Source organism: Streptomyces sp. KL116D (assembly GCF_030766975.1).
Lineage (GTDB): Bacteria > Actinomycetota > Actinomycetes > Streptomycetales > Streptomycetaceae > Streptomyces > Streptomyces longispororuber_A.
Map to the genome: position 1 here is coordinate 166,600 of NZ_JASERH010000032.1, position 42,618 is coordinate 209,217.

Sequence of the window (42,618 nt, forward strand, 5' to 3'; positions counted from 1 at the left end):
CCTGTCCCCGGCGGACCGCGCGGCCCTCCCCGCCCTCGTCGAGCAGGCCACGCAAGGGGCCCGCGCCTTCGTGGCCCGCCGCCTGGCCGAGCACGCCCCGGCGTTCACCAAGGCCCACGAGGCACGGGGCGGCTGGCCGAGCTGGGACCGCCTGCAGACGTGGCTGGCGGAGCGGCGTGGGGAGTTCGAGGCGGCGCTTCGGCGGTGATCCGTCAACCCGTCAGCCGGTGTGCGTCGGGTCCTGTGCCAGCTCCTGTGTCAACTCTCGTGCCAACCGGGTGAGTTCGGGCAGGCGCAGGACCCGCCCGTCGAAGCCGGGCAGCGGTACGTGCAGGCGGTCCGTCCACCGGGCCGGGATCCGTGCGGCCCCGTACACGGCGCCCGCCAGGGTCCCGGTGACGGCGGCGACCGTGTCGGTGTCGCCGCCGAGGTCGATCGCGGCCCGCAGCGCCGTCTCGAAGGAGTGCGTCGTGCGCAGGGCCCAGACGGCCGAGCCGAGGCAGGGCCAGACCGCGCCGTTGAACTCGGTGGCCAGGTCCGGGTGCCAGTCCTCGGCGAGGACCGTCGCGTAGCGCTCGCGGTGGGCGGGGCGGATCAGGGCGACGACCTCCGGCAGACCGGCGAGCGGGTCGGCGCCGTCGAGCGCGCGGCGCACCAGTTCGTGCAGGACGGCGGTCCCCTCCCACGCCGCCCCGTCGCCGTGGGTCAGCGCGGCGATGCGCCGGGCCGCGTCCATCGTGACCTCGGTGGGCCGGTGGGCGTAGTGCACGGCGGAGGTCGCGGCCCGCATCAGTGAGCCGTTGCCCGCCGCGCGTCCGGTGACCTGGAAGTGGATCGCGGCGGCCTGGTCCCACGGAAGGCCGTTGGTGAGGACGTCCTCGGTCTGCAGCCCGATGTCCTTGGGGTCGGCCGCCGCCCAGCGCTGGAAGCGGGCGAAGACGTCGGCGGGTTCCAGGCCGCCGTGGTCGAGCAGCGACTCGGCGACCAGGACCGCCATCTGCGTGTCGTCGGTCGCCTCGCCGGGATCCCAGCCGCCGCCCCCGCACATCTCGTCGTGCGGCCCGGCCCCGGGCGGGAACCGGGCCGAGAACACGCCCTCGGGCCCGAACTCGAAGGGCGCGCCGAGGGCGTCGCCGACCGCGGAGCCGATGACGGCTCCCAGCGCGCGGTCGTGGCGGGAGGGGGCCATCAGGCCCCCGCACGCCGCCGCGTGGCGAACAGGACGCCGGCGGCCGTCAGGGTCGCGACGCCCGTGCCGACGCTGATCAGGACCTGCTGGACGCCGTCGAAGGCGAAGCTCGTGGAGACGTTGGTGATGAGGGCCGCGGCCAGGATGAGCCAGAGCAGTGGCTTCATGGTGGGTTCCTTTCCCCGTTGATGATCCCCGTGTCGTTCTCGGTGGCGTGGACAACGATGCCGGGGGCGGGGCCGGATGGCGATGGTGGGTCCTCCCCGCACGATGGTGTAGCCCGCTACACCTCCCCCGGCCGAGGCGCTCGCCTAGCCTGGGCGCATGCGGGAGACGGTGCGGCGGGCGGGGCTCGCCACGGGGCAGTTGGGGGTGGCGGCGGGGCTTGCGATCGTGTCGTACCTGTTCGTCGGTCTTGTGCTGTTCACCGCCGTCGTGACGCTGCTCGTGGTCGGGGCGGGGGTGCTGCCGGAGACCGTGCTGCTGCTGCGCCGGGTCGCCGGGTTCAAGCGGCGGCGGGTGGCGGGCTGGACCGGGCGGGCGGTCCCGGAGGCGTACGTCCCGTTGGAGGGGCCGCTGAAGGAGCGGGTGCGGGCGGCCGTCTCCGACCCGGCGACCTGGCGTGATCTGCGCTGGCTCGCCGCGCACTTCGTCTACGGGTGGCTGCTGCTGTACGTGTCGCTGATCGTGTGGGCGGTCGGGGCGGTCGTCGACGGGGTGTGGGCCGGGCTGCTGCGGCGGCCGCCCGTGCTGCTGCCGCTCGTGGCGCGGCTGGCCGACCTCGACGCGGCCTGGTCGGGCGCCCTGCTCGCGCCGCCGCCGGGCGCCGAACTGGTCGACCGCGTCGCCGAGTTGACCGAGAGCCGGGCCGGTGCCGTTGCCGCGCACGGCGCCGAACTGCGGCGCATCGAGCGGGACCTGCACGACGGGGCGCAGGCGCGGCTCGTCGCCCTGTCCATGCGGATCGGGCTCGCCAAGCGGGCCTACGGGCGGGACCCCGACGCGGCGGCGAAGCTGATGGACGACGCCCAGGACCAGGCCGAGGAGGCCCTCGCCGAACTGCGGCACGTGGTGCGCGGCATCCATCCGCCGATCCTCACCGACCGCGGTCTCGTCGGCGCCGTACGGGCCCTCGCGGCGAGCAGCGGCCTGGCCGTGGACGTCCGCGACGACGGCGTCGAGGGCGGCTCCCGCGCCCCGGCCGCCGTGGAGGCCGCCGCCTACTTCGTCGTCGCCGAGGCGCTGACGAACGCCGCCAAGCACAGTGGCGCCGACCGCGCCGACGTCGAACTCGCGCGCCGGGCGACCGGGTTGGGGGTCGTGGTGCGGGACGCCGGGCGCGGCGGCGCCGACGAGCGCGGCGGCAGCGGGCTGATCGGGATGCGGCGCAGGGTCGCCGCGCTCGATGGGAAGGTGGAGGTGTCGAGCCCCGTCGGAGGGCCGACCGTGATCGAGGTGGAGTTGCCGTGCGTGTGGTGATCGCCGAGGACAACGCGCTGCTGCGCGAGGGACTCGTCCTGCTGCTCGGCTCCGCCGGGCACGAGGTGGTGGCCGTCGCCGAGAGCGGTCCCGAGGTGCTGCCCGCGCTGCTCGGGCACCGGCCCGACATCGCCGTGCTCGACGTGCGGATGCCGCCCGGTTTCCGGGACGAGGGGCTGCGGGCGGCCCTGGAGGCGCGCGCGTCCTTGCCGGGGCTGCCCGTCCTGGTGCTGTCGCAGTACGTGGAGGAGTCCTACGCCGCCGAGCTCATCGTCGGCGGCGCGAGCGGCGTCGGCTATCTGCTGAAGGACCGGGTGGGCCGGGTCGACGAGTTCCTGGACGCGCTGGAGCGGGTCGCGGACGGCGGCACCGCCCTCGACCCGGAGGTCGTCACCGAACTGCTCGCCCGGCGCCGCGACGACCCGGTCGACTCGCTCACGCCGCGCGAGCTGGAGGTCCTGAAGCTGATGGCCCAGGGCCGGGACAACACGACGATCGCCGAGACCCTCGTCGTCACCGAGCGGGCCGTCAGCAAGCACATCGGGAACGTGTTCGCGAAGCTCGGACTGCCGCCGAGCGACAGCGGACACCGGCGGGTGCTCGCCGTCCTGGCGTACCTGAACAGGTCGTAGCGGGTCCTTGAACGGGTCGTAGCCGATCGCCCATATGGGCTATATGTCCGTTACGCTCCATCCGTATGGCTGTGAGGACCGACACACCGAAGACCCGGGGAACCGCCCCGCCCACCCCCTGGCTGACCCAGGCCCTGCCGCGGCTGCGCGGGCTCGAACCGACCCGGAGCTACGGCTACGGCGGCGAACTGCTGCACGACGACGGCCGGGCCGACGTGGAGGCCTACGGGGCGCGCGTCGCCGATCTCGCGATCCGGCTCGGCGAGGCGCTGCTGTCGTACGGGGCGTCGGCGGAGGAGGCCGTCGCCGGGATGCTGGTCACCGCGGAGACGTACGGCCTGAGCTACTGCGAGCCGAGCGTCACGCTCGCCTCCGTGTCGCTCTCCGCGCACGCGCCCGGCGAACTCACGCCGCTGCACGCGAGCCGCGTCATCCGCAAGCACGCCACCGACTTCCGCACGCTGGGCGACATCCACAGCCTTGTGGACGGCATCAGCGCGCGGCAGCTGTCCCTGGACGAGGCGCGGGCGGCGGCCGCGCGCATCCTCGACGCGCACGTGCCCGCGCCCGCGGGCGGTGGCCGGTGGGGGGTGCTGCGGGCGCCCGTGCAGACCGGGTTCGTGGCCGCGGGCGCCGCCGTCGTCTTCGGCGGCTCCCTGCTGACCTCGCTCTTCTCGTTCGTCGCCGGGTTCCTCGGGGCGCTGCTGTGCGGCTGGCTCGGGCGGCACGGGGTGCCCGCGTTCTACCGGTACGCCGTGGCCTCGATGCCGGCCGGGGCGCTCGCCCTCGCGGTCAGCGGCACCGCCCCGCCGTTCGCCGTGCAGGCCATCGTGGTGGCGGGGGTGCTCGGACTGCTGCCCACCGTGACCTTCGTGAGCGCCGTGCAGGACGCGCTGACCGGGCACTACCTGACCGGGATCGGCCGGTTCCTCGACGCGCTGCTGGTGTTCGCCGCCGTGATCACCGGGGTGGTCGTGGTGCTCGGGGTCGGCGATCTGTTCGGCCTCGGCGTGCCGATCGTGCCGGTGGTGCCGTCCGCGACGCGTGCCGACCACCTCGGCGCTCCGGCCGTCGGCGCCGTCGTCTTCGCGGTCGCCGTCGCGGCGCGGGCGCGGACGCCGCGGCGGGACTGGGGGCCGGCCGCGCTGCTCGGGCTCACCGGGTTCGTGGTGTCCGTCGAGTTCCGTGCGCTGGGGTTCTCGTCGCTGGTCGGTACGGCGCTGGTGGCGGCGGTCGTCGGGGGCGCCGGGCACTGGGTCGCCCGGCGCCGCCGGGAGTCGGCGCTGCCGCTGGTGGTGCCGGGGATCGCTCCGCTGTTGCCGGGTGGGGCGTTGTACGCGGCTCTGAGCGCGTTGGCCTCCGGCCGGACCACGGTGGGGGTCGGGGGGATGGTCTACGTGGCGGCCGTGACGTTGGCGTTGGCCGTGGGGGTGGGGTTGTCGGGGGAGGTGGGGCAGTTGGTGCGGCGGGTCCGTTGCGGTGTGGCCGTTTCTGGTGCGCGGCACCGGGGCTGAGGTCTCGGGGCTCCGCCCCGGGCCCCGCTCCTCAATCGCCGGAGGGGCTTGATGTGGCCGCAGGTGGCTGATCGGGTGCGGCCGCGTGCTGCCAGCCCGCCCATGCCGACGCCACCATCTCCCTCACGTCACGTTTTGCCGTCCAGCCCAGTTCCGTGGCGATCCGGTCCGCCGAGGCCACCACTCGGGCCGGGTCGCCGGGGCGGCGGGCGGTCACCTCGGGGGGGAGGTCGTGGGCGGTCTCCTCGTTGATCACGTCGATCAGTTCGCGGACCGAGACCCCCACCCCCCGGCCGATGTTGAGCGTCAGGTCCGTCCCGGGTGCCGCACCGGCCAGGCGGCGGGCCGCGGCCACATGGGCCTCGGCCAGGTCGGCGACGTGGATGTAGTCGCGTACGCAGGTGCCGTCCGGCGTCGGGTAGTCGGCGCCGAAGATGCGGGGCGCCTCGCCCGCCGTCAGCTTCTCGAAGACCATCGGGACGATGTTGAAGACACCGGTGTCGGCGAGCTCGGGCGTGGCCGCGCCCGCCACGTTGAAATAGCGCAGGGACGCCGTCGCCAGGCCCGTCGCGCGGCCGGTCGCCCGGACCAGCCACTCGCCCGCGAGCTTCGTCTCGCCGTAGGGGGACATGGGCAGGCAGGGGGTGTCCTCCGTGACGAGGCCCCCGTCCAGCGTCGCCTCGTCCGGCATGCCGTACACCGCCGCCGACGAGGAGAACACGAACGCGCGCACGCCCGCCGCGGTCACCGCCTCCAGCAGGACCCGCAGGCCCTCCACGTTCTCGCGGTAGTAGCGCAGCGGCTGCTCGACCGACTCGCCGACCTGCTTCTTCGCCGCGAGGTGGATGATGCCGGTGACCGGGTGGGCGGCCAGGGTGCGGTCCAGGAGCGCGCGGTCGAGCGTGGAGCCCACCACCAGTTCCACGCCGGAGGGCACCCGGTCGCGCACGCCGGTGGACAGGTCGTCGTAGACGACGGCCCGCTCGCCCGCCGCGCGCAGGGCGTGCACCACGTGCGCGCCGATGTAACCGGCCCCGCCGGTGATCAGCCAGGTCATGTCGGTGAGGTCTCCTCGTCCGTCGGAACGTTCAGTGAAGCAGGCGGGCGGCCCTGCGCCGCACCACGGTCGCCACGCCGCGCACCCCCGGCGCCGTGCGCAGCGCGAGGGCCCCGGAGTGGGTGGCGTACGGCTGCGCGAGGAGCACCCCGTGGCGACGGCTCGGTACGGCGACGCGGCGCAGCAGGCCGGGGCGGCGCACCGCGTGGGCGGTGGCGTCGCGGTGGGAGCCGTCGGCGAAGTGCAGCCGCAGCCGGACGTCCCAGGTGCCGGGGCGGCCGAGGGCGGACAGGTCGAGGGCGACCGTCGCCGTCCACAGGTCGTCCGGCAGGGCGGTGAAGGCGGCGGTGCGGTGCTGGACGGTGGTGCCGTGCTGCCGGTCGACGAGGTCCACGTCCACCGTGCGCGGCCCGGCGTCGGCGACGCGGCCGTACAGCTCGTGCAGCAGGAGCCGGAGCCGGGTGCCGCGGGCGCGGGGCCGCAGTTCACCGTCGACGGCGACCGGCAGCAGGTCCATCGGGCGGTGGAGGAGGTGGTCGAGGGTGACCTGGGGGAGGTCGGCCGACCAGGCGGGCGTGCCGTCGGGCGCGTACGCGTACGGCGGGCAGAGCCGGGCCGGGCGCGCGGCGACCTCCTTGAGGCGCGGCAGGTCGCGCGGTTCGGCGGCGGCGAGGATCACCCGGCCGACGACCCGGCCCGGCGCGGGCGCGGCCTCGAAGTCGGCGGTGTCGAAGGTCTCCAGGTAGGCGCGGGTGCGCTTCCACCAGTCGGTGCGGTACTCGGCGCCGCGCAGGTCGAGTTCGCGGGCGTACATCCGCAGGGAGTGGTCGAGGAAGTGGGCCCGGGCGGCCCGGGCGAGCCGCTTGCACGACGCGGCGAGGAGGATCTCGACGGCCTGGCGGTGGGCGTCGAGGCGGGCCTGCCAGTTGTCGATGCCGGCCCGGTCCAGGGAGATCGAGAGCTTCTCGGCGGCGCGGCGCACGTGCCACACGTAGACGGTGTCGGGGACGAGGGCCATGCGCGGGGCGGCGGCGAGGACCCGCGCGGTGAACACGAAGTCCTCGTAGACGAACCGGCCGTCGGGGAAGCGGATGCCGTGCTCGCGCAGGAAGTCGGTCCGGTACAGCTTGTTGACGCACAGCGTGTCGTGGACCAGGCGCGGGCGGCGGGTGGGGCGGGCGACCACGGACGCCTTCGCGTACAGCTCGGGCTGCCAGGGAACCTCGTGCCCGGACGGGAGTTCGCGCCGCACGCACAGTCCGGCGGCGACCTGCGCGTCGTGCGCGACCGCCGCGCCGAGCAGCGCGTCGACCGCGCCGGGCGGCAGCACGTCGTCGCTGTCGAGGAACATCACGTACCGGGCCGCGGCCCGGTCGATGCCGTCGTTGCGCGGAGTGCCGCAGCCGCCGCTGTTGGCCGCGCGGTGCACCACCGTCAGGCGCGACTCGCGCGCGGCGAGCCCGTCCAGGAGCGCTCCGCTGCCGTCCGTGGAGCAGTCGTCGACCGCGATCACCTCGCGCACGGCGGGACCCTGGGCGAGGGCGGAGCGCACCGCGTCGGCGACGTGGGCGGCATCGTCGTAACCGATCACGACGACCGTGACGCACGGGTCTTCCGATGCTGCGGGGGCAGGGGCCGACCGGCCGGGCTCGATGGGTTCCACGGGTGAATCTTAGGGGTTTCAGGTAATTGTCCGGTAAGCCGGAAGTTTTACTCTTTCGTGCCTCTCCAAAGGGAACGGAACGACACGAACACCCCTCCGAGGAGAAGGGCGTTGCGCACGGCCATCACCGCGCAGCCGGTCCACGTCCCCGCCATCACGTCCTCGTAGAGCACCGGGTACGCGAGCGCGCTGACGCCCGCCGCCGCCACCACCAGGAGTGCGACCGTGCGCTGGGTGGTGTACGTGGAGGTGAGGCAGACGGCGGCCAGGCCGAGCAGCCAGATCAGGTACTGCGGGCTGATCACGCGGCTGGTGACCGTGAACATCAGCACGGCGCAGAGCGCGGCGTCGAACGGCGTCGCCGCCGAGTAGGCGCGGCACCGCACCCGCCACCACAGCAGCAGTCCGAAGGCCGCCGCCGTCAGCGCGAGCGACGCCGTCGCGACGACGTGCACGTACGGGCCGGTGAACTCCATCGCCCCGTACTGGTAGCGGACCTGCCCCGGCCAGCCGAAGCGGCGCGCGAGCATCAGCGCGGTCCCGCCGAGCGACTCGATCTGCACCCCGCGCCCGCCCTGCTCGCGCAGGAACGAGAACGGCGAGCGGAAGGCGAGCGCGAGGACGAGCAGCAGCGCGGCGGCGGAGACGAGCGCCGAGCCCCAGGCCTGCCGGGTCGTCCGGCCCCGCGGAGCGCCGAGCAGGGTCAGCGCCGGCCACACCTTCACCAGCGCGCCGCACGCCGCGAGGAACCCGGCCGCGCGCGGCGCCCGGTCCATCGCGAGCAGGGCGAGGACGGCGAACGCGGTGACCTGGACGTCGTAGCGGGCGAGCGGGATGTGCAGCAGCAGCGGCAGTCCGGCCACCCAGAGCCAGGCGCCGCGCGGATCACGGTCGCCGCGCGCGAGCGCGTACGTGACGAGCGCGTCGGTGGCGAGGGTGAGGGCGACGAACGCCTGGAAGTAGCTGAGCCAGGGGAGCAGCCCCGGCGCGAGCAGCACCGGGCCCGCGCCCGGCGGGTACTGCCACAGCGGGTCGTCCGCCGGGAAGGTGCCGTGGGCGAGGATCCCGTACCAGTGGGCGTACAGGCCGTGCACCTCGCGGGCGACGCCGCCGACCCCGAGCGGGGCGGACCCGTCGCGGGCGAGCAGCAGGAGCGCAGCGGCGCGGGTGAGCAGCCAGGTGACCGGGAGGGCGGCCCGGGCGAGACGGCCGGGGCGGACCCAGGTGGCGTGGATCGGGGCGCGGGTGGTCGGACGCGACCTGGTGTCGAGTGTCACGGTTCGGGAGCGTATGTCCCGAAACGCGGTCGGTCAGAGCGCCGCTCCGTCCAGCGCCTCCGTCAGCCGGTTCAGGCGCTCGCGCAGGTCCTCGATCTCGGCCAGCTCGAAGCCGGTCGCCTGCGCGATCTTCTGCGGGACGGTCACGGCGCGCTCCTTGAGGGCGGCGCCGGCCGCGGTGAGCGTGACGGTCACCGACCGCTCGTCGCGCGCGCTGCGCTCGCGGCGCACCAGGCCGTTCGCCTCCAGGCGCTTGAGCAGCGGGGAGAGCGTGCCGGAGTCGAGGCGCAGCCGCTCGCCGAGCCCCTTCACCGGCAGCCCCTCGTCCGCGGGGGCCTCCCAGAGCGCGAGCATGACCAGGTACTGGGGGTAGGTGAGGCCCAGGTCCTTGAGGAGCGTGCGGTAGACGCCGCCGAAGGCGCGGGTCGCCGCGTTCAGGGAGAAGCAGATCTGCCGGTCGAGCCGCAGGTAGTCGTCATTGCTGGCCATGTCCTCAGGGTAACCCTCGACGTGATTGAGTTGTGCACAATTGAATTGCGTGCTCTACTTATGGCTGTACTCACGGAACGCACCGAACCGTGAACCGTGCATCGTCGAACCCGAGAGGCAGGTCCCTCATGGACGCCATCTACACCGCCGTCGCCACCGCCACCCACGGCCGCGACGGCCGCGCCGTCTCCTCCGACGGTGTCGTCGACCTCCAGCTCGGCATCCCCACGGAGATGGGCGGCAACGGCCAGGGGTCGAACCCGGAGCAGCTCTTCGCCGCCGGTTACGCCGCCTGTTTCGGCAGCGCCCTCGGTCTCGTCGGGCGCGCCGCGAAGGTGGACGTCGCCGACGCCGCCGTCACCGCCGAGGTCTCCATCGGCAAGCAGGGCGAGGGCTTCGGCCTCGCCGTCGTGCTCCGCGTCGAGCTGCCGGACGCGGTCGACGCCGAGACGGGCCGCAAGCTGGTCGAGCAGGCCCACCAGGTGTGCCCGTACTCGAACGCGACCCGGGGCAACATCGACGTCGAGCTCGTCATCGAGTAGTCCTCAACGGGTGCGCGGCGAGCCCCCGTTGACCCGGGCGAGCACCTCGCCGGTCCGGGGGCTCCAGGCCACCACGACCGCCTCGGGCGGCAGCTTCTGCTCCTTGTCGAGCAGCAGCCAGTGCACGTCGTAGCGGTGCGCGATCGCCGCGCGCTCCGAGGGGGTCGAGCCGGGGGAGAGGTACGCGCGGACCGCGGTCAGGCGACGGTTCCGTTCCCGCTCGTCGAGCGAGGGGTCCGGCCAGGCCGGGGCGACCAGGTTCGGGCCGTAGCCCGGCAGCGAGCGGGTCGGCCGGTAGCCGTTCGTCAGGACCACGTCGCCGGGCGGGACGTGCTGCGCCGCCCAGGCGTACGTCGGCCACATCGGGGGCTGGTCCAGGACCCGCGGCACCACCGCGCCGCCCTGCACCGCGACGAACCCGACCACCGCGCCCGCCGCGGCGGCCGCGCCCAGGACGCGGCGCGGCCACGTCCACGGGCGCGGGGCCGCGAGCGCGATCGCGAGGGAGAACTGCGGCGGGACGAGGGCGAGGCCCATGATCCGGCCGTACGTGTAGTGGCCGGTGGCCCAGCCGTAGGCGATGACCAGGACGTCCGCCGCGAAGATGAGGGCGAGGGGGTCGCGGGGGTTGCGGCGGAAGCGGTGGGCGAGGGCCGGGAGGCCGAGGAACGCCAGCCAGAAGCGTTGCGGTAGGTCGGTGTAGAGCTGGTGGTGGATGGCGTCGACGCTGGTGTCTCCGACCAGGGTCAGGACGTCGTAGTAGGGCCAGATCAACGTGACGGTCGCCGTTGCCAGGAGCGCCGTTGCCCAGCGGGTGAGCTGTTTGTGTGCCGGTTCGTCGTGGCTGGTCGCGCCCCGCGGCGGAGCCGCTGATCGATACAGCCCCGCGCCCCTGGCCGTACCGATCCTTGCCGCGCCGATTGCTGTGACGCCGATCAGGGCCGCCACCGACGTGATCGGGTGGATCAGGAGGATCGCGGCCACCAGGATTCCGAGGCCCGCGTAGCTCGCGTACGGACCCCGGCCTCCCAGGCGGTACGCCCACGCCCAGGCCCAGAACGTCAGGCCGATCGCGAACGTCGACGGGTAGCCGAGGTTGCCCGTCATGGAGAGCAGGCCCAGGTAGCCGCTCCACCAGGCCGTGCGGGTGCCCCAGAGCAGGGTCATCGCGAACAGGGCCAGGACCGGCGCCCATTGGCGGGACGTCAGGACGCGGACGAAGCGGTTCAGGCCGGTGAGCAGGACCAGCAGGTTGAGGGGGCCCGCCAGTTTGACGACCTCCCAGCCCGCGAGGCCGGTGAGGCGGGCGAAGACGCCCTGGGCGACCGCGTACGGGGAGTAGTAGGGGCTGCCCGCTCCCGGCAGGTCGGCCATGGGGTGGCGCGGGTGGAGCAGGTTCGCCTTGAGCCGTTCGACGACCGCCGCGTGCTGGCCGAAGTCGCAGCACATCGGCACCCGCCAGTACGCGAGCGTCATCACCAGCCAGAACAGGCCGCCGAACACGAAGAACGGCGTGGGGCGCCAGAACCGGCCGCCGCGCAGCGCGGTCGCGCCGCGGACGGCCCGTCTGCCGAGCGTGGAGACGGTCATCGCATCAGCCGTTCCGCCACCCGCGCCGCCGCCCGCCCGTCGTCCAGGTCGCAGTAGGCGGCGCGGAACGCGTCGTAGGCGTCCGCGTGCCGGGCCGTGATCGCGTCGAGGTCGCGCAGCGCGCCGACGACCTCGGCGGTGTCGGTGAGGAGCGGGCCCGGGGCCTGGCCCTCGAAGTCGAGGTAGAAGCCGCGCACCGTGTCCCGGTAGTGCTCCAGGTCGTACGTGTGGAAGAGCATCGGGCGGCCGGTGTGCGCGAAGTCGAACATCAGGGACGAGTAGTCCGTCACCAGGACGTCCGCGATCAGCAGGAGTTCGGCCGCGCCGGGGTGGTCGGTGACGTCCCGGACGAAGGGCGCGCGGGCGCCGGTGAGCCGGCCCGTGGTGCGGGGGTGCTTGCGGACCAGCAGGACGTGGTCGGCGGCGAGTTCGCGTTCGGCCGCCGCGAGGTCGAGGGCGGGCTCGTGGCGGTAGCGGCCGGGGGAGTGCGCGAGGTGGTCGCGGTAGGTCGGCGCGTAGAGGACGATCCGTTTGCCGGGGGCGATGTCGAGGTCGCGGCGGAGCCGCTCGGTCTCCTTGCGGCGGTCGTCGGGGGCGGCGAAGAGGATGTCGTTGCGCGGTGAGCCGGCCGCCAGGACCTCGCCGTCGTAGGCGAGGGCGCGGGACAGGTGCGGGGTCGACCAGCGGGACGGGGCGACCAGGACGTCCCACTGCCGGGACAGCTTCGGCAGCAGCGCCAGGTCGTCGTGGTCGGCGTACAGGGTGTCGGTGAGGTCGGTGCCGATGCGCTTGAGCGGGGCGCCGTCCCAGGTCTGGACGACGGTCTGGCCCTCGCGGCGCTCGAAGAAGTCCGGCAGCTGGTGGGCGGTGACGATGCGGCGGCAGCGGGCCAGGGCCGCGTACCAGGCCGCCGAGAACTCCTCGACGCCCGTGGCGGAGGCGGGGACCCGCGTGCGGCCGTCGCGGGTCACCCACAGGTGCTCGACGTCGGTGCCGCGCCGCACCAGCTCCGCGTGGACGGCGCGCGGCGAGTCCCCGTCGACGTACAGGACCGCGTCCCTGAGCGGGAGCCGGCGCTGGGCGGGGTAGTGCACGGTCCGCAGGCGGTGGCGACGGTAGGCGCCCCGGTCGGCGGGGGAGAGCGCCGGGCCCGCCTCGATGAGCAGCCGGTCGCCGAAGCGCCGGTCGAGCGTGAACTCCCGGTCGCTGTCGGGGTGGTGGCGTGGCAGCTCCGCGCCGGCCGAGGTCAGCACGCGGACCGGGACGCCGTCGCCGTACCGGTCGTCCGCCTCCCGGACGAACGCGTACCAGCGGCCCTCCCACAGCCGGGTGGGGGCGACGACCGCGCGGAACCGGTCGCCGCCGCGGGCCAGCGGCACCGTCACCTCCTCGGTCGTCGAGCTGTGCCGCAGCACGAACTCCGGCTCGCGCCAGGAGAGTTCGGACACCGTGCCCTCGACCACGCAGGAGCCGTCGCCCGCCCAGGCGACCAGTTCCGCGATCGGCTGCCGGGTCAGTTCGACGACGAGCTGGCCCTGGTCGTTGGCGGTCGCGCACAGCTCGCGGCCGCCGGCCGGGTACCGGGCCGGCGGCAGGTCGAGCGCCGCGGCCACCGAGCGGGTCTTCCCGTCCGGCAGCACGAAGTTGACCTGCCAGCGGTCGCCGTGGGCCGGCTCGACCTCCTTCGGCGCGCGGTGCGGCGGCTGCGGCACCCCGGCCGGGTCGGCGAGCGGGAAGCGCACCAGGAAGCGGCCGCCCGCGCAGGTCACCGGGTAGGCGAACTCGGTGCCCGAGTGCTTGTGGGTCAGGCGCAGGGTGCGCGGCTCGATGCCGTTCAGGAGCCGGCCGGTGAGCACCACCTCGTCGTTCTCCAGGCGGTGCTCGTCGGCGAGCGCCGCGTACGCCACCACCTTCAGGACGAGCCGGCCCTTGGTGAAGGCGACGACGAGCCGGGTGCCGTCGCCGAGGTCGCGCACCAGGTTCTGCTGCGCGGAGCCGTCGGCCGCGCGCAGGGCGGCGCGGCGCAGCCGGCCGTGCCCGGCGACGACGACGCCGAGGTCCCAGGTGCCGGGCCGCAGCCGGCCCTTCACCTTCAGCTTCTCCGGGTCGATCGTCATCGTGAAGCCGGAGTGGTCGTAACTGTGCAGCTCCTGGCGGGAGTCGGCGGTGGCCCGCGGGTCGGGGGCGGTGCGGGTGGGGACGCGGCGGATCTGGGTGCGGCTGTTCGCCGCCTTCAGCAGGCCCGTCCTGACCGAGTGGCCGGGCCGGGCGGCCGCGAGGTTCTTCACGTACGCGTAGCCGCTGATCCGCAGCTTGCCGTCGGCGCCCCACACCGTCTCGCGGACCCGTGCCACCACCGGCAGCTCGCGCTTGCCGACCTTCACGAGCCGCTCCGGGAGGCGGCTCAGGCCCGGGTAGGCGGCGGTGTGCCGGAGCGCTCCGCGGACCTGGAAGGCGGTGCCGTTGCGGCGCTCGAAGGACAGCAGGCGCACCAGGTCGTCGAGGCGGCGCTCCCGGACGAGGTGCCACTTGACGCGCAGGTCGAGGGGGAGGCCGTCGGCGACCGCCGGGTCGGCGCGGCGCAGGAACGCGGCGGTGTCGTCGAGGAACGCGCCGCGGTACTCGGGCCCGCCCATCGGCAGCCCGTCGAGGAAGTAGACGAAGTCGTCGCGCAGGCAGGACGTGTCGTACGTCCTCTTCAGCTCGGGCCGGTCGGGGAAGCGCTCGGCGAGGAACCGGCTGACGTGGTCGCAGGCCGCGATCCGGTCCCGTACGCCCTTGACGTCGGTGCGGCGCCGGGTGATCGAGCCCTCCCGCACCCGCCAGTAGTAGACGTGGTCGTCGAGCACGTCGACGCTCTCCGCGAGGAAGTGCGCCGGGATCATCACGGGCGTGTCCTCGTAGAGCTTGCCCTCGGGGAAGGTGAAGCCGTGCCGGTCCCAGAACGCCCGCCGGAAGACCTTGTTCCAGGCGACGCGGTCGGAGAGGAGCTGCCGGTCGCGGGTGATGTGGGTGCGCTCGCGGCGCCGCGTCAGCCACTTGTACTGCCAGGCCTGGCTCCGGCCGCGCTCGTTGAGCCGCCACACGTTGCCGGTCGCGAAGTCCGAGCCGGTCCTGGTGAGGCTGGCGGTCATCCGCTCGTACGCGTCGTGCGGCACGACGTCGTCGCTGTCGACGAAGGTGAGGAACTCGGCCTCGGGGTCCGCGTGCCGCACACCGGCGTTGCGGGCGGCGCTCAGTCCGGCGTTGTCCTGCCGGACGTAGCGGAACCTGGGGTCACGCTCGGTGAAGGCGCGGGCGATCCGGGGGCTGTCGTCCGTGGACCCGTCGTCCACGAGGACCACCTCGAGGTCGGTGAGGGTCTGGGCGGCGATCGACTCCAGGCATTCGGCCAGGTAGTCCTCGACGTTGTAGACGGGCACGACGACGCTGAGGCGGGGGTGGCGTGGCGTTTGCGGCATTCATCCGTTCTGCCCGCTTGCGTCAACATTCTTGCCGTCGGTAATCCGTGTGGGTGACTGTGCCCTGGTGGTGCCCCTGGCGGCACCCCCGGTGGCGCCGCCGACAGGGCGCCCCGATCAAACCCCTGCGCGGACGAACCGCCGTAGTACCGTCAGGCGCTATGTCCCGATTCTCCGTAGTTGTCCCCGCCTATCGCGTCCAGGGCTACCTCCGTGAGTGCCTGGACTCCGTCCTGACGCAGAGTCACACCGACTGGCAGCTCACCGTCGTCGACGACGCCTCGCCGGACGCCTCCGGGGCGATCGCCGAGGAGTATGCGGAGCGCGATCCGCGGGTGCAAGCCGTCCGGCTCCCGGAGCGCGCCGGCGTCGGCGCCGCCCGCAACACCGGCGCCCGGCACGCCACCGGCGACTACCTGCTCTTCCTCGACGCCGACGACACCCTGCTGCCCGGCGCCCTCGCCGCGATCGACGCCGCGCTCACCGAGGGCGGCGACCCCGACGTGCTCGTCTACGGGCACGACCGCACCGACTGGTGGGACAAGGTGTGGGGCGGCGGCGACGACTTCGGGGCGGGCGATCCGCTCGCCCTCACCCCCGCCGCCTGGAACCGCGCCGTACGCCGCGACTTCTGGACGGAGCGCGCCCTCGCATTCGCCCCCGAGGGCCCGTACGAGGACGTCGTCCCCGCCCACCGCACCGTCCTGGAGGCGACGGCCCTCGCCACCCTGCCCCGCCCCTGCGTCCGCTGGCGCAAGCGCCGCGCGGGCAGCATCGGCGGCACCCCTGGCCCGCAGCACCTCGCCGTCGTGGAGCGGTACGGGGAGCTGCTCGCCGCGACGTCCGCCGCGGCCCGGCTCTTCCCGGTCGCGGTCGGCCGGATCCTCGCCGTCCTCGACGACGGCTCGCGCACCGCCCCCGCCGACCGCCCCGAACTCTTCCGCCTCGCCGCCGAACTGCACCGCGCCCACCGCCCGGTCGGGCACACCCCGGAAGGCCCCCGCGAGCAGGCCCTCGCGGCCGGCTCCTGGTCCGCGTACGAGAAGGCCGAGAAGGCCAGGTCCCGGAAGAAGTCGGTGCGTTCGGCGCTCGTCCGGCGCAAGAAGAAGATCCGCTCGCGCGTCATGAAGGCCGCCTACCGCACCGATCTGCGCACCGCCCGCCTCGACCCGGACCTCGCCGTCTACGGCGCGTACTGGAACCGCGGCGTCAGCTGCAACCCGGCCGCCATCCACGCCAGGGCCCGCGAGATCGCCCCGCACGTCAACGGCGTCTTCGTGGTCTCCAGCCGCCACCAGGACCGGGTCCCCGACGGCGTCCCGTACGTCATCGAGGGCTCGCGCCGCTACTGGCAGACCATGGCCACGGCCACGTACCTGATCAACAACTCGTCGTTCCCCGGCGGCTTCACCAAGCGCCCCGGCCAGGTCTACCTCCAGACCCACCACGGCACCCCGCTCAAGAAGATGGGCCTCGACCAGCGCCGCTACCCGGCCGGCACGCACGGCATCAGCTTCGCCAAGGTCCTCGCCCACACCGACCAGTGGGACTACAGCCTGTCCAGCAACCCGCACTCCACCCAGGTGTGGGAGCGGGTGTACCCGTCGGCCGCGTACACGCCCCTGGAGGCCGGCTATCCGCGCAACGACGTCTACTTCACCACCGGCGACGACGAGATCCGCCGCATCCGCCGGGAGCTGGGCATCGCCGACGGGCAGCGCGCCGTCCTCTACGCGCCCACCCACCGCGACTACCAGAAGGGCTTCCTGCCCCGCCTCGACCTCGCCCGGTTCGCCGACGCCCTCGGCGACGACCACGTCGTGCTGGTCCGCGCGCACTACTTCTACGGGACGCGGGCCGGGCTCGCCGACGCCCATCCGCGCCTCCTCGACGTCACCGGCCACGACCGCGTCGAGGACCTCTGCCTCGCCGCGGACGCGCTGGTCACCGACTACTCGTCCCTGATGTTCGACTACGCGTGCCTGGACCGGCCGATCGTCACGTACGCCCCCGACTGGCAGGCCTACCGGCTCGCCCGCGGCACCTACTTCGACCTCCTGTCGGGACTGCCGGGCGACACCCCGGGCGCCGTCGCCGTCACCGAGGAGGAGCTGCTCGCGCACTTCCGGGACGGCACCTGGGACACGGCCGCGACGACCCGGCTGCGGTCCGCGTTCCGCGAGCGGTTCTGCGGCTACGACGACGGGCACGCGGCGGACCGCGTGGTGCAGGCACTGTTTCTGAACGGGTGACGTTCGCGCGGCGCGGGCCGCCGGAGCCCGGGGCCCGGCCGGCCGGTCGGACAAGCTCGGCACATGCCGCTGAACACGCAGCTCGGGCCCGTGCGCGCACGGGCCCGAGGGCCTGTCTCCCAGGAGGGACCTGGGAGACAGGCCCTCGCCGTCGGCGTCCCCGGCGCCGTCGCCCTGGTCCTGGCCCTGTGGCACCTGGACCGCGGGACGATGTGGCGCGACGAGGCCGCCACCGTGATGGTCGCCTCCCGCTCCCTGCCGCAGCTGTGGCACGTGCTCGGCACGGTCGACGCCGTGCACGGCCTCTACTACCTGCTGATGCACTTCGTGCTGCCGCTGCACCCGGGCGAGTTCACGCTCCGGCTGCCGTCCGTCGCCGGGGCCGCCGCCACGGCCTGCCTGGTCGCCGCGCTCGGCACCCGCCTGGTGCGGCCCCGGGTCGGCCTGTGGGCGGGACTGCTGTACGCCGTCTCGCCGTTCACCCAGTACTACGCGCAGGAGGGCCGCTCGTACGCCCTGGTCGCGGCCGGTGCGGCGGGCGCGACGCTGCTGCTCGTGCGCTGCGTGGACCGGCCCACGGCCCGCGCCTGGGCCGGGTACGCGGCGGCCGTCACGGTCACCGCCTGGCTGCACGAGTTCGCGGCCCTGGTGCTCGCCGCGCACGCCGTGACGCTCGCGGTGACCCGGGTGCCGGGGCGCGTGTGGCGCGGCTGGGGAGCCTCGGCCGGGTGCGCGGCACTGCTCCTGCTGCCGCTGGTCGCGGTGACGCACGGGCAGAGCGGGCAGGTCGCGTGGATCCGGCGGCCCGGCTGGACGGATGCCGCGGCGCTGCTGCGGGCGGCGACCGGACGCCACGAACTCCTGTGCGCGGCAACGCTCGCGCTGATCGCGCTGGCCGTGGCCCGGCCGTCGGCCCGGCGGGCGCCCGGCGCGTGCGGACTGGTCGCGACGGCCCTGCCGCTCGCCCTGGTCCCGCCGCTCGTCCTCTTCACGGCCTCCCAGTGGCATCCGCTGTACGCGGCCCGGTACGCGCTCTTCGCGTTCGCCGGGGTGCCGCTGCTGGTGGCGGCGGGCGCCGGGACGCTGCTGTCCCGGGTGCCGCGCCTGGTGCCGGGCGCCGCGACCCCGGCGCTCGCGGGCGCCGGCCTGGTCGCCGCCGTCTTCCTCGCCCAGCTGCCGCTCCAGGAGCAGCAGCGCTCGGCCGCCGCCCGGAGCGACGACCTCGGCGCCGTCGCCCGGCTGCTGGCGGCGCAACTGCGGCCGGGCGACCCGCTGTTGTACCTGCCCAAGACGGGCCGCCGGTACGTGGAGGCGTACCCGGCGTCGGTCGCGGGCGTCCGGGACGTGTCGCTGCGCACGTCGGGCGCCGCCTCCGGCACCCTCTACGGCATCGACGTCGGCCCCCGCGAACTGGCCGCCCGCATGGCCTGCCTGCCCCGCGTCAGCGTGCTCTACGACGCGGACGCCAGCCGGCCGGGCTGGCACACCCGCTCCACCGGCGAACGGGCCAAACTCGCCGTCCTGCACCGGGACTTCGTGCCGCTCGGCGAGGAGCGGCGCAGGAGCGGGCTGCTGGTGCTGTACGCACGGGTGGGCGGGCCCGCGCCGGGGTGTTGACGCCGGGCGTGACGACCTTGCGCGTACGGCAGTTGGTCAGGCATTGCCTCGGCATGCTGCGCCGACGCAACCGAGCCGAGAGGAACCGGCCTCATGCACGCATCCGCCTACGCCCACATGAAGCTCTGCGTCGACCAGTACCTGCCCGCGGAGGGCCGGCACCGCGTCGTCGACCTGGGGTCGCGCATCTCCGACAAGCAGGTCCGCACCCACCGCGCCCTGCTCACCGGGCACGACATCGACTACGTGGGCGTCGACGTGCTCGACGGGCGCAACGTGGACCGCGTGATGACCAAGCCGTACCGGATCCCGGTGAGGTCCAGGAGCGCCGACGTCGTCATCTCGGGGCAGGCCTTCGAGCACATCCCGTTCTTCTGGGCGACGATGCTGGAGATCGCCCGCGTGCTCAGGCCGGGCGGCACCGCCCTGATCACCGCGCCCTCGCGCGGCCACGTCCACGACGCGCAGGACTGCTGGCGCTACTACCCGGACGGGATGCGCGCGCTCGCCGCGTACACCGGGCTCGAACTCGTCGAGACGCACACGGACTTCCCGCCCTTCAAGGGCATCCGCCACGACTACCCGGCGATCGACGCCGCCCACTCCTACTGGGGCGACACCGTCGGCGTCTTCCGCCGCCCGCGCAAGTACCCGGCGCTGCGGATGCGGCTCGTGCGCGGGGTCACCTGCTGGTGGGCGAACCGGGTCGGGGGCGTGGAGGGGGTTCCGCTGCCCGGGGCGGTGGCGGGTCGGGAGCTGTGCGCGCGGCCGGCGGCGGCCCCGGCCCCGGTGCAGGAGCCGACCGGCTGAGGGCGCCGCATCGTACGGGCGCGCGGCACGCCGCACGGTGGGCCGCTGTGCCGGGCCGGGCCCCACCCGATGTGTACGTTGCCCGATATGCCCACTTTGCTACTCAGGTCCGGTCGGACGGCGGACGGCGTCCCCGTGCCGCGCGGACCCCGGCTGCCCGGCCTCGGCCCCGGATCCCCGGCGGCCCCCTGGAACCTCGCCCTGACCGGAGCCCTCACCGCCCTCGCCGTGCTGCTCGCCTGGCTGCACCGCTGGGCCGGCGACGACTCGCTCATCTACACCCGCGCCGTCCGCCAGATCCTCGCCGGGAACGGGCCCGTCCTCACCGCGGGGGAGCGCGTCGAGACCTCGACCGGCACCCTGTGGCAGTGGCTCGTCGCCGCCGCGTCCTGGCCGGGCGCCGACCCGCTGACCGTGGCCGTGTACCTGGGCCTGCCGTGCACCGCCGTGGCCCTCGCCCTCGGCGTCCGCGCCGCCTGCCGCTTCCACGGCACGGGCCTGCGGATGCTGCCCGTCGGCGTCCTCGTGCCGCTCGGCGTCGAGGTGTTCTGGGACTACGGCACCTCGGGCCTGGAGACCTCCCTCGTCTTCGCCTGGCTCGCCGCGGCCTGGTGGCTGCTGGTCACCGGGTACGCGGTCCCGGCCGGGCGGCGCCACCTCGTGACCTGCGTGGTGCTGTCCCTCGGGCCGCTGGTGCGGCCCGACATGGCCCTGGTCAGCGTCGTGTTCGCGGCGGCGCTGTGGTGGACGGTCCGGCCGGGCGTGCGGACGAGCGCGCTGTGGGCCCTCGCGGCGACCGCGCTGCCGCTGGCCCACGAGGTGTTCCGCGCGGGCTACTACGGCCTGCTCGTGCCGATGCCGGCCATCGCGAAGGAGGCCGGACAGCCGTTGTGGGAGCGGGGGTTCGTGTACCTCGGCGACTTCACCACGCCGTATCTGCTGTGGATCCCGCTCGCCCTGCTCGGCCTGTCCGGCGCGCTCGCCCTGCTGCGCGGACGCTCCGCACGGGCGGGGCGGGGCCGGGCCGTCGTCGCGGGCGCACCCGTCCTCGCGGGCCTGCTGTCCTGGGTGTACGTGGTGCGGGTCGGCGGTGACTTCATGCACGGGCGGATGCTGCTGCCCGGCCTCTTCCTGGCGCTGCTGCCCGTGCTCGTGCTGCCGGCCCGCCGCACCACCCTCGCCCTGGCGCTCGCGCTCGCCGCCTGGGCCGTGCCCTGCGCGCTGCTGTGGCAGGCGCCGCTGCGCGGCGGCGACACCATGTACACCGTCTACAACCAGCGGCTCAACTACCAGGACACCACGGGACAGCGGCACCCGATCACCCAGCGCGACCACGGCGCACGCCCGCTGCAACTCACCACGCAGCTGCGCAGGGCGCAGGCGAGCGGCGCGCGCTCGCTCGTCGTGGAGTACGTGTACCGCAAGCGGTTCGCCACCCTGCCGCTGCGCGCCGACCGGCCGGGCCCCGTCGCGCTCGGCGCCGTCGCCCTCGGGCACGCCGGGGTCGTCACCCCCCTCGACGGCCGCCTCGTCGACATCATGGGCCTCGGCAGCCCCTTCGGCGGCCACATCCACCCGTACTGGTTCGGCAAGGCCGGGCACGAGAAGGCGCTCGACCCGGCCTGGATCATCGCCGACTCCACGCCGCCCGGGACCGTGCCGCCGCCGGGCGTCGACCCGGCGAAGGTGGCGGCGGCCCGGCGCGCCCTCGGCTGCCCGGTGCTGCGGGACATGCTGGCGGCCGCCCGGGCGCCGCTGACCCCGCACCGCTTCTGGACCAACCTCACCGGCGCGTGGGAGCGCGGCGCCGTCCGCTTCCCGAACGACCCGCGCGCGGCCGAACCGGTGCTGTGTGCCGACAGGCCCTAGGGGGCGCAGGTCACGTCCGTGCCCCGGATGGACCAGCACGTGTGACCGAACGGGCGGTGGGGTGTTGGGCCCTTGATGAAGATCTTGCTCCGGCCCCCCGCCCTGTCCCGGCCCACCGTCCCCGGCGCCCGTCGCCCCGGCGCGCCACCGGGTGCGGCGCACCGCGGGTGGGCCGTGCCCGGCGCCGTCCTCGCCGGCACCGCGCTCGTCGGCCGGCGGGCCGCCGGGCTCGGGCAGTGGGTCGTCGACGACGCCGCCGTCACCTTCGCGTACGTCCGCAGCATCGGCGAGGGGCTCGGTCCCGTGCAGCAGCCGGGGGCCGGTCCCGTCGAGGGGTACTCGAATCCGGCGTGGGCCGCGCTGCTGCTCGTCGGCCGGGTGCTGGGGCTCTTCGACCACGGCGCCTGGTTCGGGGTGAGCGATCTCGCGCTGTTCCCGAAGGCGCTCGCGCTCGGCTGCGTCGCCGCGACGCTGGCGTGCGTCGGCGCGGTGGCGCGGGTGGCGCTGCCCGGGCGGGCCTGGCTGGTCGTCCTGCTCACGGGCGGTCTGCTCGCCGCCGACCACGCGTACGTCGTGTGGTGCTTCTCCGGCCTGGAGAACGCCCTGTACGGGTTCGCCGCCGCGGCGCTGGCCCTCGTCCTGGTCCGCGGTGACGGGCTCCGCCAGGCGGGAGGCGCCGCGCTGCTCGCCCTGCTCGCCGCCCTCACCCGGCCGGACGGGGCGGTCCTCGCCGCCGCCTACCCGCTGACCGTGCTGCTGCTGCGCCGGCCGGGAGCCGTCCGCGGCATCCTCGTCAACTGCGGTGTCTTCGCGGCGGGTTACGGGACCTTCCTGCTGGCGCGGCACGCCGTGTTCGGCCTGTGGGTGCCGAACACCGCCGTCGCCAAGTCCCAACGAACCCCGGAAATCGCCGAGTTGGCGAAGGTGTCCGAGCTGATCGGCTACGCGGGCTGGGCCCTGGTCCTGGTCTGCGCCGGCTGCGCGGGAGCCGTCGTGGCGCGCGGCGGACCGGTGCGCCGGACGGTCGGTGTGCTGTGCGTGCCGCTCGTCCTCACCCTGCTCGCGTACGGGGTGCTCGCGCCGGACTGGATGCCGCTGTACCGGTTCGCCACACCGGTGTGGGTGCTCGGCGCCGCCGTCGCCGCGCTCGCCGTCACCGCCGTCTGGGACGGGGCCCGGCCGCGGGCCAGGGCCGCCCTGGCCCTCTCCCTCGCGGGCGCGCTGACCCTCTCCGTCGCCGGGCAGCAGCAGCGCGACGAGGGCTTCCGGCGGGAACCGACGCTCTCCATGTGCTGGGTCGCCGACCGCTACGGCCGGACGTTCGACGCGTACGCCGACCGGCTCGCCCTGCGCCCCGGCGCCACCGTCGCACTGCCCGACCTGGGCGGGACCCTGCTCACCTCGCGGCTCCGCGTCGTCGACCTCGCGGGCCTCACGGACCGCAGGATCGCCGCCGCGTACGCCGCCGGCGACCGGGCCGGGCTGCGGCGGTACGTGGTGCGCGAGGTCCGGCCCGAGCTGCTCCACGTGCACGCCGCGTGGGTCGGCAGGACGGGGCTGACCCGGGCCCGTCTCGCCGCGGCCGGGTACGTCCCGCTGTACGTGGAGGACGACGGCGGCGACTACGTCCTGGCCTCCGCGGTCCCCGGCGGCCCGCGCCGCGTCGCCGCGGTGCGGGAGTGGGCCGGGCCCCGGCTCGACCGGATGCTGCACGAGAAGCACGCGGAGGGCGGCCGCCTCGGCGACTGCGGAGCGCGGCTCACCCCGGAGCGGGTCGCCTCGGCCGCGCGACCGGCCATGACACGCCCGCACCCGCTCGTACCGGGCAGCCCGCCGGACACCACCGCGGAACCGATTCCCCTGGCCCCCGTGCGGAGCGCTCCCGTCGTCGTCGCGGAGGCCCCCCTGCGATGACCACGATCCTCGTCCCCCGCCAGTCACCCGCGCGGCGGCGCCCCCGCTCCGACCGCCTCGACTCCCTCACCGGGCTGCGCTTCCTCGCCGCGTTCGCCGTGTTCACGCACCACTTCACCGGTGTCAGCGCCGCCGGCGGGGTCGCCCACGCCCCGCTCCTGTTCCCGTACTCGACGATGGGGGTCAACGGCGTCGGGTTCTTCTTCGTCCTGTCCGGGTTCCTGCTGGCGTGGGGGCACCGGTCCGGCACGCCGGCCCGGGTCTTCTACCGGCGGCGGGCCGGCCGCATCCTGCCGCTGCACCTCGCCGCGACCGTGCCGTGCCTGTGGGTGTTCCACCTGTGGGGCGGCGTCCCGTTCGACCTCGCGAGCTTCCTCGCGTCGCTCGTCCTGCTGCAGACCTGGTTCCCTGACGTCGTACCGATGTTCCCGGGCAACGGGGTCTCGTGGACCCTGAGCGTGGAGGTCTTCTTCTACCTGCTGTTCCCGCTGGTGATCCGGGGCGCGTACCGGCTGCGCACCCGCACCCTGCTGGCCCTCTCGGCCGCCGGGCTCGTCGCGATGTGGGGCCTCAACTGGTGGGCCGCCGTGCACCTTTCGCCGTCCCGCGCCGAGTGGGTGATGCGTCTGCCGGTGACCCGGCTGCCCGAGTTCGCGCTCGGTCTGACGCTCGCGCTCGCGGTCGGCCGCGGGCTGCGGCTGCCGCTGCGGCCCGGAGTCCTGGCCGCGCTGTTCGCCGCGTACACGGTCGGGTACGTCCACCGGGACGCCTGGTTCGCCGAAGCCGTGGCCGATCAACTCGCCTGGTCCGTCCGGCCCTTGGTCGCGCTGTTCTCGGTGGCGGTGATCGTCGCCTGCGCGGGGCGCGAGCGGGAGGGGCGGCGCGGCTGGCTCTGCTCGGCGGTCATGGTGCGGCTGGGCGCCTGGTCCTACGCCTTCTACCTGCTGCACCAGACGGTCAACCGGCTGATCCTCGACCGCTGGGGCAGGCCCGACCCGACGAACCTCTCGGTCTTCACCCTGCTCGGTGTCGCGGCCGTCGTCGTCGCCCTGTCCTGGGCCGCGTACCGGTACGTCGAGGAGCCCGCCCGCCGCTGGTGGGCCCGGCGTCAACCTACGTGACGTAACGGCCAGTTGACGGATTGTGACAGGAAGGGTGAATTGCGCGTACTGTCCCGCTGCATGGCATGGAAGAAAGCCGTCAACGGCGCACTCCGGACACTCACCGGATACCAGCTGACCCGCCCGGAGGTGCCCGCCCAGCGCGCCCAGGCCCCGAAGCCGACCCCTCCTGCGCCTGCTCCACAGCCCCAGGCGCAGCCCAAGCCGAAGCCGAAGCCGAAGGAGCTCAAGCTCCCCGTCGACTACGACGACGAGGCCAAGGACACGATCCGCGCGGTGAAGCCGTGGACCATGACGTCCCCCGAGCGGCTCAACGCGTTCATCCTCGCCACCCGGCACATCGTCAGGCACGGCATCCCCGGCGACATCGTCGAGTGCGGCGTGTGGCGCGGCGGTTCGATGCAGGCGTGCGCGAAGACGCTGCTCGGCGCCGGTGCCACGGACCGCGACCTGTACCTCTTCGACACGTACGAGGGGATGACCGAGCCCACCGACGAGGACCTGCGGCGCGACGGCAAGCCGGCCGCCGAGCTCCTCGCCGCGCAGGGCAAGGACCGCCCGGTGTGGGCCGTCGCCAGTCTCGACGACGTCAAGTCCGGCTTCGAGAAGGTCCCTTACCCGGCCGAGCGCATCCACTACGTGCAGGGCAAGGTCGAGGACACCGTCCCCGCCCAGGCACCCGACAAGATCGCGATCCTGCGGCTCGACACCGACTGGTACGCGTCCACGAAGCACGAACTCGACCACCTCTACGACCGGTTGGTGCCCGGCGGCGTGCTGCTCATCGACGACTACGGCTACTGGCAGGGCTCCCGCCAGGCCGTCGACGAGTTCCTGGAGCGCACCGGCGAGCGCCTGCTGCTGCTCCGCATGGACGAGGGCCGCATCGCCGTCAAGCCCTGACCCGCCGGCAGGTCCCGGCCCCCGGCGCGGTCGCCGGGGGCCTTCGTGCGATCACCCGTATGGCCCAGTGCAAGTGACCGGGCGCGGCGACGCCTGTTGTTAACGAGTAGGCCTCCCGCAGTTCTCCGGAAGGATTGTGCGCCGCGCATGACACCCCGACTGTCCGTCGTCGTCCCGATCTACAACGTCGAGGAGTTCCTCGACCCGTGCCTGCGCTCTCTGGCCGACCAGACGGCGCACGACCTGGAAGTCGTCATGATCGACGACGGGTCCACCGACGACAGTCCGGAGGTCGCCCGCGCCTTCGCCGACGCGGATGAACGGTTCGTCCTGGTCCGGCAGGAGAACGCCGGCCTCGGAGCCGCCCGCAACGCCGGCGTGCGCCGCGCCACCGGCGCGCACCTCGCCTTCGTCGACAGCGACGACGTCGTACCGCCCGACGCGTACGAGCGGATGCTGGCCGCTCTGGAGCGCACCGGCTCCGACTTCGCCACCGGCAACGTGCACCGGCTGCGCGTCGACGGCGTCCAGGAACAGTCGCCGATGTTCCGCCGGATGATGGCCGAGGACCGCGACGCCACCCACGTCACCGAGCACTGGGCCCTGATCGGCGACCGCATCGCCTGCAACAAGGTGTTCCGCCGCGACTTCTGGGACCGGCACGGCCTCGCCTTCCCCGAGGGCGTGCTCTTCGAGGACACCCCGGTCACCGTGCCCGCGCACTTCCTCGCCTCCCGCGTCGACGTGCTGAGCGAGCCGGTCTACCTGTGGCGCGACCGCGACGGCTCCATCACCAACCGGCGCGCCCAGGTCCGCGCCGTCCGCGACCGCACCGCCGCCGTGCTCTCGGCGAGCGGCTTCCTCGGCGAGCGGGCCGGGCAGGCGCGCGCCGCCAAGGACCCGCGCTCCGAAGCGCTCTGGCGCGAGGGCAAGCGGCGCTACGACACCTCCGTGCTCACCGGCGACCTGTGGCTGTTCATGCAGGCCCTGCCGCACGGCGAGCACGCCTTCCACGAGGCGTTCCTGGACCGGGCCCGCGCCTTCGCCGCGACTGTCGATCCCGGCGTGCTCGCCGAGCTGCCCCTCGCCCTCCGCGTGCGATGGCACCTCGTCCAGCACGCCGGGATCGACGAACTGCTGGCGTTCATGGCGTACGAGAAGGTGAACCGCGGCGCGTTCCGGGTGCGGGGACTGCTGCGCAAGCGGGCCGTGTTCCCCGGCGTCGTCGCCCGCACCCCGCGCCGGGTCGGCGGCATCGGCCGCCCGGACCTGCCGCTCGAGGCCCGGCTCACCCAGGCCAGCTGGGGCGAGGACGGCACGCTGCGGCTCAAGGGCTTCGGCTACGTCCGCAACCTGCCGGCCGGACGGGTCGGGGCCCGCGCCCGCGTGGCGTGGCTGCGGGCCGGCAAGCGCCGTGCGGTCCCGGTGAAGCTGAGCACGGTGCGCGAGCGGGCGGCGACGTACCACTCGCGGCAGACGCTGCACAGCTACGACCGGTCCGGCTTCGAGGCCGTCGTCGACCCGCGCAAGCTGGTGACCGGGCGGGCCTCCACCACCTGGAACCTGGAGATGGCGGCGCTCGCCGGCGGTCCCGTGCCCCGCACGGGGCCGGTGCGGATGTCCGGGCCCTGCCCGCTGCCGGTGCGCTACCTCGGGGACTTCGAGCGCATCGTGCCGGTGCTCGCCGACGGCCGGCTGCGGCTGCGCGTCGAGCGGCTCACGGCCCGGCTCACCCGGCACCGCGTCGAGGACGGCGGTCTCTGGCTCGAAGGGGAGCTCGCGCCCGGCGCACCGACGGGCCCGCTGGTGCTGCGGGTGGAGAACTGGCGCACCAAGGCCGCCCACGACCTGACCACGGAGACGACGGGGCGGACCTTCCGCGCGCGGGTGCCGCTCGACGCCATCGCCACCGGGGACGACGTGCCGGACGGGCAGGCCGAGCCGTGGGGCGTCGGCCTGGTGCGCGACGGCAAGTGGCAGGCCCTGCCCACGCCGGTCGACACCGCGCCCGGCCACTACGGTCTCGGCGACGGCCGCGAACTGATGGTCCTCGCCAACCCCAACGGCAACACCGAACTGCGCGACCAGCCCGTCCGCCCGGTCGCCGACACCCTCACCTGGGCCGACGGGCAGCTGCACGTCGCCGGTGACTACGCCCGAGCGGACGCCGGAGAACGCGAGCTGGTGCTCGTGCACTCCGGTCACGACGAGGAGGCCGTGGCCCCGCTGACCCTCGACGGCGGCCGGTTCGAGGCCGTCCTGCGTCCGCACGCCGTGCCGGGCCCGGCCGGAACGCTGCCGCTGGCCGAGGGCCGCTGGTACCTGTTCCTGCGCGAGCCGGGCGACAGCGACCCCGAGCGGCGCCTTCCGGTGCTCGTCGCGCCCGCCGCACACAGCGCGCTGCCGCTCTCCGCGCACCTCGGCGGCCGCGACTTCACCGTGGAGCGGCGCCACCACGACCGGCTCCTCCTCGTCTCGCACTCGGCGCTCCCGGAGGCCGACCGGGGCACGCAGGCCCAGGCCGAGCTGCGCACCCGCTACGCGGCGTGGCGCGCGGAGCCGCTGCGCGACGCCGTCCTCTACACCAGCTTCGACGGCCGCCAGTTCTCCGACTCGCCGCGCGCCGTGCACAGCGAACTCCTGGCGCGGGGAGCGGAGGTGGAGCACCTGTGGGCCGTCCGCGACCAGCAGGTCGAGCTGCCACCGGGGGCCACGCCGGTCACCCTGTGGAGCGCCGAGTGGTACGCGGCGCTGGCCCGCGCCCGCCACGTCGTCACCAACACCCACCTGCCCGAGTGGTTCGAGCGCGCCGAGGGCCAGTACGTCGTGCAGACCTGGCACGGGACTCCGCTCAAGCGGATCGGCCGCGATCTGCTCGGCAGCGTCTCCGCGGACCCGAAGTACATCGCGACGCTGCCCGCCCGCGCCGACCAGTGGTCGCTGCTCGTCTCGCCCAACAGCTTCTCGACACCGGTGCTGCGCAGCGCCTTCGGCTACACCGGCTCCGTCCTCGCCTGCGGCTACCCCCGCAACGACGTGCTGCACGCCCCCGACCGGGCCAAGCACGCCGCGTCCGTCCGCGACCACCTCGGCATCCCCGAGGGCAGGCGGGTCATCCTCTACGCCCCGACCTGGCGGGAGAACCAGCCCCGCAGGTCCGGGCGTTACGGCCTCGACCTCCAGCTCGACCTGGAGGCGGCCGGGGCGGCGCTCGGCGACGACCACGTCCTGCTGGTGCGCCGCCACTACCTCGTCGGCGGCGCCGTGCCCACCTCCGACTTCGTGCGCGACGTCTCCCGCCACCCGGACGCGGCCGAACTCCTGCTGATCGCGGACGTCCTGGTCACGGACTACTCCTCGATGATGTTCGACTTCGCGCAGACGGGCCGTCCGATGCTCTTCCACACGTACGACCTGGACCACTACCGGGACACCCTGCGCGGCTTCTACTTCGACTTCGCCGCGCAGGCGCCGGGGCCGCTGCTGCGCAGCAGCGACGAGGTGATCGCTGCGCTCCTCGACCCGGACGCCGCCGTCGCCGGGCACCGGGAGGCGTACGCCCGGTTCCGCGAGGCGTTCTGCGACCTCGACGACGGCACCGCCGCCGCGCAGGTCGCCGACGCGATGCTCGCCCACGTCGCGGACGGGGGCCGCCGATGAGGAGCGTCGCCGAACTCTTCGACGTCAGCGTGGTCGTGGACTGCGCGCCCGGCACGGACCCGAAGCGGTTGCGGGCCACGGTCGCATCGGTCCTCGACCAGACGCTGGCCGGCACCGAGGTGGCGCTGAGCGGCGAGGGAGCCGACGCGTCCCTGGCCGCCGACCACCCGCACCGGGTGCGCGTCGGCGCCCCGCGCGGCACGTACGTCCTGTCGCTGGTCCCCGGCGAACGCCTCGAACGCGACGCCTGCCGCAACCTGTTCGCCGCCGCGCGGCGCACCGACGCCGACCTGGTCGCGGGCCGCTGGACCCGGCTCACCGGCAAGGGCGCCAAGGAGGCCGCCCCGTCCTGGGCGGCCGGCCTGTACGCGAGGTCCCGGGTGGTCACGGACCTGGCCGAGGCGCCGGAACTGGTGACGCGGGACGCGCTGGCGGCGGGCCACTGCGTGCGCAGGGCCTGGGCGGGCAGCGTGCCGCAGGGCGCCGCCGACCCGCTCGCGCTGGCCCTCGCCGCCCGCCGGATCGCGCTCGTCCCCAACACCGTCACCACCGGCCGCGCCGCCCCCGACCCGCTCACCGGCCTTCCGGCCGCCGCCGCCGCGCAGCGTCACGCCCTCGCCCTGCTCACCGATCCGGCGCTGCGGGCCGGGCGCGCCGAAGCGTTCCTCGCCGACCACGTGCTGCCCTGCGTCCGGGCCCTCCTGGCCGTGGGCCGCGAGCGCCGGGCCGGGCTGGTCGCCGAGTACGCGCGGGTGCTGGACGGACTCGTCCACGCCGACGCGGCGGGCTCGCTGGAGCCGCAGGAGCGGATCGCCGTGCTGCTGCTCGCCTCCGGCGACGCCGACGGGGTGCGGGACGCCGCCTACGCGCTGGAGCGGCCCGGCACCGTCGTCACCCCGCTGGTGCGCGGCGACGGTCGCGTCCACTGGAGCGCGGCGCACGCCACCACCTCGTACGACGTGACCGAACTCGGCCATCAGCACCGGGAGTTGGCGGACCTCCGGCTGTTCAACCGGGTCACCCGGTGCGGGCGGGAGAGCGGGCGGCTCGTCGTCGAGGGCGAGGTCGTCGTGCCCTTCGACCTGTTCGACGGGGTGCGGGCGGGCGTCGTCGGCGCCGTGCTCGACTTCAAGGTGCGCGACGCGGGCGAGAAGACGGTGCCCGTGCCGGTCGACGACGTCCGGCTCAAGGGCGACCGGCTGGTCTGGCGCGCCGTCGTCCCGCTCACCCGGGCGCTGCGGCCGCGCGGCATCGGGGACCGCGTGTGGGACCCGCGCCTCGTCCTCGCCGTCGACGGCCGACTCCTGCCGCCGCTCGACCTGTTCGCGGAGAAGGAGACCGTGCCCGGCAAGGAGACCGCGCTGCCGGCCCGGCCCCGGCTGAGCCGCCTCACCGCCGACACCTGGCAGCCCTACGTCACCGCCAAGCACCATCTCGCCGTGTGCCTGCTGCCCCGCCGGCGCCCGGCCCGCGCGGCCAACGCGCTCGCCCGGTACGCCACGAACTTCCGGCCCGCCCGCATGCTCAAGCAGCTGTGGAAGAAGCTCGGCAGGAAGTACGAGGCCCTGCACAGCCGGCGGGTGAAGGTGCGCGTCTACCGCCGCGTCCTGCGCCGGCTGCCGGTCAGCCGCGGCAGCGTCGTCTTCGAGAGCCACATGGGCCGGTGCTACGGCGACAGTCCCCGGGCCGTCCACGAGGAGCTCGTCGCCCGCCGCCGCGGCGCCCGCGTCGTGTGGTCGTACGCGAAGGACCCGACGGGCTTCCCCCGGGACGCCAAGCTGGTCGAGCGCTGGTCCTGGCGCTATCTGTGGGCGCTGGCCCGCGCCGAGTGGTGGGTCGACAACCAGGGCTTCCCGCACGCCCTCGACAAGCCGGAGCACACCACGTACCTCCAGACCTGGCACGGCTCCGCGTACAAGCGGATGGGCTTCGACGAGATCCGCCACAAGACGCAGAACGCCCCCCAGCGGGACGGGCTGGCCCGCGCCGTGGACCGGTTCGACCGCTTCCTGGTCCGTTCCGAGCGCGACGTGGCCACCCTCGCCCGCGCCTACCGCATCCCCGAGGACCGGCTGATGCGGATCGGCTACCCGCGCAACGACCGTCTCGTCGCCGCCCGCGAGCGCGACGAGCGCGAGGGCCGCTTCCCGCGCCCCGCGCTCGCCGCCGAGCTCGGCATCCCCGACCACAAGACGATCGTCATGTACGCGCCCACGTTCCGCGGCGTACCGAAGGACAACAGGAAGGTGCGGCTCCAGCTGGACGTGGGGAGGTTCGCCGAGCGGTTCGGGGACACCCACACCCTCCTCGTGCGCGCCCACTACATGGAGGCCGCCGCCCTTCCCGTCACCCCGCCCGGCACCGTCGTCGACGTCTCCGCCCATCACGACGTGAGCGAACTCCTCTGCCTCGCCGACGTGTTGATCACCGACTACTCGTCGATCATGTTCGACTACGCGCTCCTGGACCGCCCCCTGGTGCACTTCGCCCCCGACCTCGACGCGTACGCGGCCGAACGAGGCAGCTACTTCGACCTGCGCACCCGCGCGGGCGGCCCCGTCGTGGAGACGCAGGACGAACTGCACCGGATCCTCGCCGCGGTCAAGGAGTCCGACGGCGACTGGCAGGAGGCGCGGCGCGCGTTCGCGGCCGAGTTCGGCGCCTACGACGACGGAGGCGCCGCCCGCGCCGTCGTCGACGCCCTCTTCACGCGAAAGGCAGGCAAGTGACCAGGGACCTGTTCCTCGTCGCCAACACCACCGACGAGCTCGGCGGCGTCACCTCCTGGACCCACCAGATGGCCCGCCTGTTCACCGGCGCGGGCCACCGGGTGCACGTCATCGGCGTGCACGAGCACGAGCTGAAGATGCGGCTGCCCGCACAGCCCGGCTACGACATCACCGCCCTGTACCCGGCACATCCGCCCACCCCCCGGCCGCTGAAGGGGGCCGTCCGGCTCAATCCGGCGGCCCGGCGCCGCGAGGCGCGGCGGCTCGGCGAGCGCAGGCAGGTCGTCGACCGGCTCTCCGCACTGTTCCGCGCCGCCCGGCCCGGCGCGGTCGCGGTCGTCACCCAGGTCTGGCCGATGGAGTGGATCCGCGAGGCGGACACCGCGGGCGTCCGCCTGATCGGCATGAGCCACGAGTCGTACGCGTACACCCGCGCCTGCCACCGCTACCGCTCGGTCAGGCGCAACTACCCGCACGTCGACCGCTGGCTCACCCTCACCCAGGAGGACGCCGACGACTGGATCGCCGACGGGCTGCACAACGTCGGCGCCATGCCCAACGCCCTGGCCCACCTCCCCACGATCCCCTCCCCCCGCACCGACAAGGTCGTCTGCTCCATCGGCCGCCTCGCCGACCAGAAGGGCGTCGACATGCTCCTCGACACCTGGGCGAAGGTCGCGCCGTTCCGCGCCGACTGGCAGCTGCACGTGTACGGGGCGGGTGCGGATGAGCCCCAACTCCGCAAGCAGTGCACGGAGTTGGGGCTCGACGGATCGGTGCGGTGGCTCGGGCGGACCGACGACGTGCCGGGCGTCCTGGCCGCCTCCTCCGTGTTCGTGCAGTCCTCCCGCGGCGAGGGCTTCCCGCTCGCCCTCATGGAGGCCATGGCCAGCGCGGTGCCCTGCGCCGCCTTCGACTGCGCCCCGGGCGTCCGGGAGATCGTCCGGGACGGCGAGGACGGTCTGCTCGCCCCGCCCGGCGACCTCGACGCCCTCGCCGACCGGCTGCTGCGCCTCACGGGCAACCCGCGGATGCGGGACGCCATGGGGGAGCGGGCGCGCATCAACGTCCAGCGGTTCTCGCAGGAGCGGGTCCTGGAGATGTGGGAGGAGCTGTTCGCGCTCCTGGAGCGCTAGGGCCTGTCGTCACACTCCCGTCTGCCCCGCGGCGCCTGGCACGCACGCTCGCCGCGTTGCCGAAAGGCCCGGGTAGCTCCGCTACCAGGACCTTCCGGCGCCTTGCGATCGCACGCACCAGACGCCGCGGGGCCGCCCTTCGGGCGACGACGGGAGTGTGACGACAGGCCCTAGCCGGGGAGCGGGACTACCGGCGGCCGAGCAGCGCGCGCAGCGGATTGCGCGAGACGGGCGCGGCCGCCGCGGATACGGGGCCCGCCGGCTCCGCGGTCTCGACGGGTTCGTGGCGGGAGGGCGGCTGGGCCGGCCGCTTCGCCTTCTTGCCGTCGATCCGGATCATCGAGTGCCCGGCGACCTCCTCGGCGCCGTGCCACATGTCGTCCCGGCCGGCCAGCATCCCGGCCAGCTCCCGGCGGACCGGCTCGAACTCGCCCCACGTCCCGTAGAACTTGGTCGCGGTGATGCAGATCGGCTTCAGGCCGGTGGTGGCGACGGCGCCCCAGGTCGCCGCGGCGACCCCCGGGCAGTGCTCGGCGCGGAAGTCGTCGAGGACCACGATGCCGTCCTCGCCGAGGAGTTCGCGGGCCGCCGCGATGTCGCCGTGCACGTGCTCGTACAGGTGCGAGGCGTCGACGTGCACGAACCGACAGCTGCCCGGGGCGACGAGCGAGGTGATGACGTGCGAGGGGCCCTGCACGACGCGGGGCAACTCGTCGTGGAAGGCGAGGTAGTTGGTCTCGAAGGCGGACCGGGTGAGGGTGCTGTAGGACTTGTTCATCTCCTTGTCGTTCGCCCGGTCCTCGGCGGGCGAGTCGAACAGGTCGCAGACCGTGAACGTCTCCTCCTCCGCCAGGTACTGGCCCATGAAGATGGCGCTCTTGCCCAGGTAGACGCCCAGTTCGAGCAGGTCGCCGTGGTGGGCGCGGTCGCGCTGACGGGTCAGGAACCAGTCGAAGAGGACCTGGTCGACGTTGTGGAACCAGCCCTTCACGTCGCCGAGGGCGGTCGGGCGGGGCAGGGTCGCGGCCGTGGTGGACGGCTCGTGCTGCATGTCAACTCCCAGTGGGGTGGGGTGAGATGTGCGATTCGGGTGTGGGGGTCTGGTGGGGGAGGGCGGCGTCCGGGCCCGGTGCCTGCGGCCGCTCGCCGAGCACGACGTGCCGGACGACGCGCTCGCCCGCGCGCCCGTCGTCGTACGCGCAGAACCGGGCGCGGAACGCGGCGCGCAGCTGCGCCGAGCGTGAGCCGCGCCAGTGGCCCGTGGCGAAGATGTCGATCAGCTCGTCCTCCGAGCGGGCCACCGCGCCCGGTGGGAAGGACCGCAGGTCGAAGTAGGTGCCGCGGGACGCCTCGTACGCCTCCCAGTCGTCGGCGTGGACCACGATGGGCCGGTCCAGGCAGGCGTAGTCGAACATCAGGGACGAGTAGTCGGTGACCAGCGCGTCCGCCGCGAGGCAGAGCGACTCCACGCTCGGATGGTCCGACACGTCGACGAGGCGCGCGCCGCTCGCGCGCGTGAGGGGCTCGCCGTACGTGTGGTGGGCGCGCGACAGGATCACGAAGCGCGGGCCGAGCGTGCGCAGCATCCGCTCCAGGTCGAGCGGCAGGCGCTGGGTGACCCGGTAGTCCCGGTGGGTGGGCGCGTACAGGATCGCGACCGCGTCCTCGGGGATGCCGAGGCCCGCCCGGATCAGGGCGACGTCGGCCGGACTCGCCCTGTGCAGGCGGTCGTTGCGGGGATAGCCGTACTCCAGCGTCGTGTACGAGGACGGGAAGACGCGCTCCCAGACGAGCGTGGAGTGCCGGTTGGCGGACAGCACGTAGTCCCACTTGTCGACGCTGCGCAGCAGCTGACCGAAGTCGGTGCCGCGCGCGGCCGCCGGATGGTCCTGGAGGTCCAGGCCCATCTTCTTCAGCGGGGTGCCGTGCTGCGTCTGGATCATGACCTGGCCGGGGCGCTTGACCAGCCGGCGGTCGAAGTTGACGTTGTTGACGAGGTACTTGGAGCGGGCGAGCGCCGTCCAGTACGCGGCCGTGCCCGGGGTGAGGCGCCGGGTCGCCGTCGGGATCGTGTGGTGGTGCTCGGGCGCCGCGATCCACGCCGTCCGCACGTGCGGGGCGTGCTCGCGGAACGCCTCCTCCAGGGCGCCGGGGTTGCAGCCGTGGCCGCGCCCCCAGTAGCTGGCGAAGACCGCCGCGTCGGCCCGCACGGGCAGCCGCAGCTGGATCCGGTAGTGGAGCTGCAGGGCCGCCGCCCGCAGGGTGCGGCGGGCGGCGGCCGCGTACCGGCCGACGCGCTGCTTGACGCGCAGCGCCGTCCACAGCGTCCGGTACGTGCGGTGCGAGCCGAGGCGGACCAGGGCGTGGCGCAGCCGGGTGCGGCGGCTCACGGCGGCGCCGGGGGTGCGGTAGCGGGCGTAGTGCTGCCGGGCCCTGCGCAGGAACTCGGCGCGGCTGCGGCGGGGGAGCCGGCCCCGCTTGGTGTAGAGGGTGGACAGGTGGTCGACCATGCGCCGGAACATGACCGCGCGCCATTCGGCGTCCAGGTCCGGGTGCTGGTCGAGGAACTCGAAGACGCGCTCGTACTGGTCGAAGATGTCGAAGTGCTTGCGGGACGTGGTGCCCAGGATGTTGCCCTGACGTCGCTGGCGGTAGTGGACGCAGACCCGGTCCAGGGTCGCGATGGTCTCGGAGGCCATCAGGACTGGGTAGGTCCAGGGAGTGTCCTCGTAGTAGCCGGGAGGGAACGAGAAGCCCTCCCGCTCGATGAACTCCCGGTGGTACGCCTTGTTCCAGACCACCATCAGGAGCTTCAACAGCCCTGGCCTGTCGGCGAGTTGGAAGGGCGCGGCGCCCTCCTGGGACAGCAGGTGCGCGAACTGGTTGCGGACCTCGCGGCCGTCCCAGAACGTCCGGGCGTAGTCGAACAGCAGGACGTCGGGCGAACCCGTCTCCTTGATGCGGTCCGCGATCGCCCGCAGCGCGCCGGGCGTGAAGCTGTCGTCGCTGTCGAGGAACAGGACGTAGTCGCCGGTGGCGTGCTTCAGGCCCGCGTTGCGCGCGCGGCCGAGCCCCACGTTCTCGTCGAGGTGGACGGGGATCACGCGGGCGTCGCGCGCCGCGAACTCGTCGATGATCTCCCCGCACGCGTCCGGCGAGCCGTCGTCCACCGCGATCACTTCCAGGTCCGTGAAGGACTGCTCAAGGACCGAGGCGAGGCACTCGTGCAGATATGCCTGCACCTTGTACGCGGGGACGATGACACTGAACCGGGGCAAGGTCGCACATCCATGGGTCGGCGCGGGCATACTGCCCGGCAACGCCCGGTGGAGTGATCCGGTTACGCCGGATGTGGCATACGGGGGACGGACGAGGGGCGGCCCGGTCGTCCCGGTCCGCCCCTCAACGCGCCGTCCTCGTCCGCTACTTCACCGCACCCGCCATCACGCCGGAGACGAACTGGCGCTGGAAGGCGAAGAACACGGCCAGCGGGATCACCATCGAGATGAACGCGCCGGGGCCCAGCACGTCGACGTTGTTGCCGAACTGCCGTACCTGGGTCTGCAGCGCGACCGTGATCGGCTGGTTGCCGGTGTCCGTGAAGATCAGCGCGACCAGCATGTCGTTCCACACCCACAGGAACTGGAAGATGCCGAGCGAGGCGATCGCCGGACCGCCCAGCGGCATCACGACCCGGACGAACAGCCGCAGTTCACCCGCGCCGTCCAGCCGGGCCGCCTCCAGGAGTTCGCGCGGGATCTCCGCGAAGAAGTTCCGCAGCAGGAACACCGCGAACGGCAGCCCGAACCCCACGTGGAAGAGGATCACGCCGATCAGCGACCCGAAGATGCCGATGTCGCCGAAGAGCTTGGCGATCGGTACGAGGGCCAGCTGCACCGGCACCACGAGCAGCCCGACCACGATCAGGAACCACCAGTCGCGGCCCGGGAACTCCATCCACGCGAAGGCGTATCCGGCCAGCGACCCGATCACGATGACCAGCACCGTCGCGGGCACCGTGATCAGGGCCGTGTTCACCAGCGACCGGGTGATGTCGGAGTTCTCCAGCAGGCTCGCGTAGCTGTCGAAGGTCAGCTGCGACGGCTTGCTGAACACCTTCCACCAGCCGCTCGCCGACATGTCCTCCGGTGAGCGCAGCGAGGAGAGCAGCAGCCCGATGGTGGGGACCAGCCAGAGCGCGCCGACCAGGATCAGGACGAACTGCAGCACCCCGCCGCTGACCTTCTCGCCGATCCGGCCCGCGATCGACCGCTTCGCCTTCACCGACTCGTCGACGGTGCTCATCGCCGCACCTCCCGCCGCAGTCGCCTCATGTTGAACCACATCACCGGGATCACCAGCAGCAGCAGGAGGACCGCGATGGCGCTGGCCAGGCCTTCGTTGTTCTCGTTGAACGCCGACCGGTACAGCTGCAGGGCGAGCACGTTGGCGTCGTCCTGCGTGGCGCCCGGCGCGATGATGAAGATCAGGTCGAAGATCTTCAGGACGTTGATCATCAGCGTCACGAGGACGACGGCGAGGACCGGGGCGAGCAGCGGCACCGTGACCCGCCGGAACACCTGCCACTCCGTGGCGCCGTCGACCCGTGCGGCCTCCAGGAGTTCGCGCGGGATGCCGGCCAGGCCCGCGCCGATGAGGACCATCGCGAAGCCCGCCCACATCCAGATGTACGCGACCATGATCGAGGTCGTCACGATGTTGAGGTAGAGGTCGAACCCGCCCAGGTGGATCGTGAAGAACTTCTTGTCGCCGAGCCAGTCGACGCCGTTGTACGCCTCCTCGAAGTTCGACGCGGGGAGCCGGAGCCGCGACCCGTCGGCGCTCGCGGGGAGGGTGAAGGTGCCGTCGGCGGCCGCCGACGTCGAGGCGACCACCTTGCCGCCCTTGACCGCCTCGATCTTCATCCCGGGATAGCCGAGTTCGGTGGAGTCGACGTTGTTGATGCCGCCCGCGCCCTTGCCGAGGGTGAAGTCCTGCCAGACGGTGCCGGTCACCTTGTTCGGAGCGCTCGTCGCCTGCTTCGCGGGCTTCGCGCCGTCCGGCATCTGGTCGGCGGCGACCCCGACGAGCGGCAGCAGCACGTTGCCGCCCGCCTTCACCGGGTCCTTGGTCAGGTAGGGGCCGCCGCTCTTCCCGGCGAGCGGCGCGTTCGGCCGCGGATGGGCCTTCGGGAACGCGGACGACTCGGCGAACGTGTCGTGGATGCCGACCCAGACCGCGTTCACCGCGCCCTTCTCCGGATCCTGGTCGTACACCAGCCGGAAGATGATGCCCGCGGCCAGCATCGAGATCGCCATCGGCATGAAGACCACGAGCTTGAACGCGGTGCCCCAGCGGATCCGCTCCGTGAGCACCGCGAAGATCAGTCCGAGCACGGTGGCGACGGTCGGGGCGAGCACCACCCAGAAGATGTTGTTGTTGATCGCGGCCTTGGTGTCGGCCCGGGTGAACAGGGTCTCGTAGTTGTCGAAGCCGATGAAGGAGTTGCCCGACTGGTCGAAGAAGCTGCGCACGAGCGAGTACCCGATGGGGTAGACGACGAGCGCCCCGAGCAGCACCAGGGTGGGCAGCAGGAACAACAGCGCGATCGACCTTCGGGTGCCGGTCACGCTCTTGAAACGACGGTTCTTCGCTTGGGGGTCCGGCCCGGGGGGAGCCGTCACGTCACCTGCGTCGTCCGCAGGTGACGTGCGGTCCTTCCTCGCCGGGCCGCTGTCGGCGGCCGGTGTCATCGCCGCGTCAGTCCTTGTACGCCTTGGCCGCCTCGGCCTCCAGCGTCGCCTGGGTACCCGCGACGTTCTTCGGGTTCGTCAGGAAGTCCTGCAACGCCTTCCACTCGCCCTTGCCGGGCGTGCCGCCGAACGCCTGCGGAGTCTGGTCGGACATGTCGAACCGGAAGTCGTCACCGGCGTCGATCAGCGCCTTGGCGATCGTGCGCTGCACCTCGTTCGGGTACGCGGAGAGATCCACGTTCTTGTTGGGGGAGAGGTAACCGCCCAGCTTCGCCTGGATGGTGGCGGCGTCCGGCGACGCGAGGAACGTGACGAGCGCCTGCGCGGCCTTGGAGTCCTTCAGGATCACCGCCGCGTCACCGCCACTGACCACCGGCGCCTGGTCGCCGGCCGCCGGGAACGGGAACACCTTCGCGTCCGTCCCCACCTTCGCCTTCGTCTGCTGGATGTTGACCTGCACGAAGTCGCCCTCGTAGACCATGGCGCCCTTCGGCTGGTCGCCGCCCGTGAAGGTCTGCTCGACCGACTTCGTGAACTCGGTCTGCACGGCTTCCTTGTTGCCGCCCGCGATGAAGTCGCTCTTGCCCCACAGCTGCGCGAGCGTCGTCAGCGCCTGCTTGACCGACGGGTCCGTCCACTTGATCTCGTGCTTGGCGAGCTGGTCGTACTTCTCCGGCCCGGCCTGCGAGAGGTAGATGTTCTCGAACCAGTCGGTGAGCGGCCAGCCGTCCGCCCCGCCGATCGACATCGGCGTGACACCCGAGTCGTAGATCGCCTGCGCGGTGGCCAGGAACTCCTTCCAGGTCTTCGGCTCCTTGGCCGCCGCGTTCTCGAAGACCTTGGCGTTGTACCAGACCAGCGACTTGTTCGCGGCCTTGTAGTAGGCCGCGTACTGCTTGCCGTCGACCTTGCCCAGGTCCTGCCAGCCCTGCGAGTAGTTCTTGGTGAGCTGGGCCTGGGCGTCCGCGCCGAGCGGCTTCGCCCACTTCTTGTCGACCGCCTGCTTGATCGCGCCCGGCTGCGGCAGCATCGCGACGTCCGGCGGGGCGCCGCCCGCCACCTTCGACCCCAGGAAGTTGATGATCGGGTCCTGCGCCGGCACGAACGTGACCTTCGCGCCCGTCCGCTTCTCGAACTCCGCGAGGACCTGCTTGAAGTTCTTCTGCTCGTCGCCGGTCCAGACGGCGGCTATCTCCAGCGATTCGCCGTCCAGCTTGGGCAGTTGGAGCGACGAGCCCTTGGTGCTGCTGCTGCCGCCACTCGGCTCGTTCTTCCCGTTGTCGTCGTCCCCGCAGGAGGTGAGCGCAAGCGCCAGGGAGCCTACGGCTATGGCCACGACGGCTCGGCGGAGGGTGGGTGTCCTGGTTGTCCGAAGAGTGCTGCGCATCACTGCCCCGTTCTCGTCCTGAAGGCTGAACGTCTGTACTGAGCGCTGTGCCGTTCGCACTGGTCTACGCCCGACCAGGGAGAACCGGCAAGGGTGCCCGTACTGTCAAGACGGTGATCGTGACGGGGTCGTGATGCGTCAATGTCGTTACGGGCGGCCGGAGTTGACGGAGATCACTCCAAACACGAGACTCCGTCCCCGCCACGATCCCTGCCGCCGCCACGGCTCCCCACCCGAGACGGCCGACTCCGCCCCCGCCCGCCTTGGTCCCTGCCCCTGCCACGGCTCCCCACCCGAGACGGCCGACTCCGCCCCCGCCCGCCTTGGTCCCTGCCCCTGCCACGGCTCCCCACCCGTGACGGCCGACTCCGGCCCCGCCCCCGCCTTGGGCAATCTGCCGCCTGGGGCGGCAGGGTGGGCAAGGCGGCACCCCGGTGCGGCGCACCAGTCACGCGGGGCCGGGCCACGGTGCGGCAAAAAGCCCACGGCACACCGCACCCCGCCCCACCTCACAGCAGCGAAGGCACCTCTCGGGCCGACACCGACCGCGCGGCCCGCTCCAGCGCACTGGCCAGCAACGCCAGATCCGTAGGCCCGTTACCAAGCTCCCGCACGGGCCGCCGATCCGGCGGATCCCCCATCCGCGCCCAGTCCAGCACGACCACCGTCGGCCGCTGCGTAGCCGTACGAGGAATCCGCCCGGTCACCCGCCCGCCCTGGAACCCGGTGTCCCGCCCGTCGGCCCCCCGCAACACCCCACGCCCCGGCGCAGGATCCTCCGCCCCACCCGGCGGAGCGTCCAGCACCACGAACGGCGCCGCGCTCCACCCCGCCGCCCCGCCGGAGGCGAACGCCGCGACGAGATGCACCCCGAGCCGCTCCCCGTCCCGCGCCACGGCCTCCAGCGCCCGCACCACGGACCCCGCGGCAGGCCGCCCGGGCGACCCCAGCGGAGGCGCGAGCAGTGCGTCCAGATCGTCCACGACGACCACGAGCCGCGGCAGCGGAGGCGCGGCCTCCGCCTTCTCCCGAGCGGCCCCGGGCCGCAGCCGGATCGTCGAACTGGGCGGCGCCTCCAGATCACCGGCCCCCGCGGCGGAGCCGGTGCGCTGCGCCACGAGCCGCCCGGCCACGGCCCGCTGGGTGTGCCACTCGGAGAAGTGCGTACGCCCTATGAGCTCGGCCCGCCGCTTCAGCTCGGTGGTCAGCGACTGGGCGAACTCCCGCATCCGCACCGGGTCGTTGGCCGCGAGGTGCGTCGTGACGTGCGGCAGGTCCGTACAGACCCGCAGCCCCTCCACCCGCTCTCCACCGGGCCCGCCCTGACCGTCGACCAGGACGAGAGCGAGCCGGTCGGGCCGCTCGGCGGCGGCGAGGGACGCGGCGACCGACCGCAGCAGCTCCGTGCGGCCGCTGCCCACCGGTCCCTCGACCAGCAGATGCGGCCCCTCGGCGGCGAGGTCCACCCCGACGGGACCGCGCGGCCCCGCCCCCAGCACCGCCCAGACCCGGCCGCCCAGCGACTCCGGATCGTCCGCGGCGGCCGCCCACCGCGCCATCAGGGAGGCGGGAGTGGCCCGCGCCAGCCCCAACTCGTCCAGGAGGCGCGCGACATGGGGCAGCGGCGCGGAGACCCGGGCCTGCCGCTCGCCGGGCCCGCCCGCACCCTCCGTGCGCAACGGCGCGAGGGCCCGCGCGAACCGCTCCGCCCAGGCGAGCGAGACCGCGTCGGCCGTGGCGACCGTGCCGTGCCCGACGAGCCGGCCCTGCGCGGCCCGGTGCAGCCGCAGCGCCGTCGCCACGTCACCGCTGAGCAGGGCCACCGCGCCGCACGCCCGGAAGGCGGGGCTCTGCGCGCACGCCGACTCATAGGTCCGGTCGACCGGGGAGGCGGGCGTGGTGGCCGGCGTCTCGGCCAGGCACACGACGTGGATCCCGGCGGCCGCGCCCTCGGCGGCGAGGCGCACGGTGGCCTCCCGGAGCGACGCGGAGCCGGGGTCGCCGTCGATCACGACGACGGTGGAGATCGTGGAGCCGGGGGACACGCCAGAGGCGCCGGCGGTGCCAGAGGATGCGGAGGTGGCGGTCACCGGTGACCCGGCGGACCCCGCGGCCTCCCGCGATCCACCCTGCGCCGGAATGCCGCCCGGTGCCGGCCGGTGCCCCGCCGCATGGTCGTCCAGGCGGCGCAGCAGCTCACCGGTGCGGGCGGCGGCCTGCTCCCGGTCGTACGCGAGGAGCAGCCGGCAGTCCTGGCCGTGGGCCGGCCGCACGTGGGGCAGCCAGCCGAGCCAGGCCCAGTCGGCGATCCGCTGCTCGACGGGGCGGCCCCGGTCCGTGGCGATCAGCACGATCTCCAGGCGGTCCGGTGCGTGCAGCGCAGCGAGCTGGGACAGGGCGCAGCGGGCCAGCCCGGCGAGCCTGGGCCGCGGCCCGGCGAGGCCCAGGGCCCCGGCCTCGGCGAGCCCCACGGTCACCGGGACCGCGGGCAACAGCCCGGCGCCGTCCGGGCCCGTCCGGTCGACCGTGCCGAGCCGGACCGCCAGCGACTCCGGGTGCCCGGGACCGCGCTCC

29 protein-coding genes (1 of these 29 only partly in view) are annotated in these 42,618 nt (G+C 73.8%); 15 read left to right on the forward strand and 14 right to left on the reverse strand.

Annotated features, from left to right (window positions below; genetic code table 11):
• Positions 1-208, forward strand: partial view of a phosphotransferase gene (locus RBJ77_RS12690; RefSeq protein WP_372345079.1) — the 3' portion only. It extends 587 nt beyond the left edge of the window; only the last 208 of its 795 coding nucleotides appear in the window; its start codon lies off the left edge, out of view; its stop codon occupies positions 206-208.
• A gap of 12 nt (positions 209-220) precedes the next feature.
• Here RBJ77_RS12690 and RBJ77_RS12695 read toward each other — a convergent pair whose 3' ends face one another.
• Positions 221-1,189 (reverse strand): ADP-ribosylglycohydrolase family protein, encoded by a 969-nt coding sequence (locus RBJ77_RS12695; protein ID WP_372345080.1) that lies wholly within the window; start codon positions 1,187-1,189, stop codon positions 221-223.
• Entirely contained in the window at positions 1,189-1,356 is a 168-nt protein-coding gene (locus tag RBJ77_RS12700; protein WP_372345081.1) for a hypothetical protein, read from the reverse strand. The genes RBJ77_RS12695 and RBJ77_RS12700 overlap by 1 nt, the downstream gene beginning before the upstream one ends.
• A gap of 157 nt (positions 1,357-1,513) precedes the next feature.
• Between RBJ77_RS12700 and RBJ77_RS12705 the strand changes: the two genes are divergently transcribed.
• The 3 genes from RBJ77_RS12705 (at position 1,514) to RBJ77_RS12715 (ending at position 4,814) form a co-directional block, all read left to right on the forward strand.
• A complete protein-coding gene (locus RBJ77_RS12705) occupies positions 1,514-2,668 on the forward strand; it encodes a sensor histidine kinase (RefSeq protein WP_372345082.1) in 1,155 nt (384 codons plus the stop codon).
• Entirely contained in the window at positions 2,656-3,300 is a 645-nt protein-coding gene (locus tag RBJ77_RS12710) for a LuxR C-terminal-related transcriptional regulator (RefSeq protein WP_372345083.1), read from the forward strand. Before RBJ77_RS12705 ends, RBJ77_RS12710 begins: the two co-directional genes overlap by 13 nt.
• A 65-nt stretch (positions 3,301-3,365) precedes the next feature.
• Positions 3,366-4,814, forward strand: coding sequence for a threonine/serine exporter ThrE family protein (locus RBJ77_RS12715; protein WP_372345084.1), 1,449 nt, complete (start codon positions 3,366-3,368; stop codon positions 4,812-4,814).
• Between the two features lie 31 nt (positions 4,815-4,845).
• Here the strand turns inward: RBJ77_RS12715 and galE are convergent, their stop codons facing one another.
• From galE to RBJ77_RS12735, 4 genes are all read right to left on the reverse strand, one after another.
• Positions 4,846-5,871 (reverse strand): UDP-glucose 4-epimerase GalE, encoded by a 1,026-nt coding sequence (galE, locus tag RBJ77_RS12720; RefSeq protein WP_372345085.1) that lies wholly within the window; start codon positions 5,869-5,871, stop codon positions 4,846-4,848.
• Positions 5,872-5,902: 31 nt separating this feature from the next.
• On the reverse strand, positions 5,903-7,462 hold the full coding sequence (locus RBJ77_RS12725; protein ID WP_372345086.1) for a glycosyltransferase family 2 protein: 1,560 nt from the start codon (positions 7,460-7,462) through the stop codon (positions 5,903-5,905).
• A 119-nt stretch (positions 7,463-7,581) separates the two neighbouring features.
• Positions 7,582-8,811 carry a glycosyltransferase 87 family protein gene (locus RBJ77_RS12730; RefSeq protein WP_372345087.1) on the reverse strand — a complete coding sequence of 410 codons (1,230 nt, stop codon included), beginning with the start codon at positions 8,809-8,811 and terminating at the stop codon, positions 7,582-7,584.
• 33 nt (positions 8,812-8,844) lie between these two features.
• On the reverse strand, positions 8,845-9,300 hold the full coding sequence (locus RBJ77_RS12735) for a MarR family winged helix-turn-helix transcriptional regulator (protein ID WP_372345088.1): 456 nt from the start codon (positions 9,298-9,300) through the stop codon (positions 8,845-8,847).
• A gap of 128 nt (positions 9,301-9,428) precedes the next feature.
• Between RBJ77_RS12735 and RBJ77_RS12740 the strand changes: the two genes are divergently transcribed.
• Positions 9,429-9,842 carry an organic hydroperoxide resistance protein gene (locus RBJ77_RS12740; RefSeq protein ID WP_372345089.1) on the forward strand — a complete coding sequence of 138 codons (414 nt, stop codon included), beginning with the start codon at positions 9,429-9,431 and terminating at the stop codon, positions 9,840-9,842.
• Between the two features lie 3 nt (positions 9,843-9,845).
• On the opposite strand, the gene RBJ77_RS12745 is transcribed toward RBJ77_RS12740, so the two are convergent.
• Together RBJ77_RS12745 and RBJ77_RS12750 are read right to left on the reverse strand one after the other, a co-directional pair.
• Positions 9,846-11,432 (reverse strand): hypothetical protein, encoded by a 1,587-nt coding sequence (locus RBJ77_RS12745; RefSeq protein ID WP_372345090.1) that lies wholly within the window; start codon positions 11,430-11,432, stop codon positions 9,846-9,848.
• Positions 11,429-14,893: a CDP-glycerol glycerophosphotransferase family protein gene (locus RBJ77_RS12750; RefSeq protein WP_372345091.1), complete on the reverse strand. Its 3,465-nt coding sequence runs from the start codon at positions 14,891-14,893 to the stop codon at positions 11,429-11,431. The genes RBJ77_RS12745 and RBJ77_RS12750 overlap by 4 nt, the downstream gene beginning before the upstream one ends.
• A gap of 161 nt (positions 14,894-15,054) precedes the next feature.
• Between RBJ77_RS12750 and RBJ77_RS12755 the strand changes: the two genes are divergently transcribed.
• The 10 genes from RBJ77_RS12755 to RBJ77_RS12800 all read left to right on the forward strand — a co-directional run bounded on the left by RBJ77_RS12755 (position 15,055) and on the right by RBJ77_RS12800 (position 32,904).
• Entirely contained in the window at positions 15,055-17,145 is a 2,091-nt protein-coding gene (locus tag RBJ77_RS12755; protein WP_372345092.1) for a CDP-glycerol glycerophosphotransferase family protein, read from the forward strand.
• 63 nt (positions 17,146-17,208) lie between these two features.
• Positions 17,209-18,762: a glycosyltransferase family 39 protein gene (locus RBJ77_RS12760; protein WP_372345093.1), complete on the forward strand. Its 1,554-nt coding sequence runs from the start codon at positions 17,209-17,211 to the stop codon at positions 18,760-18,762.
• A gap of 93 nt (positions 18,763-18,855) precedes the next feature.
• On the forward strand, positions 18,856-19,572 hold the full coding sequence (locus tag RBJ77_RS12765) for a methyltransferase domain-containing protein (protein ID WP_372345094.1): 717 nt from the start codon (positions 18,856-18,858) through the stop codon (positions 19,570-19,572).
• A 135-nt stretch (positions 19,573-19,707) separates the two neighbouring features.
• Positions 19,708-21,441 (forward strand): hypothetical protein, encoded by a 1,734-nt coding sequence (locus tag RBJ77_RS12770; RefSeq protein ID WP_372345095.1) that lies wholly within the window; start codon positions 19,708-19,710, stop codon positions 21,439-21,441.
• 75 nt (positions 21,442-21,516) lie between these two features.
• A complete protein-coding gene (locus RBJ77_RS12775) occupies positions 21,517-23,355 on the forward strand; it encodes a hypothetical protein (protein WP_372345096.1) in 1,839 nt (612 codons plus the stop codon).
• Entirely contained in the window at positions 23,352-24,476 is a 1,125-nt protein-coding gene (locus RBJ77_RS12780) for an acyltransferase family protein (protein WP_372345097.1), read from the forward strand. The genes RBJ77_RS12775 and RBJ77_RS12780 overlap by 4 nt, the downstream gene beginning before the upstream one ends.
• 60 nt (positions 24,477-24,536) lie before the next feature.
• Entirely contained in the window at positions 24,537-25,379 is an 843-nt protein-coding gene (locus tag RBJ77_RS12785; protein ID WP_372345098.1) for a TylF/MycF/NovP-related O-methyltransferase, read from the forward strand.
• A gap of 147 nt (positions 25,380-25,526) precedes the next feature.
• The gene (locus RBJ77_RS12790) at positions 25,527-29,039 is read left to right on the forward strand and encodes a CDP-glycerol glycerophosphotransferase family protein (RefSeq protein ID WP_372345099.1); all 3,513 of its coding nucleotides are present in this window, start codon (positions 25,527-25,529) and stop codon (positions 29,037-29,039) included.
• Positions 29,036-31,768 carry a CDP-glycerol glycerophosphotransferase family protein gene (locus RBJ77_RS12795; RefSeq protein ID WP_372345100.1) on the forward strand — a complete coding sequence of 911 codons (2,733 nt, stop codon included), beginning with the start codon at positions 29,036-29,038 and terminating at the stop codon, positions 31,766-31,768. Before RBJ77_RS12790 ends, RBJ77_RS12795 begins: the two co-directional genes overlap by 4 nt.
• A complete protein-coding gene (locus tag RBJ77_RS12800; RefSeq protein ID WP_372345101.1) occupies positions 31,765-32,904 on the forward strand; it encodes a glycosyltransferase in 1,140 nt (379 codons plus the stop codon). The genes RBJ77_RS12795 and RBJ77_RS12800 overlap by 4 nt, the downstream gene beginning before the upstream one ends.
• Positions 32,905-33,091: 187 nt before the next feature.
• On the opposite strand, the gene RBJ77_RS12805 is transcribed toward RBJ77_RS12800, so the two are convergent.
• The 6 genes from RBJ77_RS12805 to RBJ77_RS12830 form a co-directional block, all read right to left on the reverse strand.
• Positions 33,092-33,955, reverse strand: a complete 864-nt coding sequence (locus RBJ77_RS12805) for a class I SAM-dependent methyltransferase (protein ID WP_372345102.1) — start codon at positions 33,953-33,955, stop codon at positions 33,092-33,094.
• A gap of 1 nt (position 33,956) precedes the next feature.
• Positions 33,957-36,182, reverse strand: a complete 2,226-nt coding sequence (locus RBJ77_RS12810) for a CDP-glycerol glycerophosphotransferase family protein (protein WP_372345103.1) — start codon at positions 36,180-36,182, stop codon at positions 33,957-33,959.
• A 145-nt stretch (positions 36,183-36,327) separates the two neighbouring features.
• Entirely contained in the window at positions 36,328-37,209 is an 882-nt protein-coding gene (locus RBJ77_RS12815; protein WP_372345104.1) for a carbohydrate ABC transporter permease, read from the reverse strand.
• Entirely contained in the window at positions 37,206-38,534 is a 1,329-nt protein-coding gene (locus RBJ77_RS12820) for a carbohydrate ABC transporter permease (protein WP_372345105.1), read from the reverse strand. Before RBJ77_RS12820 ends, RBJ77_RS12815 begins: the two co-directional genes overlap by 4 nt.
• A 130-nt stretch (positions 38,535-38,664) precedes the next feature.
• The gene (locus RBJ77_RS12825) at positions 38,665-40,044 is read right to left on the reverse strand and encodes an ABC transporter substrate-binding protein (RefSeq protein WP_372345106.1); all 1,380 of its coding nucleotides are present in this window, start codon (positions 40,042-40,044) and stop codon (positions 38,665-38,667) included.
• Positions 40,045-40,553: 509 nt separating this feature from the next.
• The coding region (locus tag RBJ77_RS12830) for an FtsK/SpoIIIE domain-containing protein (protein WP_372345107.1) at positions 40,554-42,618 on the reverse strand (2,065 nt) is incomplete at its 5' end.

Coding starts and splice junctions, on each gene's coding strand:
- RBJ77_RS12695 (WP_372345080.1), bottom strand. CDS start 1,189: ATGGCCCCCTCCCGCCACGACCGCGCGCTGGGAGCCGTCATCGGCTCC.
- RBJ77_RS12700 (WP_372345081.1), bottom strand. CDS start 1,356: ATGAAGCCACTGCTCTGGCTCATCCTGGCCGCGGCCCTCATCACCAAC.
- RBJ77_RS12705 (WP_372345082.1), top strand. CDS start 1,514: ATGCGGGAGACGGTGCGGCGGGCGGGGCTCGCCACGGGGCAGTTGGGG.
- RBJ77_RS12715 (WP_372345084.1), top strand. CDS start 3,366: ATGGCTGTGAGGACCGACACACCGAAGACCCGGGGAACCGCCCCGCCC.
- galE (WP_372345085.1), bottom strand. CDS start 5,871: ATGACCTGGCTGATCACCGGCGGGGCCGGTTACATCGGCGCGCACGTG.
- RBJ77_RS12735 (WP_372345088.1), bottom strand. CDS start 9,300: ATGGCCAGCAATGACGACTACCTGCGGCTCGACCGGCAGATCTGCTTC.
- RBJ77_RS12740 (WP_372345089.1), top strand. CDS start 9,429: ATGGACGCCATCTACACCGCCGTCGCCACCGCCACCCACGGCCGCGAC.
- RBJ77_RS12745 (WP_372345090.1), bottom strand. CDS start 11,432: ATGACCGTCTCCACGCTCGGCAGACGGGCCGTCCGCGGCGCGACCGCG.
- RBJ77_RS12750 (WP_372345091.1), bottom strand. CDS start 14,893: ATGCCGCAAACGCCACGCCACCCCCGCCTCAGCGTCGTCGTGCCCGTC.
- RBJ77_RS12755 (WP_372345092.1), top strand. CDS start 15,055: ATGTCCCGATTCTCCGTAGTTGTCCCCGCCTATCGCGTCCAGGGCTAC.
- RBJ77_RS12760 (WP_372345093.1), top strand. CDS start 17,209: ATGCCGCTGAACACGCAGCTCGGGCCCGTGCGCGCACGGGCCCGAGGG.
- RBJ77_RS12765 (WP_372345094.1), top strand. CDS start 18,856: ATGCACGCATCCGCCTACGCCCACATGAAGCTCTGCGTCGACCAGTAC.
- RBJ77_RS12775 (WP_372345096.1), top strand. CDS start 21,517: ATGAAGATCTTGCTCCGGCCCCCCGCCCTGTCCCGGCCCACCGTCCCC.
- RBJ77_RS12780 (WP_372345097.1), top strand. CDS start 23,352: ATGACCACGATCCTCGTCCCCCGCCAGTCACCCGCGCGGCGGCGCCCC.
- RBJ77_RS12785 (WP_372345098.1), top strand. CDS start 24,537: ATGGCATGGAAGAAAGCCGTCAACGGCGCACTCCGGACACTCACCGGA.
- RBJ77_RS12790 (WP_372345099.1), top strand. CDS start 25,527: ATGACACCCCGACTGTCCGTCGTCGTCCCGATCTACAACGTCGAGGAG.
- RBJ77_RS12795 (WP_372345100.1), top strand. CDS start 29,036: ATGAGGAGCGTCGCCGAACTCTTCGACGTCAGCGTGGTCGTGGACTGC.
- RBJ77_RS12805 (WP_372345102.1), bottom strand. CDS start 33,955: ATGCAGCACGAGCCGTCCACCACGGCCGCGACCCTGCCCCGCCCGACC.
- RBJ77_RS12815 (WP_372345104.1), bottom strand. CDS start 37,209: ATGAGCACCGTCGACGAGTCGGTGAAGGCGAAGCGGTCGATCGCGGGC.
- RBJ77_RS12825 (WP_372345106.1), bottom strand. CDS start 40,044: ATGCGCAGCACTCTTCGGACAACCAGGACACCCACCCTCCGCCGAGCC.